This window comes from Thermodesulfobacteriota bacterium (genome assembly GCA_035559815.1).
Lineage (GTDB): Bacteria > Desulfobacterota_D > UBA1144 > Nemesobacterales > CSP1-2 > DATMAT01.
In genome coordinates this window covers 1-49,804 of the sequence record DATMAT010000003.1, presented here as the reverse complement: position 1 = coordinate 49,804, position 49,804 = coordinate 1, and the positions used below count along the sequence as shown (strand labels likewise).

Below are 49,804 nucleotides of genomic sequence, written 5' to 3'. Positions count from 1 at the left end.
TCTTACCTCACACTCCTTAGATAGAATTTCTTGTCTTTATTCATCATATCTCTTGCGGTAATGACTCTTGTATTATGTCATTGCGAACGAAGCGAAGCAATCTCTAGTTTTAGATTGCTTCGTCGGTTTGCTCCTCGCAATGACATGGGAGTCAGTTTGTTTAGGTACTGATTCCTTGCACGAGTTAGAGGGCAAATCATTCTACAAAACTGCTGAATTTAAGACAAATATTTGCATGATTAACAAAAGCATACAAAACAAGAAAAAAGAAATGGATTCCCGCTTTTGCGGGAATGACAGACTGGTCGCTTGCGTCTAGTTCTTTTAATAAGAGTGTAAGAACAAGAGTTGTATTTTTCTTCAGATTAATTTAAATTTCGCTTGTATGAAATTAAACCAAATCTCGATAATCTTTATTCTCCTGAATATCCTTACCGTCCCCGGTTGCACCACCGTTCCGGTGAATGTTGTTGAGTGGGCGCCTAAAGCCGAGCCTTCCATCAGGTTTAAGGGAGATGTTGGCGGAGTTGCGTTTAGTGATGGGGATGTTTGGTTCACCGAGAGTGTCCCTAAGCATAGATTCATTCCTTTTAGTTACGAGAACAGCGTGCAAAGGGTAAATTTACAAACGGGAGAGGTTATCGCAAGCATAATGACTGATTCGCCCCTAGCAAAGATATCGGTAGGAGAGGGCGCGGTATGGGTTTCCGGTAGCAACAAGAACCAGGTTCTCAGGATTGACCCAAAGACAAATCAGATTGCAGCCATAATTTCCGTTGGCCGGAAATGTGGAGCTATAGCCGTCGGCGAAAGTGCGGTGTGGGTTGCTAACCCTTATAAAGGCACTATTACTCGTATAGAACCAACAAGCAATAAGATAGCGGCTACAATTCCGGTGGGAAAAGTTCCGACGGCGATAGCGGTAGGTGAGGGAAGTATTTGGGTAACCAATAAACTGGATGGCACTGTTTCCAAGATTGACCCCGGTACAAACCGAGTTACGGCCACTATCACGGTGGGTAAAGATGCAGCGGGAGTGGCCGTGGGTGAGGGGCTTGTATGGGTAGTCAGGTATGCCGGTGTTAACGGATGGAGAAGCGAGTTGTTGAAAATAGACCCTTCATCCAATAAAGTTCTAGGCGAGCCGACCAGGCTGGGAGGAGCGGCATGGCAGGCAACAGTCGGCGATGGGGCCGTATGGCTTAACCATTCAGATTATGACTCGGCTTTTGTAAAGGATGTGGTATACAAAATCGACCCTCGAACTGGCCGGGTCGTCGAGATTCCTTCTTCCAATATTACCATGCTGGAAGTAAATAATGGTAATGTTTGGGTTGTTGCTTACACTCCGTTTGGCGGACAATTTTATCTTTCACGGCTCTTGGTTAAGTGACTTTGTTTCTATTAAAGAGGGGGTTGCTTTCTCTTCGTCCGTCATTGGATCCCTTTGATTGCTCTCGGGTGAACTCTGCCAATCTATCTCTTACTTGGGACAGATTATGTATAAGGCGTAATATAAAATCTTTATTTTGCCTGCCCGTCAATCTCAGGTAACCTTTTAAATTCACTATGAAAAAGAGAATATTGGTGGCAATGAGCGGTGGGGTAGATAGCGGGACGGCTGCTGCTCTTCTTAAGAAAGAAGGGCACGATGTCATCGGTGTGACCATGCAGCTCTGGGACTATGGGGATGCAGACGGCGGCTGCTGTTCAGCCGATGATGTAAGAGACGCCAGAAGGGTTGCAGAACAGATTGGTATTCCTCACTACGTCGTCAACTATATGGACGTTTTCAAGAAGTACATTGTGGAAGACTTCGTCGGTAAATACTTGTCCGGCAAGACACCCAGCCCCTGCGTGCTATGCAATCAATTCATGAAGTTTAATTTTCTCCTGAGAAGGGCACTTGAGCTTGGCGCCGATTATCTGGCAACCGGCCACTATGCCCGGGTTGAAACCGAAGAGGAATCCGGAAAGTTTTATTTAGGTAAGGCTGTGGATAAGTCTAAGGATCAGTCCTACTTTCTTTTTACATTAACCCAGAATGAACTTAGCCGCATAATGTTTCCCCTGGGTTCCATGACCAAAGATGAGGTTAGAACTATTGCAAAGGATATGAACCTCCGGGTGGCAAACAAGCCCGATAGCCAGGAGGTATGCTTTATCACCGCTGGCGATTACAGAGATTTCCTGAAAGATTATAAAAAAGAAAGGGGAGAGATTGTAGATGTTGATGGGAACGTGCTTGGTCATCATGACGGTGTTTATTCCTTCACGGTGGGACAGAGAAGGGGGTTGGGGATTGCGAAGGGGAAACCTCTTTACGTGGTTAAGGTAGATCCGGAAAGAAATAGAGTTGTAGTGGGAGAGGAGAAGGACATCTTCAAGACCAGGCTTTTAGCAAATAACGTAAGCTGGGTTGATGGGATTTCCTCCGGCGAAATCGAGGTCAAGGCTAAGATTCGATACCGCCATGCTGAGAGTGAAGCAAGGGTCAGCGTGCAGTCGGATAGCGAGGCTTTGGTCGAGTTTAAGGCACCCCAGCGGGCAATGACACCCGGACAAGCCATAGTTTTCTATCAGGAGGATAGAGTACTCGGCGGGGGCTGGATAAACGAGGTAATGTAGAAATGAAGAGAATATCCGTCGTAACGTTGGGATGCAAGGTCAATCAGTACGACACCGCGGCCATACTTAACATGCTGCCCGATAGTAGGTACAAAAAGGTTCCATTCCCGGGAGAGGCGGACGTTTATGTAATCGATACCTGCACCGTTACTCACAAGGCTGATGCGGAGGCAAGACATTATATAAGCCGGGCTAAAAGGATCAACCCGAACGGGGTAGTAATTGTCACCGGCTGCTACGCTCAGGTCTCTTCTGGCGAGCTTATGGAAGTGAGTGGCGTTGATTATGTTATCGGAAACTCGGATAAATTTTCTTCTCTGGTCAAGGTCATACGGGAAGGGGAGATTCAGGCCGAGCCACAGGTTCTGGTGTCTGATATATTCAAGGAGAAGAAAAGGAAATTTGAGACACCGGAGATTAGCACCTTTCCAGAGAGAACAAGGGCTTTTCTCAAGATTCAGGACGGATGCAATTATAGATGCACCTTTTGCATAATTCCCTATGCCCGGGGAAGGTCGAGGAGCCTTTCCGTGGATGAAGTTTTGAGGCGGATGGAGGTCCTATCTCAATCCGGTTATAAGGAAGTGGTCTTGACCGGGGTTCATATAGCCAGTTATGGGAGGGACATCGGGACAAACCTTCTGGAGCTCCTACGGGAAATCGACCAAAGAAAGGTAGTGAAGAGGGTAAGGCTGACCTCACTCGACCCTGCCGACACTGGCGACGAGCTAGTTGATTTCGTCGCCGATTCAGAAACGATATGTCCCCAGTTTCACGTTGCCCTTCAGAGCGGAGATGCAAACGTACTCAAAAGGATGAAGAGAAGATATAACCCGGGACAGTTCCTCCACTGCACCGACCTTATCCGGAAAAGGATGCCGGATGCGGCAATCGGCACGGACGTCATGGTTGGCTTCCCTGGAGAGACGGACGAGGAATTTGAGAACACCTTTAGCTTGTTGAAAGATTCCGCCCTTACCTATTTCCACGTCTTTTCATACTCGAGGAGAAAAAATACCCCAGCGGCCTCGATGTCAAATCAGGTACATCCACGGCTCATGAAGGAGAGAAGCAAGATACTGAGGGACCTGGGATTCAAGAAAAAAACCGAATTCTATAGAAGCCTTATCGGAAGGAGGTTTCCTCTACTTGTTGAAAAGGGAGATAGGGGTACCACTCCCAACTACATGAGCGTGAGAATCTTGAGTAGTTGTTTCTCTATAGGCGACGAGATTGAGGTAGAGATTAGAGACGTAAAAGGGGAGGATGCTCTAGGGGCGCCGGTACATATCGCATCGGTTTAATAATGCCTGCTAAACTACTAACATTCGTCTCATCCGTTCTGCTTGTTTTTACCGCATGTTACATCGGCAATGCGGTTAAATCAGAGACGATAGAGAAAATTCTCAATACCCCCGAGGAGACACTGAGGGTCTGGGTTCTTTCCGATATCCAACCCAGGAACCGGAAAGAAAAAAAGGAATTTGAAGAAGCGATTGAGGACGTTAACCTTAACATCCCGGATGTGGACTTGGTTATCGTTGCTGGAGATATCGAAGAAGACGCCAGCGAAGAGGATTTTGACTGGTACCTGGCCACAAAGCCGTCTTCCCATGTCCGGGAGTGGTATGAGATCGCCGGAAACCACGATTTGAAACTGAATGATGGGAAGGGCTATAAGGAAAAGATCAGGGAGGATTTTTACTATTCTTTCACCAAGGGCAACATCCTTTTCGTCCTGATGTCCGACGAGGTACGAGGCAAGCCTACCGAGATTTCAGACGAGACTTTTGAGTGGTGGAAAAATCTGGTGATAAACAACCAGGATAAGATAATCGTCGTCGTTACCCATGCTCCGCTGGAGGGAAGTGGTATCCCATTTTCTATTCATCCAGACAGGCAGATCAAAGACTCTCGTCGTTTTGGGGACGTATTAAAGAAGTACAAGGTGGATATGTGGTTCTCGGGGCATCTGCACATCCCACATTCTTTGGCCGGCAATATAGAGAGGAAGGATAAGTATAACGGTACCATATTTGTTAATGTCTCTTCAATTCGCTCCGAGCTTCTCGGTCTCAAGAAATCGGAATCGCGGATTGTAACCTTCGTCTGCGGCTCGGATAAGGTGTATATAGAATCCAGAAACCATAGCAGAAGGAAATTTGACCGAGAACTGGGAATGGTATTTGAGCTTTCTAAGAAATATCAGTGTGAAAATAGTGAGAAGCTGAAAGTTGGGAGTTAAGAGTTGAAAGACATTTTTATTATTTTTTTGCAAGAGTCAAGATTTGAAATTTCAGATAGTGTCGATTCTTGAATAGATAGATCTCATCAGATTCCTGCCTCTTTGTCATACCCGAAATCATTAATCAGGTATCCATAATCAAAAACTGGATTCCCACTCCCCGCTTCCGCGAGGACAAGCTTCGTGGGAATGACAAATCAGAAGACCTCGGCTTAAGCTTGTACCCAAAGGTATTAATCGTGTAACATGAGGGAATGACCGGTGGCCCAGGTCAGAAGTTCTTGCTACGATTTATGTAATATTAAGTCTAGGTTATCACACTTAACTCTCAACTATTTACTATTTACAGCATCTTCTTTTTTCTCTTCAAATAGTCGACTAAGAGATACTTCCCCAATTGGCTTGGGGTGGTAAAAAAGGCGCGCCCTCTATTGATACGGGTCATCTCGTCCACAAACCTTCTTAAAGACGAGCTGTCATCGAGCATGAAGGTGTTAATAGTAATCTGCTTCCTGGTTAGTCGCTTCACTTCCTTAAGGGTCTCGAAGGTTGCCCTGGGGCTTAGACCTCCAAAAAACATGGGGAGCTCTACCTGAAGATATCCGTCCAAAAAATAGGCTGTGGGCTGGCCGTCGGTAATCAGTATTACCTGTTTGTTTGGGGTCTTGTGTCGTGAAAGCATCCTCGATGCCAGTATCAACGCCTCCTGTATGTTGGTGAACGGGTCGTTTGAATCCCAGGTGATGGTAGTCAACTGCTCGGTGGTAAGGGTTCTAGCTCTGGTAGAGAATCCGACTATATAAAGATTATCCCTGGGGAACTGCGTCCTGATCAGGTGGTCGAGGGCCAGAGCAACGCGCTTGGCCGCGGGAAATCTTCCCTGAAAACTCATGGACCAGCTTAGGTCAAGCAGTAATGCGGAGGTGGACTGGGTGTGGTATTCCATGTCAAAAACTTCGAAATCCTCTGGATGGACCTTTATCGGGCTTCCGCGGGTTTGACGGACCAGCGAGTTTTTAAGGGTACCGACCACGTTTAAGTTGAACGGGTCCCCGAATTCGTACTCCTTGACGTTTTCGGGCTTTATCGCCCCGAATCCCCGCTGCCTGGTCTCGTGCCCGCCAAACTGATGTTTCTTCAAGGAAGAGAAGATATCCCTCAAAGCGATCTCACCAACCTTCCTTATTCCTTTTGGCGTGAGTTCGGTATAGTGTCCACGTATCTTAACCAGACCCGTTTGCTCGAGCGATGACTTGATGTTCCGGAGAACCAGGATTGATTTGTATCCCTCTTCGCTCAAAATCTCTTGAAAATCGTCGAGGCTCAACTCTTCAAAAGTGCCGGACATGAGGCCATGCTCCAATGTCTCTATCTCCTCAAACTCGTGGATGAGGTCCAGTGTTTCGTCGAAGTTAAGAGGATTTTTCCCTTTAAACCTCTCCCCGAAACGGTTTATGAAGTTTTCAATCTTCTTGATATTCTCCAATTGTTTTTTGAGCTTCTCCAATCTATTTTTGGCCTCGGAATCTACGAAATCGTAACTAGAGAGGGCTTCAATGGCCGAGCTCAACTTATCGGGAAGGTTTTTAAGAAAGTTTTTTCGCTTTTGATAATCGGAAGATATCACCGAGAGGGTGTTTTTCAAGGTGTCTATCTCTTTTTCTACAATCTCGGTTAGCTCTTTTCTTATACCGGATAGGGATTCCTTAAGGTTATGGGACTGAAACTTTTTTTCCTTATATTTTGCCAGCTCGGAGCGAAGGGCATCGATTCCCATAACCTTTATTTTTGCTCCGCGGATCCCCTGCTTCATGATCCATTCAAACGCTTCATCAGGGGTCCATCCCTCCATGAGGAAGTTGGAAAATTCCTTGAAGAAGTCCTCGATATCCAGTTTGAACTCGTTCTGTGCCCCATTCCATTTTAGGTATCTATATGTAGTGGTCATTTGTATATGATTTTCCCCTGTACCTTTTCCTTGTTTAGTTTGTTGCTAAGGTGAAGACCCTCTAGGATGAATTCAATGGCCGAGGCTATTTGGGCCGGAGTTTGCTCGACCTGAAGAGTATCTATGCATTTTTTTAGCCCCTTGATTTCTTTCACTCCTACCAGATACTCCTCGGATGACATCGTATCCGATACCTCGACATAACCATGTTCAAAGCTCTCCAGAAGTTCCGAGAATACGTTCAAGGATGGGAAATAGGAGTCCATTACTATCTTGACCGATCTTTTGATCAGTTTTTCCACTACCGTTACCTCGGATGTATCTTCGCCCAGATACTCCAGCTCTATCTTGCCAATGGTAGAGGGCAGGAGAGCATTAAAATCGGTAATCCGGGGAGCAACTTCACGTTCCCCCATCTGAATACCCCTTTTTTCGGCTGCGGCGATTATACTCTCATAATTAGCGATGGTTGTCCTAACGCTTACCCCGGAGCGTTGATTTATTTCATTCGACCCTCTGGCCTGGAAGGTTATTTCGGCAATTATTTGTTTGATGAAGTTAGGCACCTTTATTGTGTATCCCTCTCTTCTCAAAGTGCGAGCCTCTTGTTCCATTATGCGTATCTCATCGCTCTGGGTCGGGGGGTAGTGAGTTTTAATCTGAGACTGGAACCGGTCTTTGAGGGGCGTTATTATTCTTCCCCTGTTCGTATAGTCTTCCGGGTTTGCGGTGGCCACTATGCACATATCCAGCGGGAGCCTTATTTTATATCCTTTGATTTGAATGTCCTTTTCCTCCATTATGTTGAAAAGCCCCACCTGGACCTTCTCTACCAGGTCGGGCAGTTCGTTTATGGCAAATATGCCTCTATTGCTCCTGGGAATGAGTCCGAAGTGTATGGTAAGCTCGTCAGAAAGGTATCTACCCTCGGCCACCTTTATCGGGTCAACCTCGCCTATCAGGTCGGCGATAGAGACATCTGGGGTGGCTAGTTTTTCCCCGTACCTTTCATCCCTTCTTATCCAGGTGATTTCGGTATCGTCGCCGAATTCCTTGACCAGTTCACGGCATTTTTTGGATACCGGGGCATAGGGGTTATCGTTTATCTCACTGCCCTTGATAACCGGAATCTCTTCGTCGAGCAAGCTGGCTAGCAGCCGGATTAACCTGGTCTTGGCTTGTCCTCTTTCTCCGATGAGGATCATATCGTGTCCGGCAAGGATAGCGGTTTCAATTTGCGGGATCACCGTTTCTTCGTAGCCTATTATGCCCGGGAACCTTGGCTCGCCTCGTCGAAGCTTGTCGATGAGGTTCTTTCTCATTTCCTCTTTTACCGATAGCACCTTGTACTCGCTTGCCTTTAATTCTCCGATCGTCCTCGGTTTTTGGAACATCTACGGTTATCCCTCCTTAAAAGGTTTCTTTGGCTCAAGTAACTCGGTCGATGAACAAAGCTTGATCCCTCTCGGATTAATTTGTATTTGAAGCAAATAAGCCAGATACAATATTAGAGACTAGATACACTTCCGCGTCCCTGAGGATTTCTCCTTATTATACTAGTAATTGTGAATATTAAAAGCCTATTTTTAATTGGCTTTAATTTGTATGGCGATTTGGCACCAGGCTGTGTAGACTATAAGGAAGCACCTAGGTAGGCAATGGAACAGCCGATACTTAGAGAGTTACATTTCTGGAGAATAGCCAGTGGCAGATGCTAGCTTCCTGCACAGGATTATAAGCTCGCTGCGGGGAGAGAAGGGGTATAAGTCCGACGAAGAATTGATAGGTCTCTTCGTTGGCCAACGGGATATAGGTGCTTATGAAGAAATCTTAAAACGATACCAGGACAAAATTTACGGATTGGCCCTCAGGATTACCCGCAACCCAACCGATGCAGAAGACATCCTACAAGAGGTATTTCTGACACTTACAAAAAAAATTGATACGTTCAGGGGAGAGTCTAAATTCTCGAGCTGGCTCTACCGGATTGCGGTTAACGCTAGCTATATGCACCTTAGGGCTGAGAAGAAGCACGAAGCTGATGTCAGTCTTGAAGGTTACGCGCCTTATGACGAGAAAGGAACCCTCATGGGTAGAATTGCATCAAAGGATTGGACTGACCGGCCGGACAAAGTGCTTTTTAGTAAAGAAGCAATAGATATGATAGATAAGGCGGTCAACCAGCTCCCTGAATCCTACAGGGTAGTCTTTCACCTGAGGGATGTGGAAGGGTTGTCTAATGAGGAGGTGGCGGAGATACTGGGGCTTTCCATTCCGGCAATAAAGTCCAGACTTCACCGGGGAAGACTCTTTTTGAGGGATAAGCTTTCAGACTATTTTTACGAATGGAGTGGAGGAAAGTGATGGCGTTATGTAAAGATGTGGTCGAGAACATAATGGAGTATGTAGACGCGGAACTGGATGATAAGACGCTCGAGGAGCTGGAGAAGCATCTCCATGAGTGTCCGGAGTGTCAGGCCTTCGTCAGGACATATAAAAGGATGCTGGAGCTTACCGGAAAGCTAAAGGAAAGAACCTTTGTCAGTGCCGATGTGAGGAAAAGATTGAAAGACTTTCTGAAGTCACAGCTCAAGTCATGATTGTATTTAGTTACTACCCATCCTTCGTTTCCGTAATATTTCCCCCAGTTTGCATAGTTACCCCATAGATAGTTCAAACGGACGAAAAATGTTAACCGGTGACAAGCTCTGCCCGGTTCTTTGCCGTATCATATCACAAAAATTGAAAACACCAGTAGTTCGAACAAGTTAGAACAAAATAATACTGGCACATTTGTTGTCGTAGGTTGTCCGGTGCACTAGTACTGCTGCATGTATTAATAAGAATCGAAGGAGGAAACAATGGAAGCCAGGTATGTGGTCAGGATATTTTTCTCCAAGGACAAAATAAAATCTGTCATAGGAAAAAATGTAGTCGAGGTAATTAATGTAGCCGGAATAAAGGTGCAAGAGTTTTGTAAAATAAGCATCGAGGCAATAGGGGTTAACCGGGATTACGTTCATATACTTTTTCAACCCAATCACTAAATATATCCGGAACATCTAATACGGGTGTTCAAGGTCGCTTCGGCACACGAGACGTTGATGAGAAAACCCTCTTTGAAGAAAATGCTCCTTAAGAGCAAATTCCCGAGGGACAGGTATTAAGCGGCCATAATTGGGGAGAAGAGAGGAGGGCAGTTAAGGGAGCAGGATTGAGAATATAAGCCGGTGGTCAAGGTTCGAGCTTGGTCAGTTCCTGGTCTATCTTCTCTAGATATTTATTCTCGACGTTCATTAATGCCTTCTTTGAGTTCTCTCGGACGTTCCCCGATTCTTTACCTTTCGACCTATATAAGAATATCCCCAGGCCAAATGCCCCTATTACCAGGGCAAAAGCTGGAAAGAGCCATAATATCCAATTGCTACCCTTTGCCGGGGGAGCGCCGAGGATGGTCTCACCGTATTTATCCACAAAATAGGCGATTATCTCTTCTTTTGATTGTCCCTCTTCTAATTTTTTTCTGATAATGGTCCTCATGTCTTTGGCCAGTTGAGAGTTGGATTCCTCAACCGTCTGTCCCTGACAGACCGGACACATCAGAAGATATGAAATCTCCCTCACCTGGTCGTCGATATTGTCTCCTGCGGAGTTGGCCGTCGGCAATATGACTGCTATTAAAAAAGTTATGGCGATGACCCTCATGAATAGTTTTTTTCTTTTAGTCATTTTATTTCAACCGGTATATCATCGCTGATTGTGCGGTCGGCCCGCGGGGATGAAAGCGCCCTTTCCAGAAAATAATCAATGCTTTGCTCTGTGAGGATCCCGGTGTACTTATCTACTATTTTACCCGACGGGTCTATAAAGTAGGTTTCTGGAACTCCGGCTATTCCGTATTCCACGGCTATTTCACCCTTTGGGTCGACCCCATTCACATACCCCCCACCAAATTTTTGGATATACTGAAGTGCCATGTCTTTGTCGTCCCATACGTTCACCCCTATAAAGACGACATTCTTATCTTTATGTTTTATCCAGGATGCCTCCAGCGCCGGTGCTTCATCCCGGCAGGGAGCACACCAGGAAGCCCAGAAATTCAAGAGTACGGCCTTTCCTCTCAGGTCGGAGAGCTTTAGTTGGCCACCGTCAAAGAGATCGAGGGTAAACTCAGGCGCCTCTGAACCTACCAGCGGCGAGGGTTTCAGAAACTCTCTGTTTCCAAAAAGGGCATAGCCAAAAAGGCCCAGAAGCATTACTATCCCGGCGAAGATGGCTAATTTGGTTATAGTGCTCAATATCTTCATTTACTGTCCTTCTTATTGGAAAACCCTGGTGTAATAATTAGTGAATTGGCCATGAGTGGAAAAAATACGTTAGTAAATAAAAGAATATTTTTCAGTTGTATGCTTGTCAAGTTTAAACGGATACGCAGGGCTGTCCTATTTAGATTAATGGCTATGTTTGCTGCCGTCCTCGTGAATGTGAGTTTCCCTTTTTTTCTCATTGTCTTTTTGTTCATGCATTTGTCCATGTTCATGACTGTGGCCGTGCTCATGTTGTTTATCCTTGGTTGCTTCCTCCATAGCTCGATACTCTTCCGGAGACAAATCAGGCAAGCGCTTCAGGAATGCCACGATTGCCCATATTTCCTCATCGCTGTGTGTAGGACCAAAGGCGGGCATGCCGGTCATCTTGATTCCGTATTTTGTAATCCAGAACAACTGCTCGGTGCTCCACCATTCGCCCTCCTCCAGTTCTTCTACCAGTTCAGGCGGTTCCGGGTTGAGTCCCTTAGCTAGCTCGGAAGGGGAAACACCAGGTGCGCCGTGGCAGGTAACGCACATTTCTTTGTAATGGACAAAGCCTGTCTGCACAATCGAATCATCCGTAAGTGGAGGTGCCACGATTCCTTTTGCGTGACGGCTGACCGATTTTGCCAATGTCATATTAAGCACCCACTCGACGGGTTTGATATGAGGTTCCGTGGCAGCGACGTTGTAAACACCGGAGTATATAAAAACCAGGGATGCGGCTATTAATAAAATGACTATCGCTATGAGTATGCCTAAGATTCTCATGTCTTATCCTCCTTATTCCTTGGTTTGGTGTCTTTAACTTTAAAATTCTCTGTGGTTTACCACAAGAGTTGTCCCTTCCCCCTTTCACGGGGGAAGGTCAGGCTGAATACCCTCCCGTCAAGGGAGGGGAAATTTTCGGATACCCTGCGGCTTGCAGTGTGGTTCATCTAAATTATCCTTAGTCTATTTTCACGACAAGCCATTGGGTGATAAAATGATATTCGTTATTCATTGACGTTATTAACTTGATACACAAATTTAGAGATAAAGCGCATATAAAAGGCAATTGTAAAGAACTCATATATACGTTCCCTGCAGCCATCGAGTCACCAGCAAAACCTGCCTTGATTATATCTAGGGAGCTGGTGAGCTACTCTTAATATTATGACCTTAAAAATTATATCGAATTCACTTTGCCATGATTCTAATTATATTTAAACACTTAAGCCTCTATATCTCCATAAACTGGTTGCCGAAATAATTTTCAGTCTCCTTAAGTAAGCTAGAACCCAACAGATATACCGGTTGTGAAGTAAAATAACGAACGCTCGGATTCACCGGCGAACTCCGTTCCCGCTCCGGCATCCCATACGGTTCTTTGGGTCAATTGATAACGGAAACCGAATTCTGTGCCAACAATACTCGAGTCATCACGCTGGACGGATAGGTCGGTAAAGACATCTCCTATGATGGTCAGCCGTGTATACTGGGGTGCACCTACCGGATAACTGGCTCCTAGTATGAATTCGAGACGGTTGTCTCTCTTTCCATCTCTATCCCCGTTAAGATACTGATAACCGGCATTGATGTGGGTGCTAAGGCGGCCGTAAGATTTTGTCATAAGTCCCTTGATTTTTGCCGCGGTTCCGGGCGAATCAACTCCGGAGGGGATAGTGAACTCTAGCTTTACACCCAGGGCCGGAATTCGGAGAGTCTCCTGATTGAAGTTGTAGAGGGCCTCCAGTTCGATATCGCCGAATTTGGCTTGCTCGTTGTCAGGTTCGGTAGAAAGACTTGTACCAATACCTACCTGAAGGTTGGGGTAAGCGCCGTAAAGAAGTTCAACGGAGGAAAGAAAGCTGTCGTCGCTACGGCGGTTTATACTAAATCCCACTCCGGCTTCGAGCGCTAATTCTCGGTATGCAATAGGGTAAGGGTCTTCCACGCGTAACGGCCGTCCTTCGTCCAAGTTGCTGTGGTCTATTGCTTGTACGAGGGAACCATTTAATCCAAGAGCTAAGACGGATAGCAGATATATGATGAACAAGCGGTTCATTTATCACCTCCGGTGTAGTGCTTGTGGCGATGAGGAGCGGATATCTCTTCGGGTTGATGGCTATGGTCCCCTGATGCCTTTCCGAAAAGTACCTCCTCAGCCGATGGCGGACGAGGACCCATGTCCATTTCCATGTCGTGTCCACTCATTTCATGTCCGGCGTGTTCGCCGTTCGATGTGGTTGCATGGTATTCACCATAGCGTTCCCTAGTCTCGTGGTTACGATGAAGGTAAATATCCAGTCTTTTCAAGATTGCTTCCCGCTTTGCCTCCAAAGTCGGGTAAAGATCGGGGCGGCTCAGTATGTCATCTACATTGTCGTGGAGCATGTGCAGGTTATCGAAGATTGCCGCCGCCTCCGGATACTTGCTGGAGAAATCGGGTGCTACTTCATACATCATGGGCATGTACTGCCATTCGAGTGGCGGGTTTTTGAGATAGCCATGGTAGTGCTCAATGATCTTCGGCATTAGCTCTTTTTGTTTCTTTACGTCACCCATAAGCTGAACATCATATACGGCAGCTTGGAGCCAGTGATAAGCCCAGATCTGAGAATTAAATTTAGGGAACTTGTCGCGAAAAGACTTGGATTCGGGGAAGCTCCATAGTCTTCCGTGGTGGTCAAGCGGGTGAGTGGTGATTGCTTCCGGCATCTTTAGGTAATCAGCAAGAATTTTTTGGTAAGCGCTATCTTTGTCCTTTACCTTGTCGCTCGAAAGGAGATCATAAAGACTGCGGTGGAAGGTGTGCGCCCAATTAAATGTGCGCTGAACCTCCCATGCCATCTCGGCGAAAGTAGGTGCTATTTGCACTTCGTCTGGGGCAACGCTAGGCGAACTGAATATAAAGTTAAGCACTTCCAGGCGTGCTTTCTCGATCTGGTGTGGATCTTGCGTTTTGAGTAAGGCTAGGGCCGCACGAGCGTGGCCAAAGTCAATTCCGTTGAATTCCCGAAATAGCTGGGGCAACTCACGGCTTAGAGACCAGTTCCAGGGGCCACGCAGTTGCCATCGGTGGTCTCTTTTTACCCATTGTCCTTTGGCTGAAAAGACGCTCCAGGTAGAGAATAGGAGGATACTTGCAAAAATAATTAATGTTATTCGTAAATACTTCATTTGAGCTCACTCCTTTATTACTTAAGTTTTAGAAAGGATAGATACTCCGGGGACAGTGGTACCTTTACCATTAGCACCACTGACAAAATTAAGGTGATGAATCCTTTTTAGATTAATAACGAAGAGTTGGTTATGAATAACTCCGGCCGGTCGTGTTTTCCGAATATTCTTGGATTCAAGATAAACTTTCGAGAGTTATCGATGCCACTAACTGAATTACTAACCGTCAACAAAAGAAGCACCGTGTCGGAGCCAAAGACGGGCGGAGCGTTGGGCAACGCATAATCACAGCACTTTATGCTTTCGTGCATTTCCGAAGTCGTGTTTTTAGGAGAAATCGGCTTGGTAGGGTCATGATGATCTATGTGTTTAGGGCCATGCTGGTGGGTTAATACCTTATCTCCTTTATCTGGTAAAACTGCGGAATGATGAGCGCTGGAAAGGATTCCGGTATAACAGAACAAAAGACTGATCACCACAAGGAAGCTTATATTATTCATACTGATTGAGTCATATTCTAGCCGTTTGAGGTCTCACAATCAATATTTTTGATTCACATACCCAGTCTTCTATAGTTTAACATTGCGAAGCCTGAGGGCATTGGCGATAACTGAGACAGAGCTGAAAGTCATCGCCGCAGCGGCAATCATAGGGCTTAATAACAATCCAAACACCGGGTAGAGTAGGCCAGCAGCGATGGGGACACCAAGCGTATTGTAGATGAAAGCGAAGAAGAGATTCTGCCGTATGTTGCGCATGGTGGCTCGACTGAGCCGCCTGGCCCGAGCAATGCCACGCAAATCGCCCTTCACTAAGGTTATACCAGCGCTCTCTATGGCCACGTCCGTACCGGTTCCCATGGCTATACCTACCTGGGCTTGAGCAAGGGCGGGAGCATCGTTAATGCCGTCACCAGCCATGGCTACAATTCGACCTTCGGACTGAAGCCGCTTGACCACTTCGCCTTTTTGCTCAGGAAGGACATTCGCTTCTACCTCGTCAATCCCCAGCTTCCTGGCCACTGCCTCCGCAGTAGTTTTATTGTCTCCGGTCAGCATTACTATGCGTATACCCTCCCTGTGTAGAGACTCTATGGCTTCTGGGGTGGTCTCCTTAATCGGGTCAGAAACGGCGAGTAACCCGGCTGCCTTTTTGTCAATAGCGATAAACATCACCGTCTCGCCATCTTTACGCAAAACTTCCGCTTTTTCTTGTAGCTTACTTGCATCAATCTGCAGTTGCTCAAGTAGCTTACTGTTTCCAACGGCAATCACCCGGCCGTTTACTTTTCCAAGGACACCCTTCCCGGTAATTGACTGGAACTCGTGAGCTTCGGACAATATCAGATTTCTTTCCTTAGCCGCCGCTACTATGGCTACAGCCAGAGGGTGCTCACTTCCTCGTTCGACGCTCGCCGCAAGTTGAAGTAGCTCTGACTCATCTAGCTCTGATAGCGATTCTGCCCTGGTAAGCCGCGGCTTGCCTTCGGTTAGGGTACCGGTCTTATCGACGACGATAGTGTCAACCTTCTCCATAATTTCAAGAGCTTCTGCGTTCTTGATGAGAACACCGGCCGTCGCCCCGCGCCCCGTTCCCACCATTATGGACATAGGGGTAGCAAGCCCCAATGCGCAGGGACAGGCGATTATGAGTACGGCCACGGCATTGATTATGGCATGGGCTAGGCGGGGCTCAGGCCCGACGAGACTCCATACGATGAAGGTTAGCATGGCGATTATTATCACCGCCGGGACGAAGTATGAAGATACAACGTCGGCTAGACGTTGGATAGGAGCACGGCTTCGTTGAGCTTCACTAACCATTTGCACTATCCGGGCTAATAGAGTGTCGCTTCCCACCCTCTCCGCTTTCATTACAAAGCCGCCGGTACCATTAATAGTGCCCCCTATGACCTTATCCCCATTTTTCTTCTGAACGGGGGTCGGCTCGCCTGTGACCATGGATTCATCGATGAAGCTTTCTCCTTCTAGGATTGTGCCGTCAATCGGAACCTTCTCTCCGGGGCGTACTCGTAGGCGGTCGCCGGGTTTAATTTTATCTAATGAGATTTCCTCCTCCGTTCCGTCTTCACGAAGTATTATCGCCGACTTGGGTGCAAGCCCTAATAATGCTTTGATGGCGCTACTGGTTTGACTACGGGCACGAAGCTCGAGCACTTGTCCCAATAGCACCAGGGTAGTAATGACTGCGGCGGCCTCAAAATATATAGCTACCTCACCGCTAGGTCCGCGAAAAGAGTCTGGGAAAATTCCGGGTAATAACGTCGCCACTACGCTGTAAAGGTAGGCAGTGCCGGTTCCGATGGCTATAAGAGTGAACATGTTCAGGTAACGATTGATAACGGATGCCCATCCGCGCTCAAAGAAGGGCCATCCCCCCCACAGCACTACCGGTGTGGCCAGCACAAACTGAATCCAGTTTAGGATTCGCATGGAGAAGACCTTTTGCACTGGCTGCCCGGGAATCATCTCGGACATGGTAAGAAACAGGATTGGAATCGACAGAACTAGGCTGACCCAGAACCTCCTGGTCATATCTGTGAGTTCTTTGTTTTCCTCTTCTAATGTGATTATCCTAGGTTCAAGCGCCATACCACAGATGGGGCAGGAGCCAGGCTCATCGCGAACAATCTCCGGGTGCATAGGACAGGTGTATTGTACTTTTGTCGCTGTTTTGCTTATGGGGGTTAGCGGTTCAAGGGACATGCCGCATTTTGGGCAAGAACCCGGTTTCGTCTCCTTAACCTCCGGGTCCATAGGACAGATGTAGATTTCAACGGCATCCGCTGTTTGATTTGCTGATTTCTCCCGAGGTAATGATTTCCTAGAGGGGGCAGATTCGTCGGCAATATACTTACCGGGGTCAGATTCAAATTTTTTCAGGCAATGGTGGCTGCAAAAGAAGTAGGGTTTTCCCTCATACTCATAGGAACCTGCGGCTGACTTCGGGTCTACGTCCATTCCGCACACCGGGTCTTTCCTGATCTGGGTACTTGCGAAAATTACCTTCATCCTTCTTCTCCTTAGCGATTTACCTTTTTGAATAGCTTTGATAATTCCTTGATGGCCTTTTCTCGTTCATTCTTAAACTGATGAACGACGTGTTTCTGCAGATGCCTCTCAAATATCAGTGCGTCCAGGCTCCTCAAGGAGTTTTGAATAGCCAGACTTTGGTCGAGAATGTCGATGCAGTATTCGTCTTCCTCGATCATTCTAAGTAGGCCGTCCAGTTGGCCTTTAATTATATTTATCCTTTTGGTATATTCATGGTTATTGGGTTCATTTGTGTTTTTCATGCTAATACCATACACCCCTGGGGGGTATATGTCAAACGGCATTCTCAATGATAGCTTACTATAGCTTGCTACAGGGTTATCACTATATTGTCATTCTGAGCAAAGCGGTTCTCTGAACTTCCTCTCTCCCAGTTGCTACCTCAGACCCCCGCGAAGAACCTCATAGGATATGTACTGGTCGATATTTTATTTGCCTGCAATTCAATTCTGGATAAGTCTCCGGAATTGTGGCAGTTCGAAGCTATCTACCCACGTCATCCTTACGTATCTGTAAATAGTTCATATCCACGTGTTCTCTAATGTTGCCAGAATATTATAAAGATTTAATGTTCTTATATAAGAGGCGGAAAAGAATGAGAAGAAAAAAATTAAGAGATTCAAAAAAGGACTTGACTCCGTACCTAGGTACGGAATTTATACTAGTATTGAGGTGAAAAATGAAACATTTGACCATTGGTAAACTGGCCAAAAAAGCTGAAGTAAATGTTGAAACAGTACGTTATTACGAAAGACGAGGGCTTATACCCAAGCCACCTCGCCGTGACCCTGGTTACAGGCAGTACCCCCAGGATGTCGTCGCACGTATTCAATTCATCAAGCGCGCTAAGGAACTGGGGTTCTCTCTCAAGGAGATCTCGGAACTTCTGTCTTTACGAGTTGATCCGAGCACTACCTGCGGTGACGTGAAAAGATTGGCAGAAATTAAGATTGCCGACGTAGAAGAAAAAATCCGTACTCTCAAGAGTATAAAGAAAGCACTCACAAAGCTTGTAACGATGTGCAGTGGACAGGGACCAACGGGTGAATGTCCGATAATAGAGGTGCTTGATACCAGGGCGAAAAAAGATGCTAACAATACAAGTAGAGTAAAAGATGGCTGACAAAGCTGGAAAAATTACGCTTCTTTCCTCTATAGGCTCTGTAATATCAGGACTTTTAGCATCACTATGCTGTATAGGTCCCCTGGTATTTGTAGTTCTAGGACTAAGTGGAGCAGCTTTCTTTGCAAAGCTTGAGCAGTATAGATTACTCTTTGGGACAGTGGCTCTTGGATTTTTGGCACTTGGTTTCTTTTTTACTTATAGAGGTGGAGAGGAATGTGCTCCGGGTTCAAATTGTGCTGTGAATCCGGAAAAGAGAAGACTGAATAAAATTATACTCTGGGTAGCAACTGTGCTGGTCATTGGTTTTATTCTCTCTCCTTATATCTTGGCTTTTCTCTTAGCTTAATGACGAAAAGGAGGTATGAAAAATGAAGTCATTAAAAGTGCTAGTAGTTGCTCTAACGCTTATTTTTACAACATTTAATCTTTCAACTCTATCGGCTGAGAACAGTACAAAGCAGGCTACGCTCAAGATAGGAGGGATTTATTGTTCCCTATGTGGTGTTACTGTATCGAAAGCCCTAAAGAGGTTAGGTGGGGTAGAGAAAGTAAATATGGAGGGCGATATAGCTCATATAAATTATATAGAAGGCAAGGTCAAGATCGAGGATATGGTAAAAGCTGTGGGGAAAGCCGGTTTTAAGGCTGTTCCACTTAAGGATAGAAATAAAGGTGAAGTGTTGTATTAGATTTTCTTCAGATAGGAAGAGTTATATTTGAAGTTTTTTTGATATGTATTCATGTACTAAGAAATTAAAGTTGATATCTCGAAGAAAAGTAGGAGGTTAAAAAATGGGTAAACAAAACACTGTAAACACTGTGCTCAAGGTAGATGGTATGACTTGTTCACATTGTGATAAATCTGTTGAGGCTACTTTGAAAAAAATAAAGGGAGTAGTGGGAGCGAAAGCAAACTATAAGGAAGCTAAAGCGGAGGTTAAATACATTGAAGGAGAAACCAGTATTCAAGAGATAATAGATACTTTTAATAAACACAGACATTACAGTGCCAGTCTGCCCGAAGCTGAAAACAAGCCACAAGATGAGAAAGTTATACCTTTCGCTAAAGAAAAGAATAAGGTGGATTTCGATCTAATAGTCTTGGGAGGTGGTTCTGCCGCATTCGCCGCAGCCATAAGAGCATCAGATCTTGGTGCAAAGGTAGCCATAGCAGAGGAAGATGTTATAGGTGGAACCTGTCTTAATAGAGGATGTGTTCCTTCAAAATTTCTAATTAAAGCTGCGGAACTTTATCACATGCCAAAAAGAAACGGTTATGAGGGGGTAGAAACACATCAGGGAAAAGTGGATTTCGCAAAATTAATCTCTCAGAAAGACATTATGCTTGATGAGTTTAGACAGATGAAGTACTGGGATGTTCTGGAAGCGTATCCGGATATTACTTTTTTTCATGAAAAAGCTTATTTCGTATCGAAAAAAGAGGTAAGAATTGGAGATAAAAACTACAGGTCTGAAAGGTTTATAGTAGCTACAGGCTCATCACCCTGGATACCTCCTATAGAGGGAATTGATCAAGTTGACTATTTAACAAGCACAACTACTCTTGAGCTTAAAGAACTTCCTAAATCAATTATCGTTCTTGGCGCCAGCGCTGTTGGATTGGAATTTGCTCAAATGTATGCCCACTTCGGCTCTAAAGTTACGGTTCTTGAAGTTTTGCCAAGACTCCTTCCGGGAGAGGAAGAGGAAATCTCCGATACTCTAAAGAGATATCTTGAAGAGGAGGGTATCGAGATATACACAGAGGCGAATGTTTTAAGTGCAAGTAGCAACGGGAGAACTAAAAAAATAATAGCGGAGATAAAGGGTAGGAAAATAGAGTTTGAGGGTGAAGTGCTTCTTGTGGCCACCGGAAGAAGACCAAACAGCGCCGGGCTTGGGCTTGAGAAAGTGGGAATTAAAGTAGACAAGAAGGGTGGAATAATTGTTGATGACGAGATGAAAACCTCGGTAGCCCACGTATGGGCTGCCGGAGATGTAGTGAGCGGAGTGCCTATGCTAGTCACAATTGCTGCAAGAGCGGGAAGCATTGCAGCGGAAAATGCCCTTACAGGAAATCACAAAAAGATAGATTACCCCTCTGTTCCTTATGCAGTATTCACAACACCAGAGGTTGCGGGGGTTGGACTCGGAGAAAGGGAAGCAAGAGATAAAGGTTACAGAGTTAAAGTGGGATATTTGGATTTTAAACACGTTCCCAAGGCTGCAATAATTCAGGATACTAGAGGACTCATGAAAATGATCGTGGAAGAAGAAACAAATCGGATTCTTGGAGTTCGAATGGTTGCTCCTCATGCGGCGGATATTATTCAAAAGGCCGCACTCTTTGTTAAGTACGGAATGACTATCCAGGACGTGCTGGATACAATAGATGTTTATCCTACCCTTTCAGAATCCATAAAGCTCTGTGCCCAGTCCTTTGATAAAGACGTAACAAAGCTTAGCTGCTGTGCTGACTGAATACTCAGGGAACTATAAATCAAGTGGTATAAAATGATATCAAAAATCATCGGTTCACTCGGATCAATCTTTGCAGGCCTATGTTGTATTGGAACGCCTGCTCTTTTAGCTTTCCTCACAAGCATTGGCGCTGGATTTTTAATTAATGATAAGATTCTTATTCCCCTTCTTGTAATTTTTCTCGGTATTAGCATTTACGGTATTTATAAATCATCAAAGTCCCACAGAAGTAATGGTAGCCTAATCCTTGTCGTAGTAAGCGCCATAGTTGTTTTTGCTTCTATCTGGTTTTCAAAGCCGCTAGTTTATATCGGACTCATAGGCTTGGTTACAGCTTCCGTTTGGGATATTTATCTTAAGAAAACCTGTGAACAAGAGTTTGTGAAACGTAAGACAGGCTTTAATCAAAGACTATAGCAGGACTACTAACTCAAGAAGGAATACAGATAAACACTGAAGAAGGAGGTGATAATAATGAACACCAAACGCAAGATTGAGATTTTTAGCGCGGGATGTCCTACCTGCAAAGAAACAATTGAGTTGGTCAATCAAGTTGCCTGTCCCTACTGTGAAGTCAGCGTTCTGGATATGAATTATTCAGATGCGGCCATTCGAGCCAAAAGCTTGGGTATTCGTTCAATTCCCGCCGTGGTGATAGATGGAAAGCTTGCCGATTGCTGTGTAAGGCGCGGTCCTGATGAGACTACATTGAAAGCTTCTGGATTAGGACAACCGACCTGATACTTGAATCAGGGACTCAACTAGAGGAGTCAGGTTGTTTTTCTACACAAACGATCTGACTCCTCAGGTAAATGGTTCTATACAGACTCACCCTCGATCTTCCTCTTTAGTTTTTAAAGTCCTCCCTTTCCATATTGCATATATCGCCGGGATTATGACGAGTGTGAGAATGGTTGACGTTACAAGTCCTCCAACCATGGGCGCTGCTATTCTTTTCATCACGTCTGCACCGGTGCCGTGACTCCACATAAGAGGAAGAAGCCCCATAATCATCGCCATAACAGTCATCATTTTGGGGCGCACTCTCTGAACGGCTCCGTCGTGTATTGCTTTTGCCAGGTTATCCCAGCCCGTTTTGCCTTCTTTGACCATCTTCTCATAGAACTCATCTAGGTAAATTATCATTACCACTCCGGTTTGAGCGGCCAGTCCGGCGAGGGCAATAATTCCGACCCAGACGGCAACGCTGGTGTTGTAACCGAGAATATAGAGAAGCCAGATACTGCCGACTAGAGCGAATGGCACCGAGAGAAGCACGATCAGGGTTTCAGTTACGGAGTTAAAGTTGATGTAGAGTAGGAGGAAAATGATAAAGATAGTGAGAGGTATAATATATTTTAGTTTCTCTTTGACCCTGAGTAGGTATTGATACTGCCCTGCCCACTCTATATGGTAGCCTGGCTCGAGTTTGACATTTTCCCCTATAATTTCTCTTGCCTTATTTACATAACCCTCATAGTCCTTTCCTTCCACATCAATAAATACATAGCCGACCCTCTGCGCGTCCTCGCTTTTTATCTCAGAGGGTCCGGTACTAAAGTACATGTCGGCTAGGAGTGATATAGGAACCTGTGCGCCGGCAGGGGTTGGTACGAGCACCCTTTCCAGCTCTTTAATGTCCATTCTGAATTCCCTTTGGTATCTGACATTGACCGGATATCTCTCCCGTCCTTCTATTGTTTGAGATATGTTTTTACCGCCTATAGAGGTTTCGATAATTTCTTCTACATCACCTACAGTAAGACCATATCTTGCCGCCTGCTGCCGGTTGATCTTAAAATCCAGGAAATAGCCACCGGTGACCCTCTCTGCAAACACGCTTCTCGTTCCAGGAACTTTAGACAACGCCTGTTCGATATCTACCGCAATCTTTTCTATAGTCTCAAGATCAGAACCAAAAACCTTAATTCCTAGGTTACTTCTGAACCCGGTAGAAAGCATTTCGTTCCTGGTTTGTATAGGCATCCAGAATATGTTTGCCATTCCTGGGACTTTTACCGTTTGATTCATCTCTGATATGAGCTTGTCCCAGGTCATTCCTTCCCGCCATTGGTGTTCTGGCTTTAGTGTAATAACTGTCTCTACCATGCTGAGAGGTGCAGGGTCTGTCGGGCTTTCGGCGCGTCCTATTTTTCCAAATACCCTTTCTACCTCCGGAAACTGCATTAGCATCTTATCTTGGATCTGAAGAATCTTGGCTGCCTCTGTTATGGATATCCCGGGAACAGCGGTAGGCATATAGAGAATAGTTCCCTCATTTAACGGGGGCATAAACTCGGAACCGAGCCTTAGAAATGGAATAACGGTTATGAGCAGTATCACAGCCGATACCGCTATCACCGTCTTTTTAAAACGTAGAGCCAAGTTCACTACGGGGTTATAAATCCGAATGAGGAACCGGTTTATAGGATTCTTTTCTTCGGGCTTAATCTTTCCTCTTATTAGAAGGATAATCAAAGCCGGGGTTATAGTTATGGCGAGTAGGGACGCGAAGAACATGGAGAAGGTCTTGGTATAGGCAAGGGGTTTAAAGAGCCTTCCCTCCTGGTATTCCAGTGTAAACACAGGGAGGAAAGAGATTGTTATGACAAGAAGGGCGAAAAAAATCGGTTTGCCTACCTCTTTCATCGCATCTATCTTTATTTGTAGGGGCGAGGCATGCCTCGCCCCTACAGTCTTTTCGAGCCTCTTATGCACGTTTTCGACCAGAACTATAGAGGCATCCACCATAGCCCCTATCGCAATGGCAATTCCGCCGAGAGACATTATATTTGATGTTAGCTTCATGTAGTACATGGGAATAAAAGCCATCAGGACAGCAAGTGGAATAGTAAGTATAGGAACTATTGCACTTCTAAAATGAAATAGGAAAATGATGATCACCAGGCTTACGATAATGCTCTCTTCAAAAAGCTTTACCTTCAGAGTTTCTATGGCGCGCTCAATGAGGTCGGAACGGTCATAAGTAGTTATGATTTCTACACCCTCTGGCAGGGAGGGTTTTATATTTTCTATTTTCTGCTTTACACCTTCTATAACATCAAGAGCATTTTCACCGTAGCGCATGACGACGATTCCACCAACCGTCTCTCCCTTTCCGTCGAGTTCTGCAAGTCCTCTTCTTATATCTGGCCCTAACTGCACGTTTGCAATATCTCGTATATAGACAGGTGTACCGTTTCCGTCAGTGCTTACGGGAATTTTCTCTATGTCTTCTACTGATTTTATGTACCCTCTGCCCCTTACGAAGAACTCGGTCGCGGCAAACTCTACTACCCTTCCTCCCACGTCGTTGTTACTTGTTCTAATTGCTTCTACAACTTTGTTCATAGGGATGCCGTAAGCGAAGAGTTTATTGGGGTCAATCTCTACCTGATATTGCTTTACAAAACCGCCTATACTGGCTACCTCTGCAACTCCGGGAACAGACTCAAGCCAGTAACGGAGATACCAATCTTGGAAAGAACGAAGCTCCGCTAAATCGTGCTTTCCGGTCTCATCAACAAGGGCATATTCAAAAACCCATCCTACGCCTGTCGCATCAGGACCCAGTTTCGGAGTAACTCCCTCCGGAAGTTGACCGGTAACTTCATTCAGGTATTCAAGAACCCGGCTTCTTGCCCAATAGATATCGGTTCCATCCTCGAAGATAATATAGATAAAGGAGAAGCCGAACATGGACTGTCCACGTACATATCTCACTTTGGGAGCAGCGATCATTGTGGTGGCAATCGGGTATGTAATCTGGTCTTCGACAAGATCAGGGCTTCTTCCCTCCCACTCTGTAAAGACAATTACCTGCACATCCGAGAGATCCGGGATAGCATCGAGCGGAGTGTTCTTCATAGCCCAGTAGCCCCATGTGGCAATGAAGAGCACAAGGACTATTGTTAAGAATCTGTTTTTAGCAGTGTATTCGATTATTTTTTCTATCATTTTCCCTTTCCTGTTTGTTTTTAAATGTAGAGACGCATTGCAATGCGTCTGTACAATACAGATCAGTGAACATGTTTTTGTTTATCCTTTTCTGCATCGCCATTTTCTTTGAGAAATTCCATCTCATATATTGCCTCATCATTGCCATCTGTATCTTTCTCCCAGGTAGCTACGGCGGCCTGGATTTTACTCTCTGCATCAATCAGGAAGTTAGCGCGTGAAACTACCTTTTCTCCCTCCTTCAGTCCTCCTAGAACCTCATACATTCCATCGGTATTTTGACCTAGCTCGATTCTTCTTATCTCCATATTTCCTTCGCCTTTATCCACGAAAACAAGGTCTTGTTTTCCTGTTCGTAGAACTGCACTCTCTGCGACGGTTAATCTTTCTCCTAGGGGTATTTCAAGCTCTACATTGGCATACATTTGGGGAAGTAGCTTTAAATCGGGATTTGGAAACCCGAAGCGAACCTTTATTGTCCTGGTCTCTGGCATAAGGTGGGGTAAGATGTAAATTATCTTTCCTGGAAACTCTTCACCCGGAAGTGAGGCCACCGTCATTTTAGCCTCCTGTCCTAACTTAACTAAAGAGATTTCATTCTCGTATATGTCCGCATCGACCCAGACTACGCTATGGTCTGCAATCGTGTAGGCTTTGGTGTTAGGTTCCACATACATGTTCTCGAATACATTCTTTTCTGTGACGAAACCTGTGGCCGGTGAATGGATAGTTAGGCTCTTACTTACTTTACCCGTTCTCTCTATCTTTCTAATTTGATCTTCCGAAATGTCCCAAAGTAAAAGCCTTGTGCGGGACGCCTCCAGAAGGGAATTAGCACTGCTTGCTATTTCAGCAAACTGACTATCGCCCAGAATTTTTTTAGACCTGAGGGCAAGGAGGTATTCCTCCTGGGTGGATACAAGCTCAGGGCTGTAGATTGAGAAGAGTGGCTCTCCTTTTTTTACGTGCTCCCACTTAAAATCGACGAACACTTTATCAATCCAGCCGCTTATTTTGGTGTTAACATCCTTAATCTTGGTCTCATCTAACTCTACTATCCCTACAGTACGTATTACCTTTTTCATAGGCCTCACCTTAGCCGGTTCTGTTTTTACGCCGATTAGTTGCTGTCTTTGAGGGCTTACAGTGAATGCTGATTTTGACTGAGCATCTTTAGTTTTGCTCGTATCTCCCATACCGGGCATACCCTGCATCCCTTGCATACCACCCATTCCTGGCATTCCCTCCATACCTTCCATCTTCTCTGATTCTGTTTCCCTCTGGGTAATCTCTTTCTTCTTCACCGGTACTAAATCCATACCGCATAGGGGACAGGTACCCGGGTCCTTTAATTTTACCGATGGGTGCATGGTGCAAGTCCAGTATTCGATTTCTCCCTCTTCACTAAAGACAGGTCTATATTGATGTTCGTGTTTCGTAGAAAGAAATGGGATTTGGTTTATAACTGGAATCTTGTAGCCGTAGCTATATAGACCGAGAAATATCAGTACGAAAAGGACCAAGGTTAAGCCAGCTTTAAATATCGTTTTTCTTTTTTCTTTTGTCATTTTGCTACCCTCCTACCATAACTTCTTGTCATTCCGAGTGAAGCGAGGAATCTAATCTTCGGATTGCTTCGTTGCTTCACTACTCGCAATGACATTTTTGCTTTGCCATTACGAACCATCTTTAGTGACGTGGTACCTCATTATTTCCATAAAATCATCACTTGATAATCATTTCATCAACTCCACCCCAATGATTTCCTCTAGTCTTGCAATGGCCTTTTGGTATTCGGCAAGCTGTCTGTGGTACTCGATCTCAAAATTGAATAGGGTTACGAGATTATTCAGGAGAGTTAGGAAGTCGACCTTCCCAACCTGATAAGCCGAAACCGCTGATTCCAGCGACGTCTTAGACTGTGGAATTATTCCCTCCTTATAGAGCCTTAAAAGGTTCTCTGCAGTTTTCGCAGTTAGATATTTGTCCTTTATGCCAAACAGTAAGAGTTGTTTTGTACTAGAGTAGTCATCCTTAGCCGCGTTGAGCTGTGCTGCCGCTTCCTCGACTCCGAACCTCTGCTTCCGCCAAAAGTAGAGTGGGACTCTTAATCCAAGTGTTACTTCCCACACCCCCTGTACTCCGTTGTCCTCCATCCCCATGATTCCAGGCCCGACCTCTATAGCAAAGTCCGGATAATATTCCCTTTTAGCCAGATTTAGGGCTTGCTCTTCTCGAACAATCTGCTTCTCTCTCATCTTAAGGAGCGGAGCATTATCCTGAGCCAGCTGGTAAAGCTCGTCTGTATTCAAAGGTTTTGTCGATTCCTCTAGGGTTCCTGGATTGCCCAAAGGCGAATCGGCAGGACGATTTACAATACTTCTTAACCTGGCCTCTACCACTCCTTTTCTCGCATCGAGGATTTCAAGCTGCTCGATGAATTTTGATAATTCCACCTGTGCTTTCAGCACGTCCTGCTGAATTCCCATACCTACTTCGTATTTAGCTTCGGCTATTTTCACAAAACTCTCTAGAAGCTCTTTGTTCCTTTTGGTCAGTTCTATGGTCTTATCTACTAGATACCAGTCATAGTAGGCCTCTTTGAGGTCCGCAACTATTTTTCTGGTTGTAGCTTCATAGGATTTCTCCTCAGCGTTTGCCTCTTCACCGGCTATTTTTTCCTTGAGTGAAAGTTTCCCTGGGAAGGGGAATTCTTGGGAGAATGAGAACATGAGCATGCTGTCCGGGTCTTCGGTTAGGGTTATACGATCAAACTGTACATTTCTCCATGTAACTCCAATCATCGGGTCAGGAAGAGATCCTTCCTGAGACGGGCGTTTTACAGAGGCTTCCCACCTGGCCTTTGCCGCCTTTATCTCCGGATTGTTTTGTAAGGCTTCCTCGACCAGAGACTCCAGTGATGTAGTCTCTTCTTCGGTGGATGCATTTACTACGCCGAGAATCATGAGAGCTACTGCTAAAAGCATTAATTTCATCTTCAACCTCCGTTAACCAAGGTCATGAGGCTACCCAGGCAGGTTTTTCACCATGCCTGGGAAAGCCCTTGATACTTCTATTGCAGTTCCTGGGCCATTTTCGTATGCTCTGATGCCATTGCTCTATATTCCTCCGCTGAGTCTTTATATTTCTGCGACAGATTTGAGCAGTGTTGAACCATGCCGGGAATAGGCTTAGTCCTTCTCCTGTAGGCATCAGCCATAGCGGCATGGGAGTTTGCTCTCTGCTCTAGTTTTGCCGCCTCCTTCTCGTAGAATCCGGCAATTTTCATATGATCTTCTGGGGTTGAAGCGGTCTCTATTAATTGGCTTATCTCTTCCTCTTCGGAAGCCTTGCCGATAACACCAGAGATGAGGGAGACAATTAGTAAGGTTGCCATCAATACTGTTACTAAACTTGACGTTTTCTTAAGCACGCTAATCACCTCCTTTTTTGTTAAAATAGGAATTAACTACTCTTGACCTCTTTAACCATGACGTAGCTGACTCCTCCGCTTTCGAAGAGAGTCCCGTTAACGGTTATTGGTTTTTCGACATAATCGAGAACTGTTTGATTCGGGTTGGTAACAGCTTCTTTTGATAGGATTGGGTAAATCTTTCCGTTCTCATCAATGATTGCCAGGCTCATCCCGGCCTTAGCGCAACTTACAGCGCATTCCCTATGACCCTCTCCTTTCATATTCATAGTTATCAAACAAAAGGGCTCTATTACTGTGCCTTTAATCGTTACTTCTTTAGCAGGCATTGATTCACCAAAAGCATTGGAAAAAGACAATAAAAACAATCCCATTCCTAAAATCACGATTGATTTGCGAGTATTGACCATTGTTTGTTGTCTCCTTCTTGTAGAAATTTTGATTTTCTTTTCAATCTCTTGCTTCATAAAAGCGAAAGGCTCTTCCCAAAATTTGCTCAGGGGAAGAGCCTTTGTTGCTTATTCATACGTTATTCGTGAAAACAACCGCAGTTCCCTCACAAACCGGTTCTTTGACTTTATATTTCACGGTTCTACGAAGCTTATCTGCCGTGAGTTGCCTGGAAACTAATCTCTCCCTTTGTTCTACATGGGCCTTTATAACCGCATCTGCTCCAGATTCTCTGGCAATCTGGCTTATTTTCGCAAGGCATGCCGCCTCATCGGTATGTTGATTTCCCTCTGCTTTCACAATGCCAATCTCTTTGTAAGGCCTGTAGGCATCACTCCTAGTAACTAGAATCTCTTGCGCCTCTGACTTTGGCGGATAAATGTCAGTGCTAATCTTAACGAACTCTCCTTTCGTCTGGGCACAAGCGGTTATAAATAGGGGAATCAATAGGACAGACAAGATGAGTCCCCAAATCATTTTTTTGCCACTACCATATCTCCTCATGGCTTTATACCTCCTATTCTCGATTTTTCGAATGGATTTATCGGTGGCCTGGCTTCTGCCGAAGGATAAGGTTAAAGGCAAAATAGTGGTATTATTGGGCGTTATACCACTAGGCAGAAGCAGGACTATGATTGGCTATTATAGTAAAAGGCTGGAATTTAAGATGAATAAATCGGGTGGCCGGTATTCCCTGTTTGTTTCTGAGTCCAAAAGAGAATTGAAAGGTTTATTAATCTTTATGCTTGGTAAGTTTACTACAAGAGAGTATAAAAGGGTGTCTTTTAGATTAAGGTCGTAACTATTGTGCGCACTTAGAAGCGCATCCTGACACATACCGATCTGATTCATTTCGGAATCTGGGTTATTGTATGAATAAGTGGTGGCATCAGTTTTGGGAACCTTATCCTGATGGGATGTATGACAACTTGTTTTCATTATATTTGGGGTGAGAGAGGCGTATAAGGCGTAACAAATACCCGTATAGCAGAAGAACACACTGGAAACTAATAAAAGGCTTAGGTATTTCATTGCTTGGTACAATTATAACATATCGCTTTAAACTTTGATGTCAATATCACGTAATAAGATTCTGTAATAAGATTCCCGATCTTTTCATCGAGGAAATTGTGTCTTTTACCCCATAAACGATATATATGGTTTTAGCAAAGGCCGCACAACTGGGGTCCTGGGATGAAGCATTAATCTAGTCAAAACTGGTCTAAAAGATTGGGTGGTATAAGTGTGCTTAGTAACTAACCACTGATGACCGCTTTTTGTGCAGTTGAAGAGGAATTCTTGAACAAATGTAGGCAAAATCCTGATTAAAAATCTGGCATAGCTTTTGCACTCATACAGCCTAAGAGACCTTTTTGGAATGGGTCGGGGTTTTGTAAGGCCAAGGAGGGACAGATATGTGGGTACAGAGAATTGGTAGATTTGGTTTTTTTGGTGGAATTCTCACTTTTCTTTTATTGCTTCATCCCATCTTAGGGAATGGGTATTCTTCTAATAATATGAGCCTTAACAATATGATCAATGACACCGATTTCAAGAAATCAAGTGCATACGAGTACTTTGTGAAGGGAAGAAACGCTTATTTGCTTTCAACACCTATGGGATATGAGAATGCGATAAATTGGTATAAAAAGGCGCTGGAGGTAGATGAAAAATATGCACCTGCTTATGCCGGACTTGGAGAGACTTACTCATTTTGGATAGGTTCTGAAGAGCAAGTTGGGGAGTGCGGGGCCTCTTATGATTCTCTTCAGTACAGCCTAAAGGCTGTCCAGTTAGCACCAAACTCATATCACTCCCATCGCGCCTTGGCCACAAGCTATTATGCCTTGGGTATGAATGATGAGGCCAAGAGTGAAGCAATGAGGGCTCTAGAGATGAATCCAAGTGATGCAGAAGCATATTTTATACTCTGGAAATCTACGAGTAAGGACCCGGAAAGTGAATACATAAGAAAAGCCCTCGATTTGAACCCAGATTTACCTCTGGTTCATAATGACTTAGGGACTGCCTATTTAGCCAGTGGTAACCATGAAAAGGCCATTTATCACTTTAGACGTACGGTTGAGCTTAGTCCTGAGAACGCAATTGCCTATAATAACCTTGGATACGCTCTGGCAGGTAAAGGAAAGATAGAAGAAGCAATAAAGATATACAAAAAATCAGTTGAGATTGACCCGAATAACAACCTTGCTCGTAGCAACCTTGCTAATGCTTTGTTGCAAAATGGAGAAATAGACAAAGCCGTGAGGGAATACAAAAAAGCAGTCGGGACTGACCCAAATAATGCTCTTTTCCATTATAACCTAGGAACTCTTTTGTTACTCGATGGAAAGATTAAAGAGGGGATAGAGGAGCTTAAAAAGACAATCGAACTTAACCCAAACTTTGGAGAGGCGTACACAAACCTGGGCCGCGCTTTGATTGAGATGGGTAAAACTGACGAAGCGTTAGAGGCGTTTAAAAAAGCTATTGACATTAATCCTGATGACGAACTTGCGCACCGGAATCTTGTTCGTGTTCTTGAGGCCAGGGGTCTTGCAGAAGGGGCTCTAATTTATCAAGAGTCAATTGACCCCATGAGGAGAAACAAGGTATTGATGAACCAAAGAGATTAATTAGCTTAGAGGCTTTATTCCCAAAAGAGCCTTAGTGGTTAGCTTATTTGGTCAAATTTAACCAATCTTATCGCTACCATTGTCACTTAAACCAACAGACCAATTTTTATCACGTTCTTTTCTCTTGATATCTTGTGGAATTCTCTAGGGAGAAACCTTGTGTTTGCCTTAAGGTAAGATCCATTGAATAGTCAATCACCAGGATTCCGTCGTGAGTTCGGTAGGACGATTACCCCAACATTAACGCATATTGTGTTAAGCTTTATTTCCACAAAAATGGCAAGTACAAATATCTTAGATTACTCGGGAGGTGATTATGGAGTATATACAAATAACTGGAACTGATATCAAAGCCTCGCGCATCGGGCTGGGAACGTGGGCAATCGGAGGTTGGTTGTGGGGAGGGACGGAAGAGGAGGCATCGATACGCACAATCCATTCCGCATTGGATAAGGGGATAAACCTTATTGACACCGCTCCCGTTTATGGATTTGGTTTGTCCGAAGAAATCGTAGGTAAAGCCGTGGCTCAATATGGGAATCGTGAAAAGGTGGTAATTGCTACCAAGGTGGGACTTGAATGGAAAGACGGGAAGGTATTTCGCAATTCATCCAAGGCTAGAATTGCTGAAGAAATAGAATATTCATTGAGACGGCTTCAGACAGATTATATTGACATCTATCAAATTCACTGGCCCGACCCGATTGTTCCGATTGAAGAAACCGCAGAAGCAATGAATGAACTTTATAAACAGGGAAAGATCAAGGCGATTGGGGTTAGCAACTATTCGGTAGAGCAGATGGAGATTTTTCGAAAGACAGCCCTGCTACGTGTCTCTCAGCCTCCTTATAATTTATTCGAGAGGGGAATAGAAAAAGACGTTTTGCCTTACTGTCATAAAAACGAAATCACGACGCTCCTGTATGGTGCTCTTTGCCGAGGTTTATTGAGCGGCAGAATGAAGTCGGACACTAAGTTTGAGGGGGACGATATTCGGAAGTTCGACCCGAAGTTCAAAGAACCTCGCTATAGCCAGTATTTGAGGGCGGTGGAAAGATTGGACAATTTTGCCAGAGAAAAATACGGCAAAAGAGTAATACACTTAGCCGTTCGCTGGATGCTTGACCAGCCGGGTGCCGGCATTGCTCTATGGGGCGCCCGCAATCCTGCTCAGCTTGATTCTGTGGATGACATTATGGGCTGGTCGCTCGATAAAGAAGCTCTTGAAACTATAGACAAAATCATAAATGAAACGGTAAAAGACCCGGTTGGCCCTGAGTTCATGGCTCCACCTGTACGGCAGCAATCAAATTAACTGACCAATCAATTAGAATCGGTCTATTCTGTAACCTAGGTTCCCGTCCTGACACTCTTCGAGCCACCCCTCCTTCGGCCATGCTCAGTACAGGTCTCGGGAGGGGATTTTTTATCGAGTCAGCTCTTGGCAGGAAATGCACCACTTTAGTCCCCTCTTGAGAGGGGATGCAGGGGTATGTTATGCCGGCAATAGAAATTGACGGTGTTAGCCATATATTTTGAAGAGGTTTATGTAAAGGATATGGCCAGAGACTCGAGAATCTTGGGGTTCATTTCTTGAGGTTTTATTATCGGATAGTTAAAGAAGATATAAACAACGTTCTCAGAAAATCTAATTTGGGAATATGAGAAGAAGTACGGAAGTAGGACAGGCTAGGTAGAGCAACGATTTGCGGTATAACATCCTCTTTTTAGTATACGGTGTTGCATTCCGCAGTCTGACTAGTAGTTAGGCTATTGCTAAACAGGTTGATGTCAGGAAAATTTGGTGGGAACATTTATTCAAATACAGGGGGTAGAGCTTATGACTATCCGATGGCAATTCTGTTTATTCACGCTGTCATTGATTCTATTCGTCTCGGCGCCCACTCAGGGACGGGAGTCGGGTGGTAGATCGGCAGGGCAGAATATAGCGGAGATGAAGTTCGTAATTGTTCCGGGGCTGCCAACATGCGCGCCGGGCTCTGTGCAGAGCGGTGATCCCACGAAAGGGCCTTCTATTGTCCTCGCCAAAGTGGCGACCGGGTGTTCGATCCCGTGGCACTGGCATACACCGAATGAGCACCTGATGCTGGTGAGCGGCGTCGCCCGCCTGGAAATGAAGGATGGGAAACCGTTCACACTGCGAGCGGGCGGTTTTGCGATGATACCTTCTCGTCATGTCCATCAATTCCGATGCGAGCAGGCTTGCCTATTCTACGTTTACTCTGACTCAGCATTCGACATTCATTACGTGGACGGACGGGGGGAGGAGATTACGCTGGCTGAGGCGCTCAAAGCCGTTAAGGGAAAAGCGGCAACTGAGATGAAGTCCGGGCCCGGTTTTTGATGGGGACACGCTATATGCCCGGAGTGAAGTCCTAGAGAAACGCGAGTCGCGCTCGCGCCCGCACATGGGGATCGTGCGGTTCAAAACGACGGGTTTCAACCAGGACGGCAAGGTGGTCATCGAGTTCAGGCGCACTGTTATGGTGTATCGGCGCGATCACGTTCCCCGAGTCCAGCCACTTTCTATCAATCGGAAGGACTGATACACGACCAACCCAAGTGGACAGGGTGGTTGTCACTCCAGCCTGGGGAAGAAAGCGAGCTAGGCGTGTGGCCAGGTTTTGTCCCTCGTTATCTAGAAATTGACGGTGTACAAACCTAAAGTTTTCTCTACTCAATTTTTGGAATCCATCTTTCTAAATGGTATAAAATATATCCAAGTCATGGTTAATAAGACGCCCAAGCCTAACGAGATAGTCGTCTTCAGAAAAAGAAGGGAGCCTTCATTTGGAATACTGAGGGGAGGGGTTGGCGAGAAGGTTTCTCTGTTCTCCGAAGAAGCCAGGGAGATCGAGATCGAGCTAGAGAAGATAACCCTTTCCACCGGGATCAAGGTGGTCGACGAGCTTACCCAGTCGGAGAAGAAGCTCAGGCTCAGGGAACTGAGGAGAGAACTAGAGGAAAAGCGGGAAAGGGTGGACTTAAAAACGCTCTGGGAATGCGTTTTTGACTCGGAGAGGGAATTAACGCTGGATGAGCTGATGGAGCTCTATTTCGGCGATGATAACTTCAAGAGCGAGGATGCCCTTTTATTTTTCTGGGCCATCGACAAGGACGACCTCTATTTTAAGAGGGAGGAAGGGGGATATAAACCACGGACGCCCAAAGAGGTCGAGGATACTATAGCCCGCAAAGAGTCGGAAAGGAAGAGACTCCTTGAGCAAAGAGCCGCCGTGAGGTGGGCTAAGGACATAATAGAGGGAAATGAGGTCACGGTCGAGGGATTTAATTTTACCAATTACGTAGAGCTGCTCAAGGGGTACGTGATTCATCTCGACCGTTTCGAAAGGTCGTCTGAGGCAAGGTCCTTCATGTCTCAGGTGGGGATAAAGGACGTAGAGGGTGCTATCGAGTTTCTGATAAAAACCGGGAACTGGAAAGACGATGAGGACCCGCTTTTCAAGAGGCTGGGTATAGATGAAAAATTTCCCAAGAAGGCCATCGAAGAAGCAGAGGAGATCACGGCGAAAGCGGCCCCCGAGGAGGGTATAGAAGACCTTACCCGTATGGAGACCTATTCTGTAGACGACGAGACCACCGAGGATATCGATGATGCCATCTCCGTCGATGAGCTTCCGGAGGGCCTTTTGGTCGGTGTGCACATTGCCAATGTCGCTAGTTTTATCCCCAAATGGAGTCATCTGGACGAGGAGGCCAGCAGGCGCGGGGAGACCATCTACCTTCCGGAGGGGCACATACACATGTTCCCCGCCGAGCTTATAAGGCGGAAGCTGAGCCTGTTTGAAGGGTCTCCCAAGCTGGCAATCTCGTTACTGGCGTTATTCGACGAGAACTATAATTTGAAAAGTTACCGGTTTGCCCGGTCAAAGATCCTGGTCAGAAAGAACCTTACCTACGGCGAGGCCGCGGATTTCTTCGGGCGGAGCCCTCAGAGGGCAAAGCTGGTGGAGATAGCTTTGGCCCTCAGAAAAAGAAGGCTGGATGCCGGTGCCTTCATCGTGGAGCTTCCGCAACTGAAGATAAGAATCGATGACCGGGGGAAAATCCATATCCGGAAGATTTATATGAATACGATTTCTCACATAGTGGTCTCCGAGTTCATGATCCTGATGAATTGGCTTTCGGCGCGATTCTTCAAGGACAAGAAGCTCCCGGCAATATTCCGTTCGCAGCAGGAACCTATCTCTGAGGAAGCCAGGGCGCTCGATGAAAAAGATCCTTTATTCCCGTTGAAAGCGGTGAAGTTTCTCAAGCCCTCCCGGGTCGGACTCTCTGCCGAACCCCACCTGTCCCTGGGTCTTGATGCCTATGTACAGATAACCTCTCCTATCCGACGGTATTTCGACCTAATTTTGCAGAGGCAAATGCTCGGAGAAATGGAAGGAGAGGGGCCGTCCTATACCGATGATGATATAGAGAGGTTGTATCTGCAGATAGAGGTTGGAGTTCGCGAGAAAAAAATGATTGAAAGGTCCAGGGAGAGATACTGGCTTCTAAAGTATCTGAGCGAGTTCGAGGGACAGCGGATCCAGGGAATAGTGAGCTCGATAAGGGAAAGAGGGGCATCCGTCTATCTGCCGGATTACCTCTTGGAGGTGCCTATATCATTAGGCTCGGAGACGGTTTTAACAGAAGGGGAAGAAATAAGCCTTCAGGTGGAGAGCGTAGACCCGCTTAGGAGAAAAATAGTCCTAATCCCGGCTTTTCCTGAGGCACTTGACCGGTAAAATCTTATCAACAGTAAATTTATATGTTATATATTGTTATTGTTTTATGCTCTAAGACCAGACCTTTGTTAGAGTGCTCTTTCGTCAGATGATGCAAATAGTCGTTGTCGGCCTCAGTCATAAGACGGCTCCGGTGGAAATAAGGGAGTGCTTTTCTTTCCATGAACCGGCCTTTGATGTAGGTTTGGAAGAATTACATAAAAAAAGGAGCATCGAGGAATGTCTGATACTCTCTACCTGTAACCGGGTCGAGGTATATGCCGTATCCGAGGACGCTGAAACTTGCGCAGAGGATATCAAGCGGTTTCTTTCGGAGTTTCACGACGTCAAAGAGGAACATTTTTCTTCCTATTTTTATACACTGACCGGCCGTTCGGCTGTAAGGCATCTGTTTAGGGTAGCATCCAGTCTCGATTCCATGGTAATAGGGGAGCCTCAGATCTTGGGCCAGGTCAAGGAGGCCTTCAGGGTGGCGGCCAACAAGGGAACGGTAAGACTCATTCTTAACCGCCTTTTCCACACCGCCTTTTTCGTGGCAAAGAAGGTCAGGGCGGAGACCGGGATAGGCACCCAGTCTGTTTCCGTAAGCTACGTCGCCGTCGAACTGGCTAAGAGGATCTTCGACGACCTATCAAGAAGAACGGTTATGCTCATCGGAGCCGGGGATATGGCCGAGCTCGCCGCCCGGCATCTGATTAAAGCAGGGATAAGGGAGCTGATAATTGCGAGCAGAAGGCGGGAGAACGCAAAAGCCCTGGCCGATGTGTTGAACGGCAAGGCGGTGAAAATGGAGGAGGTTTATTATCTGCTGAAGGAAGCGGATATAGTCATCACGGCAACGGGCTCGGCTGATTTCGTAATCCGTCCCCAGCACGTCAGGGAAGCTCTCAAGCTGAGGAAAAACGAGCCCATGTTCATGATAGACATAGCCGTCCCCCGCGATATAGACCCCCGGATCGAAGAAATACCGAATGTTTACCTGTACGATATCGATGACCTGAAAGCGGTGCTCGACGACAATATGAAGACCAGGCGTGAAAATGCGGAAAAGGCCGAAGAGGTAGTACTCGAGGGAGAAAGGCATTTCCTCGGGTGGCTCGACGCACTCAAGGTTTTTCCTACCATAATCGAGCTTAAAAGAAGGTTTGATGATATAAAAGCGATGGAGATAGAAAAGGCGCTTCGTAGGCTGGGAAATTTCTCCGATAGGGAAAAGAAGATAATCGAGAGCATGGCTTCGGGTATAATCGGCAAGATCCTTCACAACCCGCTGATGAATCTAAAAAAGGAATCCTCTACTTCCCTCGGGGCTCTTTACGTAGACGCCATAAACAGGCTATTCAGACTGGAGGGGGAATTTGAACTCTATGATGAAGGGGAAGATGAGGCGATCACTAAGGATTGGAAGTAGGGGAAGCCGTCTGGCCCTTTGGCAAGCCGAATTCATAAAAAGCAAAATCCTAGCCGAATTCCCTGATATAAAAATAGAGATATACATAATCCGCACTACCGGGGACAAACTGTCCGATGCTCATCTTTCCAAAATCGGGGGGAAAGGGGTTTTCGTGAAGGAGATAGAAGAGCCCCTTTTACACGGTGAAATCGACCTGGCCGTCCATAGCATGAAGGATCTGCCCACCATTCTCCCCAAGGGACTCAAGATTGGTGCGGTAACCGAGAGGGAAGATCCCAGGGACGCCTTATTATCGAGGGAAGGTATCAAGTTTTATGACCTCTCAAAAGGGGCCCGCCTGGGGACCGGTTCCTTAAGACGCCAAGCCCAGCTCCTTGGCCTTCGTCCGGATATAGAGGTTCTTCCAATCAGGGGAAACGTCGATACTAGGGTGGGGAAATTAAAGAGCAGTGAGCTCGACGGTGTCGTGCTTGCGGTTTCCGGTCTCAAAAGAATGGGGTTAGAGAATGAGATTACTGAAATCTTCTCGCTTGAGTCACTGGTTCCCTCGCCGGGACAGGGCATAATTGCAGTAGAATCCCGGGAGGGCGATGAGGAGGTCGAGGAGATAATCGCTGAGATTAACCACGAAGAGACTGAGGTTGTCGCGTTAGCGGAAAGGGCATTCCTGGAGAGGTTGAGTGGCAGTTGCCGGGTTCCGGTGGGATGCTATGCTGAAGTAATAGCGGATAGAATCAGGATTATTGGATTAATTGCCTCCCCCGATGGTAAAGAAATGATTAGGCTTAAGAGCGAGGGTTCATCCGAGGACCCCGTGTATCTGGGGAAAGATTTGGCTGAAAGGGTCCTGGAAAATGGAGGCAAGAGAATTCTATCTAGCCTGGTAACCTAGCCAATATCAATTTATATTTTATGAGACTCAGCCTTCGGGTTACCGCATGCAGCAAGACGTTGGTTTTGATTGGTTACTTGCAAGAAGGAGTATTAGCCTAATATATGCTCTCTAAGAACCTCCAGGAAATCACGTTTGCATTTTTGGATGTGGAGACTACCGGTCTCGACCCGTACTGGGGGGACCGGATTTGTGAAATTGCTGTCCTAAAGACCAGGGATGGAAAGGTTCTGGATAAGTTTGAGACCCTGATAAACCCGGGGAGAAGAATTCCACAGCAGGCCGTATCTGTCAACGGAATAACCGACGAGATGGTCAAAAAGGCCCCCTTCTTCAGGGATATAGCTTGGGATATTTCAAGCTTGCTGAAAGATACAGTCATGGTAGCTCACAATGCTCCCTTTGATTTAGGATTTTTGCATGCTGAATTTTCTAGCATAAAACTCTCGCCGCCGGAGAATATCGTAGTTGACACCTTGGGCATAGCCAGACGATTCTATAATTTCCCTAGCAACAGCCTGGGAAGAATCGCCAGGCATCTAGGAATTTCCACCTCTGGAGAACACCGGGCTTTCGGGGACGTTAGGATTACCATGGGTATTTTTGAGTATTTTCTGAGGGACTTGGGAAGGAGGGGACTCAGGCTCAAGCGGTTAAAAGATGTGCTAAAGCTCCAGGGTAAGCCGGTTGCGTTGACGGCGAGCGATGAGCTAGTCCTACCTCCGAGCATCGAGGAAGCGCTCAGGGCGAGGGGTAAACTTCAAATAAGGTATCTCTCCGCATACAGTGACACTACAACGACTCGAATCATCGAACCGTTCGAGGTCAATGTGAGCGGTGGTCATACCTATGTGCTAGCGTACTGCCACGTCCGGAAGGAAAGGTGTAGCTTCAGGCTGGACCGTATTCTCGAAGCAAAAAATATTTAATAAATGATGCGCCGACGCCAAATAAAAACTCATGGCAATACGTCCCACGGTTTCAAAAACTGGCTGAATTCATGGTATCGACAAAAAGAGACGTTCGACTAGCTGACGGGACAGTTCGTTCCCAGTTGTCGTAAACTAGAAAATCTCGAAAGAACTTTTATATAATCAGCGAGTTAGAAAAGTTTAATCTGCGGGCTCTTCTTCACCCGGCGTAGCCTCGGGAGCGGTCTCTCCAGGTATCTGAGTCTCTCCTTCCGGCGCTGGTGTTGCCTGAGTTTCCTCTCCCGGAGCGGGCGTTGGCTGTGTTACCGCTGCAAGCTGGTTCTTTAGCTGTTCGTTTTCTGCGGTTAGGGTGTTTATTTGATTGGTGAGCTCCCCTACCTTTTTTTCCAGGTCTGACTTGTCTTTAGTTAATTGCTCTACCTGGGCCTTGACTGCGTCGTACTCCTCTTTCTTTACCCTGCCCTCACAGCCTGCCATTAAAGAAACGGATAAGAATAGTAAAAGGATGGTAAACAATCCGGTAAACCGCTTCATACTGGTTATCCTCCTTATTATTTAAAGCTGTCTGAATAATCTAATCTATATCATGCATGTAGATTGTCAACAAAAATAAATACGTCCGGATAGGACACATATCATCAAAAAAGGCGGCAACAAATTTGACATGATTTCTAAAGTTAAATAAACTAATAAATCTAACCTGACGCGGGGTGGAGCAGACTGGTAGCTCGTCGGGCTCATAACCCGAAGGTCGGAGGTTCAAATCCTCCCCCCGCAACCAATAAAATCGAGAGCTTCCGGCAATTCATCAGTTTCCCATTTCTCCCCTTTGTCTTTATGTTAGGGGAGGGAAAAATAGCGATACTATAATGGGGGGATGAAGGATATGATTTGTTGTTAGGAAATCAAGGAAATGATTTCATTTATGGTGGTATAGGCAATGACGATTTAAGGGGTGGCAAAGGTAAAGATACTTTAGATGGCAAAGAAGGGGCAGATTCATTAAGGGGTGGTAAGGGTGTTGATTTATGTATTAGTGATTTAGAGGATATTTTGGTAGCAAGTTGCAAGGTTAGTCCTTAATATGTGTATTGTAAGGCTTTTATCTAGCTGACAAAATAGCAATTAAATAGAGAATAGTTATATTCAGGGTGTATACCCAGGGAGTCAAACCGAGGGTTGTAGGTATACAAAGATTAAGTATCGTACACACTGATACGATGCCTAACATATCTCAAAATCTCATCTTATTGATTTAAACTTTGGGTCATATATTATGAGATATTAAAAAGACAAATTTTGGAAAAGAGTTCAGCTTTGTCTTTTGATTCAACGGATGGATATCAGTGAAATAACCAAGTGGATTAAGCTTTCGCCGAAGTACCTTCTACCAATTGCATTTCTTTCTTTCGCTCTTCTTTTCCTTCCGATTAGTGTGCTTGCCAGATTAGGTGTTGACGTCTTAGTACAGAATTATAGGATGTGGATTGGATTAATAGGTCTTGGAACGGCTTGTCTACTAATGAGCCATCTGGTTTTCTGGCTCAAGGATTTCCTTGTAGAAGCTGTTAGGAAAAGGCGCTTACTCAAAGCATGTAAAGAATACTTACGACATCTCACCCCGGAGGAGAAAACCGTCCTTGTGGCCTATATTATCTCACAGACTAGGAGCCAGAATCTCGATTCGATGAGTGGCGTGGTGAACGGTCTTGAACAGGCGAAAATCATCTACCGTTCAGCAAGTATCGGTACTCTCATGGGTGGATGGGCTTATAACCTTCAACCTTGGGCGTGGGATGAATTGAATGCATATCCCGAACTACTTGAGCCTGAGTTAAGTAGGAGAAGAACAGAACTACTACAGGAACGAGAGCGACATAGATACTAAAATTTGAACAAATTTACTTTGTTGTAGAAAGGTGATATCCTGATATTACAAAGATAGCTAGGTGAATGTAATGGGATTAGCTGAAATCAAGATTCCAGAAGAGTTATTAAAAGAGCTTGAGAGGATAGCAAAAAAGACCTCTAAGACCAGGGATTACCATATTAAAGAAGCCTTGCGCTTATACCTGGAAGAGTATAGGGACTTAGAGATTGCCTTAGAACGTTCCAAGAATAAAAAAGGCCGAATTATAACAAGTGAGCAACTGAAAAAGTCACTTGGCATATAAAATCACCTACCACGAAAACGTTAAAGAGGATTTAGAAGACCTACCTAAGAAAGAAGCAACTAGGATAGTCAAAAAGTTGGAGGCCGTTCTATCTGAAAGACCTGGATCATTTCCCCAGCTAAAGGGCAAATACGCAGGGCTTAGGAAGTTCCGAGTAGGTAACTATAGAGTTATATTTGAGATCATGGGCAATGAGGTAATTGTCCTCATGATTGGACACAGAAAAGACGTATATCGCTAAATCTAAGCCCAAGAAACTGTCAGTAAACTTGTCAGTAACTCATTCTCCCACTGACACACTTTAACACAACTCAACCCTCAACCAATTTTTTAAATCCGTCAGAAAACTCACTGATTTTATTAGCATCTCTCAACTCTACTCTTTTTGACGCAAAATAGCACAAAAGCTAAATTTGGCTCTCATAACCCGAAGGTCGGAGGTTCAAATCCTCCCCCCGCAACCAATAAAGCCAACCAAGCAGAAACGCCTTGCCCATAATTTTTTATGTCCATGAATATTGTCGTAATTTAATCGTTCTGCCGGAACTGGTGTAAAGATTTAATCCGCCAAATCCCCTGGACCTGACCTCGCTATAGGTTAGCTTTTGGGGTGGAGGTGGGTTCCCTTTTTATCTCTCTTGATTCTAGTTGATGTCCAACCTCACTCTCATGCTTATTCAATTTCGATTGCGCATCATATATTCCGTTTACGTGCAGCATAGTCGAGATACCTAATATTATTAGCGCCATAGCCGCCCCTAATAGGATCGGTGTGTGCTTTTCATTTTTATATCTTCTTTTATCGAAGCGTAGGTAGAGAGGCATAAAGTGGTTTCTCCACAATCTCATACTTAGAAAACCCTCTAAACGTTTACGATAAGTAATATAGATGATTAAAAGACCGCCGCCAAAGCTCAAAAAGCCCAGCACGAAAAGAATCTGAAGAGCCATTTTCTCCGTCCTTAGCCGCAAATCATTGGGTATTACGTATATCACGGCAACATCTATGCCAAAGAACAAATGGTTCATATCCCAAATGTTTTCGAAGGGTTACAATAGGATTAGGGAAGGACTTGTTTAAATTAGGTGATTTTACACTGTGGAAAAGTATAATCCTGCACATGATAGGTCTCTGCGCTCCCGTATTCCATGACTATATTGATTTATGAATATTCTTGGCGCTATTGGTATGACAAGATATAATGGTGTTAAACAGAGACTGGAAGGTTTGACATGAAAAGAAACCCGAAGGTCCTTTTTGTGTGCGTTCATAACGGTGCTCGAAGCCAGATAGCCGAGGCCTTCCTGAAGAAGATTTGCGGCGATCAAAAAACTCTTTAGCACATAGTACATGAGCAGTTTGATTAATGACGAGCATATCTGAATTTGGAAATAGGAGGTCGGTGTGAAGAATTATAGGTTCAATAATTTAGTCCTAATCTATTTGTTATTGATGGTCAGCACCAGTTCCTTTCGAGGCATTGCCGAGGAAAAGGGGACGGTTGAAATAAAATCACTTGATGAAACTTGTCAGCTTTACCTGGATAACCCGATGATTGCAGACGAGTTATATGGCGGGAAAAAGATTACTTCCACCATCATTAAGATCTCCGAGGTCAGGAAAATCCCCTTCTTATGTCCGGACGACGCGTTCACGGCGGAGATCGTTTCTGCCAAGTGGTACGTAGTGGAATGTGTTTGTAATTCCGCTGGCAACAAGAGCATATTAGACGCTCCCATTATAGGAAAAGACGTGACCGTAGTAGGGGAGTTCAAATCCATGTCCTCAAGCTTCTTCGAGGATAATACACAAATGTGTAAAATTAGCCTGAGTTCCTGCAGTTTCTCCTGGTAAGGGTTGGTTCAAGTTCCTCATCTCGATTTATTCATCTTCTATTTGTTAACGCGCCTTAGCTGTGTTTAACTTGATTTTGTTGAAGTGTGCTGTCCAGCATCCGGGCTTAAGCTTAGAACCATAATTTGTATTATTTGTAATAGTCAGGATTTAATCAAACGGACAAAGCCTTAGCAAGTTGTGTCTAGTAGAATGATTTCACTTTTCTAATGTCACTCTGGAGCCCTTCTTATATGACCGAACCCACGAGCGGCTTACATTGTCATGCTGAGCAAAGCGAAGCATCTAATACTATCTAGATTCTTCATCTTCGATTCAGAATGACAGCGTTTAAAGAGATAACTTATGCTTACATTGACCGAAATCTCAAATTCTGACTATTACACATTTTAATTTGACTCAAGAAAGCGGTTCATTCCGCAGTTACTCCCCCATCCAGGTTTAGTATCGACCCGGTAGCCCAGGAAGAATCGTCCGAGGCAAAGTAGAGCACTGCCCGGGCTACGTCCTCAGGTTGTCCATTTCTACCTATTGGATGAAATGCTTCCCACTTCTTCATCCGTTCGGGGATTTCCTCCTTCGGGATTCCCAGGGTCTCAAAGAGCTCTGTTTCCACCACTGCCGGACACACACAGTTTACCCTGATTTTATGCGGAGCAAGCTCGAGAGCGAGCGATTTCGTGAGCATTATGACCCCGGCTTTCGAAGCTGAATAGACAGAGGTCGGGGACTGTCTAATGCCTCTTATGCCGATTGCACTGGCGATGTTTATTATCGAGCCTCCTTCCCTCTTTTGGAGTTCCGGTATTGCATATTTGCACATGAAGAACGTGCCCTTTAAGTTGATATTCATGATGTGGTCGTATTGTTCTTCTGAGGTATCGACTATTTTGATCCCCCTGAACACGCCGGCGTTGTTTACCAGGATGTCCAGGCCGCCGTACTTATCCGTGGTTTGTTCAATCACCCTTTCGATATCGCCTACTTTAGATATATCGCCTACTACATGGTGCGCTTCACCGCCGCGCTGTTGGATTCTTTTTACCGTTTCTATAAGCTTATTTCCCCTTCTGCCGGCAACGGTCACGGTTGCGCCCTCCTCGGCAAAGAGCAGGGCAGTCGCTCTTCCTATACCCGTTCCGCCACCGGTTATAAGGGCAATTTTTCCTCTGAGCTTCATTTCCATACCCAAGGTCAGGTAACAGTATTATTTTAACAAACTAAAGAATACTAATAGAGTGAAAAATTTAAAGCAATAGGAGGAATTGGGATAGTGCCTGGGAGGCTGCTCATCGGTCGACATGAGAGCACTATCCTACTTATCACTCCTCCCAGTCCTTGAGGAAATCTTCGCCAGCTTGGCTTGACGTAGAATCCTGGGCAGGTGTAAAATTAGCTAGATTTTTGGTCTAGCTTCGGTGCTAGATTTATATTGTTCGACAAGCAGGTCATTTTGTTTCTCTCAAAGGCTTCCGAAGAGTTACTGATTTATATGACCATCTTATTAATCTGATGAATTGCCGGGGGAAAAAGAGATGAAAGGTCCAAGACCCGATAGCGTGGCTAGAATAGGAATACTACGCCGATATAGGGTTCTGGATACGGCTCCGGAGGAGTCATTTGATGATATAACCAGGCTGGCTGCGCATATATGTGACACTCCGATAGCGTTAATAAATTTCATAGATAAAAGTAGGCAGTGGTTTAAGTCTAAACTGGGTTTTGACCTGTCTGAATCACCTCTAGAATACTCAATATGCGCACAAGCCTTCTTACAAGATGACTTAATGGTGATTCCAGACCTGACTATGGATGAGAGATTTGCACATTACCCCGTGGTAAATGAAGAGCCCAAAATTAGGTTTTATGCCGGTGTACCATTAGTGACACCTAAAGGTTACTCCGTAGGAACACTTTGTGTAATGGACCGCGTGCCGAGGGATTTGAGTACGGAGCAAAAAGGAGGCGCTTCGGGTCTTGAGCCGCCAGGTGATCACTCAACTCGAATTGCGTCGGGGCTTGGCCGAGTTAGAGGCCATGGTCACTGAGAGGAAAAAGGTGGAAAATACCCTCCGAGAAAAGGAAGAGGAATATAAGCTTTTATATGAGGACAACCCCAATATTTGCCTCACCATAGACAAACGGGGGGCTGTTCTTTCCGTAAATCGCTTTGGAGCGAGGCAACTTGGCTACGCAGTCGAAGAACTGGTGGGGCGGCCTGTGCTCGATATTTGTCATGAAGAGGACAAAGAATCCTTCTCAAAACAGCTTAACAGTTGTTTTCAAAACGCCGGGCAAGTTTTTCGATGGGAATTCCGCAAGGTCAGAAAGGACGGGCGGATTCTGTGGGTGAAGGAGTCAGCACGGTGTGTAGTTAAAGACGGAGAGCACGACCCAATCGCCATTATAGTTTGTGAGGACATTACTGAACGAAAGCAATTAGAGGAGATATTAAGGGAGAGAACGGAACGGGTGCTTCACTATCAGATGGTATTACTAGAGTTGGCGAAGATGGATAATAACAATCTGGACTACACGCTTAAAAGGATTGCTGAGGCTGATTCTAGGACCTTAGGTGTGGAAAGGGTAGGGGTTTGGCTTTACAATGAGGATGGCTCAGAAATTATTTGTGAAGATTTATATGCAAATAACCGGGATAACCATGAGAAGGGTCATAGGCTCAAAGCCAAGGATTATCCCACTTATTTCGAAGCCTTAGAAGGTAGTCGTATATTGGCGGCCGACGATGCTCAGGCCGACCCCCGCACAAGAGAATTCACCGATGGGTATTTAAAACCCTACGGCATCACCTCGATGATGGATATTCCAATCAGGCTTCATGGCAAGGTGGTCGGAGTTCTCTGTCATGAGCATAGCGGTCCCAAAAGGAATTGGACGGTGGAGGAACAGGATTTTGCCGCCTCTGTTGCCGATATGGTTTCTCTAGCTTTTGAAGCCTCGGAACGCAAGGTGTTGGAAGATGCGCTCAGAAAATCTTATGAAGAGCTGGAAATACGGGTGCAGGAGCGGACGGCGGAGTTAGCCAAGGCTAACCAGGCCTTACAAAATGAAGTTGCTGAACGCAAACTGGCGGAAGAGGCACTAAAAGAAAGCCTGGGTCAATTATCTAAAAGGAATCGATATGAGACCATAATAAGCGCCGTCACCAGAAGTGTGCATCAATCGATAAATCTGCAAGAAGTACTGGAGAATGCAGTAGATGCGATTATTAAAAATTTAGATAGTGCAAATTTAGTTGCAATTTATATGGTCGAGGGAGAAGAGGCGGTTATAAAAGCTCATAAGGGCTTCAGTAATGATTATTTGGAAGCTGCGAGCAGAATACCTTTTCCAAGAGGTTTTACCTGGAATACGATAATAGAGGGTAAGCCCAGGTATTGTATCGATGTAGAAGAAGACGGTTATATCGGACCGGCTGGTAGGGAGGAGGGGATCAAGAGCTATCTATCCATGCCGATTCACTTCGAAGAGAGGACTGTGGGGTGCGTAAGTATAAATTCTTTCAAAAAGTATGCTTTTAGCGAGGACGACTTGCGGTTGCTCGAAATAGTGGCCCAGCAGATAGAAGTAGCCATCAACAATGCGAAGCGGGCTGAGGCTTTGAGGAGGTCTGAAGAGCGATATAGGGTACTCTTTGACCAATCCCCTGTCGGTGTTTATATCTTCGACAAGAACTTCAAGATTACGCATTGCAACGAGCGCATGGCTCAGATTCTGCAATCGTCTCGCGATAAGATCACTGGCCTGGACATGAAGGAGTTAAAGGACCAAAGCTTTATGCCCACGATGAAGAGAGCACTCCAAGGTGAGACATACCACTATGAGGGATATTATGAAGCCACTACCAGTTCGGCAAAGTTGTGGTTATCGGCCAGCGTTACACCGCTACGTGATGTGAATGGACATGTTACCAGTGGTATGGCGGTGGTTGAGGACATCACCGAAAGAAAGCGGTCGGAAGAGGCCCTGATAAATATCGCCAAGGGTATTTCTTCGGCGACCGGTGAAGTATTTTTTCAGTCTCTGGCCGAGCAGTTGTCCAAGTCGCTCGAGGCCGATTACGCTTTCATTGGGGAGCTGGTCGAGGATAAGGTTAAACGTATAAGAACGATTGCCGTTTGTGCGGACGGCAAGAACGTTGGTAATTTTGAGTATGACCTGGCAAACACGCCCTGCGAGAAGGTAGTGGAAAAGGGGCTATGCTCCTACGTGAGCGGGGTACGGCAAAAGTTCCCTAACGATTATCTGTTGGCCGAAATGGGGGTAGAAGGATATGTAGGAACTCAGCTTTTCGACACCGCCGATAATGCCCTCGGCTTGGTAGCGGTGCTGTACCGGCAGCCGGTTAAAAACCTTAAAGTCGCTGAATCCATGCTGCGGATTTTTGCGGTCCGTGCCTCGGCCGAGCTGGAACGAAGGCGGGCGGAAAGGGCACTGAGGGAGAGCGATGCGCAGCTCAGGCTGGCGCTTAATGCCGCCCGCATGGGCACATGGAATTGGGACTTGGTAACCGGGAAGGTGAGTTTCTCTGACGGAATAGAAACTTTACTTGGCTTTAGTCCTGGTTCATTTACCTTGAGCACTAATTCCGGTCTTAAGTTTATATATCCCGACGACCGTGATGTGGTGGCCAAGGCGGTAACTAGAGCCATCGAAGAAAGGGATGAATTTTATGTCGAGCACCGGGTTCTTAAGCCGGATGGAAGTATACGATGGTTAGAAGCTAGGGGTAACGTCTTCAGAGATGAGAAAGATAGGGCAGTACGCATGGCCGGTACGGTCATGGATATAACGGAGAGGAAGAGAATGGAGGAAGAATTATTCAAGGCCCAGAAGCTTGAATCCCTGGGCGTGCTTGCCGGCGGTATAGCCCATGATTTCAATAACTTATTAACTGCCATCTTAGGAAATATTTCTTTGATAAAGATGTATGGAAATCCCGATGAGAAGACGAATAGAAGGCTTACCGAAGCAGAAAAAGCTAGTGTAAGGGCAAGAGATTTGACTCAACAACTACTTACCTTTTCAAAAGGAGGAGCGCCAGTTAAAAGGGTCACTACAATAGGTGAGTTGATAAAGGAATCGGCCAGTTTTGCCCAGAGGGGCTCTAATGTAAGGTGCGAGTTCTCCGTACCGGAAGATTTATGGCATGTAGAGGTTGACGAGGGGCAAATAAGCCAAGTCATCAATAATCTGGTCATAAATGCGCAGCAGGCTATGCCCCAGGGCGGGGTTATAAAAATAACTGCCGAGAATGTGGTAGGCAAGGATGAGTCAGCAAGCCTCAAATATAGGGGAGAAGATTCTGTCCTGGGAGGAGATAAAAAGTATGTAAAGATAACAACTGAGGACTACGGGATCGGTATCCCTGAGGAGCACATTCCAAAGATATTCGACCCCTATTTTACCACCAAACAAAAGGGTAGCGGGCTCGGACTGGCTGTAACTTATTCCATAATAAAAAATCATGACGGTCAAATTGCAGTAGAGTCTAAATTAGGGGTCGGGACGAAGTTTTACATATACCTTCCTGCCTTTGAAAAGGCCCGCTCCCAAGGCCAGTATGAAGAGAGGGAAGCACCGGTGCAGGGCCGGGGAAGAATATTAGTAATGGATGACGAAGATACGGTAACCGATTTTTTAGCGGATATGCTCAGCCAAATTGGATATGAGGTCGGATGTGCTAGGGACGGGGTCGAAGCGATAGAGTTATATACCGAAGCCAAGAATAGCAACAAGGCATTCGATGCGGTGATTATGGATTTAACGGTGCCCGGCGGCATGGGAGGAAGAGAGGCGGTTAAGAGGCTTTTAGACATAGACCCGAAGGTGAATGTAATAGTGTCGAGTGGCTACTCAAACGACCCGGTTATGTCGGACTACCGGAGATACGGCTTCAGCGGGGTTGTAACCAAGCCCTACAAACTTCAAGAATTGTCCAGGGTCCTCCACGAGGTGCTTAACGGAAGGAATTGAAGTATTTGGATATATTAAGGAGTTCATAAGTATTTAGACATAGATCATGCGGCATAACGGGTTGTGTCGGATTGAAAGAATCTGCGAACATGCTCTGGATTTTTCTGGAGGTAACGGAGTCTGGACTCCACCCGAGAACGGAGGTCTTTCACATTGGTGATCAGCGATCTTCTGACGCCGTTGCTCTTCACATCATTCCAGACGTATTCATCGGGATTAAGCTCTGGCGAATAGGGAGGCAGATAGAACAACCGCAGCTTCCCCTTGGCCCGTTTCTCAAAGGCTTTCACCAGCTTGGCCTTATGCGTAGGGTGATTA

46 protein-coding genes, 1 tRNA gene and 2 pseudogenes are annotated in these 49,804 nt (G+C 45.5%); 29 read left to right on the top strand and 20 right to left on the bottom strand.

The window, feature by feature from the left end; translation table 11 throughout:
- Positions 1 to 385: 385 nt before the first annotated feature.
- From VNN20_00545 to VNN20_00530, 4 genes are all read left to right on the top strand, one after another.
- Positions 386 to 1,393 (top strand): YncE family protein, encoded by a 1,008-nt coding sequence (locus tag VNN20_00545; GenBank protein HWP90675.1) that lies wholly within the window; start codon positions 386 to 388, stop codon positions 1,391 to 1,393.
- A 176-nt stretch (positions 1,394 to 1,569) separates the two neighbouring features.
- Positions 1,570 to 2,628, top strand: a complete 1,059-nt coding sequence (gene mnmA / locus VNN20_00540) for a tRNA 2-thiouridine(34) synthase MnmA (protein HWP90674.1) — start codon at positions 1,570 to 1,572, stop codon at positions 2,626 to 2,628.
- A 2-nt stretch (positions 2,629 to 2,630) separates the two neighbouring features.
- The gene (gene mtaB / locus VNN20_00535) at positions 2,631 to 3,932 is read left to right on the top strand and encodes a tRNA (N(6)-L-threonylcarbamoyladenosine(37)-C(2))-methylthiotransferase MtaB (protein HWP90673.1); all 1,302 of its coding nucleotides are present in this window, start codon (positions 2,631 to 2,633) and stop codon (positions 3,930 to 3,932) included.
- 2 nt (positions 3,933 to 3,934) lie between these two features.
- Entirely contained in the window at positions 3,935 to 4,873 is a 939-nt protein-coding gene (locus VNN20_00530) for a metallophosphoesterase (protein HWP90672.1), read from the top strand.
- Between the two features lie 343 nt (positions 4,874 to 5,216).
- On the opposite strand, the gene VNN20_00525 is transcribed toward VNN20_00530, so the two are convergent.
- Both VNN20_00525 and VNN20_00520 read right to left on the bottom strand, forming a co-directional pair.
- The gene (locus tag VNN20_00525; GenBank protein ID HWP90671.1) at positions 5,217 to 6,821 is read right to left on the bottom strand and encodes a VWA domain-containing protein; all 1,605 of its coding nucleotides are present in this window, start codon (positions 6,819 to 6,821) and stop codon (positions 5,217 to 5,219) included.
- Positions 6,818 to 8,215, bottom strand: coding sequence for a magnesium chelatase (locus VNN20_00520; GenBank protein HWP90670.1), 1,398 nt, complete (start codon positions 8,213 to 8,215; stop codon positions 6,818 to 6,820). Before VNN20_00520 ends, VNN20_00525 begins: the two co-directional genes overlap by 4 nt.
- Positions 8,216 to 8,525: 310 nt before the next feature.
- Between VNN20_00520 and VNN20_00515 the strand changes: the two genes are divergently transcribed.
- The 3 genes from VNN20_00515 (at position 8,526) to VNN20_00505 (ending at position 9,868) form a co-directional block, all read left to right on the top strand.
- Positions 8,526 to 9,185 (top strand): sigma-70 family RNA polymerase sigma factor, encoded by a 660-nt coding sequence (locus tag VNN20_00515; protein HWP90669.1) that lies wholly within the window; start codon positions 8,526 to 8,528, stop codon positions 9,183 to 9,185.
- The gene (locus VNN20_00510; GenBank protein ID HWP90668.1) at positions 9,185 to 9,421 is read left to right on the top strand and encodes a zf-HC2 domain-containing protein; all 237 of its coding nucleotides are present in this window, start codon (positions 9,185 to 9,187) and stop codon (positions 9,419 to 9,421) included. Before VNN20_00515 ends, VNN20_00510 begins: the two co-directional genes overlap by 1 nt.
- Before the next feature lie 261 nt (positions 9,422 to 9,682).
- Complete coding sequence (locus VNN20_00505; GenBank protein HWP90667.1) at positions 9,683 to 9,868, top strand: hypothetical protein; 186 nt, start codon at positions 9,683 to 9,685, stop codon at positions 9,866 to 9,868.
- 187 nt (positions 9,869 to 10,055) lie between these two features.
- On the opposite strand, the gene VNN20_00500 is transcribed toward VNN20_00505, so the two are convergent.
- The 8 genes from VNN20_00500 to VNN20_00465 form a co-directional block, all read right to left on the bottom strand.
- Positions 10,056 to 10,550: a cytochrome c-type biogenesis protein gene (locus tag VNN20_00500; GenBank protein ID HWP90666.1), complete on the bottom strand. Its 495-nt coding sequence runs from the start codon at positions 10,548 to 10,550 to the stop codon at positions 10,056 to 10,058.
- Complete coding sequence (locus VNN20_00495; GenBank protein HWP90665.1) at positions 10,547 to 11,128, bottom strand: TlpA disulfide reductase family protein; 582 nt, start codon at positions 11,126 to 11,128, stop codon at positions 10,547 to 10,549. Before VNN20_00495 ends, VNN20_00500 begins: the two co-directional genes overlap by 4 nt.
- Positions 11,129 to 11,272: 144 nt before the next feature.
- Positions 11,273 to 11,902 carry a cytochrome c gene (locus VNN20_00490; protein HWP90664.1) on the bottom strand — a complete coding sequence of 210 codons (630 nt, stop codon included), beginning with the start codon at positions 11,900 to 11,902 and terminating at the stop codon, positions 11,273 to 11,275.
- Positions 11,903 to 12,404: 502 nt separating this feature from the next.
- Positions 12,405 to 13,178, bottom strand: a complete 774-nt coding sequence (locus VNN20_00485) for a transporter (GenBank protein HWP90663.1) — start codon at positions 13,176 to 13,178, stop codon at positions 12,405 to 12,407.
- Positions 13,175 to 14,293 (bottom strand): hypothetical protein, encoded by a 1,119-nt coding sequence (locus VNN20_00480; GenBank protein HWP90662.1) that lies wholly within the window; start codon positions 14,291 to 14,293, stop codon positions 13,175 to 13,177. The genes VNN20_00485 and VNN20_00480 overlap by 4 nt, the downstream gene beginning before the upstream one ends.
- A 107-nt stretch (positions 14,294 to 14,400) precedes the next feature.
- Complete coding sequence (locus tag VNN20_00475; protein ID HWP90661.1) at positions 14,401 to 14,793, bottom strand: hypothetical protein; 393 nt, start codon at positions 14,791 to 14,793, stop codon at positions 14,401 to 14,403.
- A 69-nt stretch (positions 14,794 to 14,862) separates the two neighbouring features.
- Positions 14,863 to 17,325: a heavy metal translocating P-type ATPase gene (locus tag VNN20_00470; GenBank protein HWP90660.1), complete on the bottom strand. Its 2,463-nt coding sequence runs from the start codon at positions 17,323 to 17,325 to the stop codon at positions 14,863 to 14,865.
- Positions 17,326 to 17,336: 11 nt separating this feature from the next.
- Complete coding sequence (locus VNN20_00465; GenBank protein HWP90659.1) at positions 17,337 to 17,609, bottom strand: metal-sensitive transcriptional regulator; 273 nt, start codon at positions 17,607 to 17,609, stop codon at positions 17,337 to 17,339.
- A 437-nt stretch (positions 17,610 to 18,046) separates the two neighbouring features.
- Between VNN20_00465 and VNN20_00460 the strand changes: the two genes are divergently transcribed.
- From VNN20_00460 to VNN20_00435, 6 genes are all read left to right on the top strand, one after another.
- Entirely contained in the window at positions 18,047 to 18,490 is a 444-nt protein-coding gene (locus tag VNN20_00460) for a MerR family DNA-binding protein (GenBank protein HWP90658.1), read from the top strand.
- Positions 18,483 to 18,839 carry a mercuric transporter MerT family protein gene (locus tag VNN20_00455; GenBank protein HWP90657.1) on the top strand — a complete coding sequence of 119 codons (357 nt, stop codon included), beginning with the start codon at positions 18,483 to 18,485 and terminating at the stop codon, positions 18,837 to 18,839. The genes VNN20_00460 and VNN20_00455 overlap by 8 nt, the downstream gene beginning before the upstream one ends.
- A gap of 22 nt (positions 18,840 to 18,861) precedes the next feature.
- Entirely contained in the window at positions 18,862 to 19,182 is a 321-nt protein-coding gene (locus tag VNN20_00450; GenBank protein HWP90656.1) for a heavy-metal-associated domain-containing protein, read from the top strand.
- Positions 19,183 to 19,285: 103 nt separating this feature from the next.
- Positions 19,286 to 20,974 (top strand): mercury(II) reductase, encoded by a 1,689-nt coding sequence (merA, locus tag VNN20_00445; protein ID HWP90655.1) that lies wholly within the window; start codon positions 19,286 to 19,288, stop codon positions 20,972 to 20,974.
- Positions 20,975 to 21,007: 33 nt separating this feature from the next.
- On the top strand, positions 21,008 to 21,391 hold the full coding sequence (locus VNN20_00440; GenBank protein HWP90654.1) for a MerC domain-containing protein: 384 nt from the start codon (positions 21,008 to 21,010) through the stop codon (positions 21,389 to 21,391).
- A 57-nt stretch (positions 21,392 to 21,448) separates the two neighbouring features.
- Positions 21,449 to 21,715 (top strand): thioredoxin family protein, encoded by a 267-nt coding sequence (locus VNN20_00435; GenBank protein HWP90653.1) that lies wholly within the window; start codon positions 21,449 to 21,451, stop codon positions 21,713 to 21,715.
- 87 nt (positions 21,716 to 21,802) lie between these two features.
- Here VNN20_00435 and VNN20_00430 read toward each other — a convergent pair whose 3' ends face one another.
- The 6 genes from VNN20_00430 to VNN20_00405 form a co-directional block, all read right to left on the bottom strand.
- A complete protein-coding gene (locus VNN20_00430; GenBank protein HWP90652.1) occupies positions 21,803 to 24,931 on the bottom strand; it encodes a CusA/CzcA family heavy metal efflux RND transporter in 3,129 nt (1,042 codons plus the stop codon).
- Positions 24,932 to 24,993: 62 nt separating this feature from the next.
- The gene (locus VNN20_00425) at positions 24,994 to 26,499 is read right to left on the bottom strand and encodes an efflux RND transporter periplasmic adaptor subunit (GenBank protein ID HWP90651.1); all 1,506 of its coding nucleotides are present in this window, start codon (positions 26,497 to 26,499) and stop codon (positions 24,994 to 24,996) included.
- Between the two features lie 168 nt (positions 26,500 to 26,667).
- Positions 26,668 to 27,927, bottom strand: coding sequence for a TolC family protein (locus VNN20_00420; protein ID HWP90650.1), 1,260 nt, complete (start codon positions 27,925 to 27,927; stop codon positions 26,668 to 26,670).
- Positions 27,928 to 28,004: 77 nt separating this feature from the next.
- Entirely contained in the window at positions 28,005 to 28,364 is a 360-nt protein-coding gene (locus tag VNN20_00415) for a hypothetical protein (protein ID HWP90649.1), read from the bottom strand.
- Between the two features lie 32 nt (positions 28,365 to 28,396).
- A complete protein-coding gene (locus VNN20_00410; protein HWP90648.1) occupies positions 28,397 to 28,831 on the bottom strand; it encodes a hypothetical protein in 435 nt (144 codons plus the stop codon).
- 55 nt (positions 28,832 to 28,886) lie between these two features.
- Entirely contained in the window at positions 28,887 to 29,318 is a 432-nt protein-coding gene (locus VNN20_00405) for a hypothetical protein (GenBank protein ID HWP90647.1), read from the bottom strand.
- Between the two features lie 911 nt (positions 29,319 to 30,229).
- Here VNN20_00405 and VNN20_00400 point away from each other — a divergent pair.
- The 8 genes and pseudogenes from VNN20_00400 to VNN20_00365 all read left to right on the top strand — a co-directional run bounded on the left by VNN20_00400 (position 30,230) and on the right by VNN20_00365 (position 39,457).
- On the top strand, positions 30,230 to 31,450 hold the full coding sequence (locus tag VNN20_00400; GenBank protein ID HWP90646.1) for a tetratricopeptide repeat protein: 1,221 nt from the start codon (positions 30,230 to 30,232) through the stop codon (positions 31,448 to 31,450).
- A 316-nt stretch (positions 31,451 to 31,766) separates the two neighbouring features.
- Positions 31,767 to 32,765, top strand: a complete 999-nt coding sequence (locus VNN20_00395; GenBank protein HWP90645.1) for an aldo/keto reductase — start codon at positions 31,767 to 31,769, stop codon at positions 32,763 to 32,765.
- Positions 32,766 to 33,254: 489 nt separating this feature from the next.
- Complete coding sequence (locus VNN20_00390) at positions 33,255 to 33,815, top strand: cupin domain-containing protein (protein ID HWP90644.1); 561 nt, start codon at positions 33,255 to 33,257, stop codon at positions 33,813 to 33,815.
- 49 nt (positions 33,816 to 33,864) lie between these two features.
- A pseudogene (locus VNN20_00385) lies at positions 33,865 to 34,017 on the top strand (MaoC family dehydratase).
- Positions 34,018 to 34,197: 180 nt separating this feature from the next.
- On the top strand, positions 34,198 to 36,222 hold the full coding sequence (locus tag VNN20_00380; protein HWP90643.1) for an RNB domain-containing ribonuclease: 2,025 nt from the start codon (positions 34,198 to 34,200) through the stop codon (positions 36,220 to 36,222).
- 88 nt (positions 36,223 to 36,310) lie between these two features.
- The gene (gene hemA / locus VNN20_00375) at positions 36,311 to 37,633 is read left to right on the top strand and encodes a glutamyl-tRNA reductase (GenBank protein HWP90642.1); all 1,323 of its coding nucleotides are present in this window, start codon (positions 36,311 to 36,313) and stop codon (positions 37,631 to 37,633) included.
- Positions 37,605 to 38,528, top strand: a complete 924-nt coding sequence (gene hemC / locus VNN20_00370; GenBank protein ID HWP90641.1) for a hydroxymethylbilane synthase — start codon at positions 37,605 to 37,607, stop codon at positions 38,526 to 38,528. The genes hemA and hemC overlap by 29 nt, the downstream gene beginning before the upstream one ends.
- A gap of 104 nt (positions 38,529 to 38,632) precedes the next feature.
- Positions 38,633 to 39,457 (top strand): exonuclease domain-containing protein, encoded by an 825-nt coding sequence (locus tag VNN20_00365; GenBank protein ID HWP90640.1) that lies wholly within the window; start codon positions 38,633 to 38,635, stop codon positions 39,455 to 39,457.
- Positions 39,458 to 39,640: 183 nt separating this feature from the next.
- Here the strand turns inward: VNN20_00365 and VNN20_00360 are convergent, their stop codons facing one another.
- Positions 39,641 to 39,994 (bottom strand): hypothetical protein, encoded by a 354-nt coding sequence (locus tag VNN20_00360; protein HWP90639.1) that lies wholly within the window; start codon positions 39,992 to 39,994, stop codon positions 39,641 to 39,643.
- 170 nt (positions 39,995 to 40,164) lie between these two features.
- Between VNN20_00360 and VNN20_00355 the strand changes: the two genes are divergently transcribed.
- The 5 genes and pseudogenes from VNN20_00355 (at position 40,165) to VNN20_00335 (ending at position 41,875) form a co-directional block, all read left to right on the top strand.
- Positions 40,165 to 40,241 (top strand) — tRNA-Met (locus tag VNN20_00355).
- 101 nt (positions 40,242 to 40,342) lie between these two features.
- A pseudogene (locus VNN20_00350) lies at positions 40,343 to 40,543 on the top strand (hypothetical protein).
- A 241-nt stretch (positions 40,544 to 40,784) separates the two neighbouring features.
- Complete coding sequence (locus VNN20_00345; protein HWP90638.1) at positions 40,785 to 41,348, top strand: superinfection exclusion B family protein; 564 nt, start codon at positions 40,785 to 40,787, stop codon at positions 41,346 to 41,348.
- 70 nt (positions 41,349 to 41,418) lie between these two features.
- Positions 41,419 to 41,634, top strand: coding sequence for a ribbon-helix-helix protein, CopG family (locus tag VNN20_00340; protein ID HWP90637.1), 216 nt, complete (start codon positions 41,419 to 41,421; stop codon positions 41,632 to 41,634).
- A complete protein-coding gene (locus tag VNN20_00335; protein ID HWP90636.1) occupies positions 41,624 to 41,875 on the top strand; it encodes a type II toxin-antitoxin system RelE/ParE family toxin in 252 nt (83 codons plus the stop codon). Before VNN20_00340 ends, VNN20_00335 begins: the two co-directional genes overlap by 11 nt.
- 350 nt (positions 41,876 to 42,225) lie before the next feature.
- On the opposite strand, the gene VNN20_00330 is transcribed toward VNN20_00335, so the two are convergent.
- Positions 42,226 to 42,654, bottom strand: a complete 429-nt coding sequence (locus tag VNN20_00330; GenBank protein HWP90635.1) for a hypothetical protein — start codon at positions 42,652 to 42,654, stop codon at positions 42,226 to 42,228.
- Between the two features lie 385 nt (positions 42,655 to 43,039).
- On the opposite strand from VNN20_00330, the gene VNN20_00325 reads away from it, so the two are divergent.
- The gene (locus tag VNN20_00325; protein HWP90634.1) at positions 43,040 to 43,489 is read left to right on the top strand and encodes a hypothetical protein; all 450 of its coding nucleotides are present in this window, start codon (positions 43,040 to 43,042) and stop codon (positions 43,487 to 43,489) included.
- Positions 43,490 to 43,901: 412 nt separating this feature from the next.
- Here the strand turns inward: VNN20_00325 and VNN20_00320 are convergent, their stop codons facing one another.
- Complete coding sequence (locus tag VNN20_00320) at positions 43,902 to 44,669, bottom strand: SDR family oxidoreductase (GenBank protein ID HWP90633.1); 768 nt, start codon at positions 44,667 to 44,669, stop codon at positions 43,902 to 43,904.
- Between the two features lie 355 nt (positions 44,670 to 45,024).
- Here VNN20_00320 and VNN20_00315 point away from each other — a divergent pair, with 355 nt between their 5' ends.
- Together VNN20_00315 and VNN20_00310 are read left to right on the top strand one after the other, a co-directional pair.
- Positions 45,025 to 45,537 carry a GAF domain-containing protein gene (locus VNN20_00315; GenBank protein HWP90632.1) on the top strand — a complete coding sequence of 171 codons (513 nt, stop codon included), beginning with the start codon at positions 45,025 to 45,027 and terminating at the stop codon, positions 45,535 to 45,537.
- Positions 45,467 to 49,486 carry a PAS domain S-box protein gene (locus tag VNN20_00310; GenBank protein ID HWP90631.1) on the top strand — a complete coding sequence of 1,340 codons (4,020 nt, stop codon included), beginning with the start codon at positions 45,467 to 45,469 and terminating at the stop codon, positions 49,484 to 49,486. Before VNN20_00315 ends, VNN20_00310 begins: the two co-directional genes overlap by 71 nt.
- A 44-nt stretch (positions 49,487 to 49,530) precedes the next feature.
- On the opposite strand, the gene VNN20_00305 is transcribed toward VNN20_00310, so the two are convergent.
- Positions 49,531 to 49,804, bottom strand: a 274-nt coding sequence (locus VNN20_00305; GenBank protein HWP90630.1) for a transposase, incomplete at its 5' end; no start/stop codon positions are given.

Excerpts from the sequence above, each read along its gene's own strand:
- VNN20_00545 (HWP90675.1), top strand. The coding sequence starts at position 386 with ATGAAATTAAACCAAATCTCGATAATCTTTATTCTCCTGAATATCCTT.
- mnmA (HWP90674.1), top strand. The coding sequence starts at position 1,570 with ATGAAAAAGAGAATATTGGTGGCAATGAGCGGTGGGGTAGATAGCGGG.
- mtaB (HWP90673.1), top strand. The coding sequence starts at position 2,631 with ATGAAGAGAATATCCGTCGTAACGTTGGGATGCAAGGTCAATCAGTAC.
- VNN20_00530 (HWP90672.1), top strand. The coding sequence starts at position 3,935 with ATGCCTGCTAAACTACTAACATTCGTCTCATCCGTTCTGCTTGTTTTT.
- VNN20_00525 (HWP90671.1), bottom strand. The coding sequence starts at position 6,821 with ATGACCACTACATATAGATACCTAAAATGGAATGGGGCACAGAACGAG.
- VNN20_00520 (HWP90670.1), bottom strand. The coding sequence starts at position 8,215 with ATGTTCCAAAAACCGAGGACGATCGGAGAATTAAAGGCAAGCGAGTAC.
- VNN20_00510 (HWP90668.1), top strand. The coding sequence starts at position 9,185 with ATGGCGTTATGTAAAGATGTGGTCGAGAACATAATGGAGTATGTAGAC.
- VNN20_00505 (HWP90667.1), top strand. The coding sequence starts at position 9,683 with ATGGAAGCCAGGTATGTGGTCAGGATATTTTTCTCCAAGGACAAAATA.
- VNN20_00500 (HWP90666.1), bottom strand. The coding sequence starts at position 10,550 with ATGACTAAAAGAAAAAAACTATTCATGAGGGTCATCGCCATAACTTTT.
- VNN20_00495 (HWP90665.1), bottom strand. The coding sequence starts at position 11,128 with ATGAAGATATTGAGCACTATAACCAAATTAGCCATCTTCGCCGGGATA.
- VNN20_00490 (HWP90664.1), bottom strand. The coding sequence starts at position 11,902 with ATGAGAATCTTAGGCATACTCATAGCGATAGTCATTTTATTAATAGCC.
- VNN20_00485 (HWP90663.1), bottom strand. The coding sequence starts at position 13,178 with ATGAACCGCTTGTTCATCATATATCTGCTATCCGTCTTAGCTCTTGGA.
- VNN20_00480 (HWP90662.1), bottom strand. The coding sequence starts at position 14,293 with ATGAAGTATTTACGAATAACATTAATTATTTTTGCAAGTATCCTCCTA.
- VNN20_00475 (HWP90661.1), bottom strand. The coding sequence starts at position 14,793 with ATGAATAATATAAGCTTCCTTGTGGTGATCAGTCTTTTGTTCTGTTAT.
- VNN20_00470 (HWP90660.1), bottom strand. The coding sequence starts at position 17,325 with ATGAAGGTAATTTTCGCAAGTACCCAGATCAGGAAAGACCCGGTGTGC.
- VNN20_00465 (HWP90659.1), bottom strand. The coding sequence starts at position 17,609 with ATGAAAAACACAAATGAACCCAATAACCATGAATATACCAAAAGGATA.
- VNN20_00460 (HWP90658.1), top strand. The coding sequence starts at position 18,047 with ATGAAACATTTGACCATTGGTAAACTGGCCAAAAAAGCTGAAGTAAAT.
- VNN20_00455 (HWP90657.1), top strand. The coding sequence starts at position 18,483 with ATGGCTGACAAAGCTGGAAAAATTACGCTTCTTTCCTCTATAGGCTCT.
- VNN20_00450 (HWP90656.1), top strand. The coding sequence starts at position 18,862 with ATGAAGTCATTAAAAGTGCTAGTAGTTGCTCTAACGCTTATTTTTACA.
- merA (HWP90655.1), top strand. The coding sequence starts at position 19,286 with ATGGGTAAACAAAACACTGTAAACACTGTGCTCAAGGTAGATGGTATG.
- VNN20_00440 (HWP90654.1), top strand. The coding sequence starts at position 21,008 with ATGATATCAAAAATCATCGGTTCACTCGGATCAATCTTTGCAGGCCTA.
- VNN20_00435 (HWP90653.1), top strand. The coding sequence starts at position 21,449 with ATGAACACCAAACGCAAGATTGAGATTTTTAGCGCGGGATGTCCTACC.
- VNN20_00430 (HWP90652.1), bottom strand. The coding sequence starts at position 24,931 with ATGATAGAAAAAATAATCGAATACACTGCTAAAAACAGATTCTTAACA.
- VNN20_00425 (HWP90651.1), bottom strand. The coding sequence starts at position 26,499 with ATGACAAAAGAAAAAAGAAAAACGATATTTAAAGCTGGCTTAACCTTG.
- VNN20_00420 (HWP90650.1), bottom strand. The coding sequence starts at position 27,927 with ATGAAATTAATGCTTTTAGCAGTAGCTCTCATGATTCTCGGCGTAGTA.
- VNN20_00410 (HWP90648.1), bottom strand. The coding sequence starts at position 28,831 with ATGAAGCAAGAGATTGAAAAGAAAATCAAAATTTCTACAAGAAGGAGA.
- VNN20_00405 (HWP90647.1), bottom strand. The coding sequence starts at position 29,318 with ATGAGGAGATATGGTAGTGGCAAAAAAATGATTTGGGGACTCATCTTG.
- VNN20_00400 (HWP90646.1), top strand. The coding sequence starts at position 30,230 with ATGTGGGTACAGAGAATTGGTAGATTTGGTTTTTTTGGTGGAATTCTC.
- VNN20_00395 (HWP90645.1), top strand. The coding sequence starts at position 31,767 with ATGGAGTATATACAAATAACTGGAACTGATATCAAAGCCTCGCGCATC.
- VNN20_00380 (HWP90643.1), top strand. The coding sequence starts at position 34,198 with ATGGTTAATAAGACGCCCAAGCCTAACGAGATAGTCGTCTTCAGAAAA.
- hemA (HWP90642.1), top strand. The coding sequence starts at position 36,311 with ATGATGCAAATAGTCGTTGTCGGCCTCAGTCATAAGACGGCTCCGGTG.
- hemC (HWP90641.1), top strand. The coding sequence starts at position 37,605 with ATGAGGCGATCACTAAGGATTGGAAGTAGGGGAAGCCGTCTGGCCCTT.
- VNN20_00365 (HWP90640.1), top strand. The coding sequence starts at position 38,633 with ATGCTCTCTAAGAACCTCCAGGAAATCACGTTTGCATTTTTGGATGTG.
- VNN20_00360 (HWP90639.1), bottom strand. The coding sequence starts at position 39,994 with ATGAAGCGGTTTACCGGATTGTTTACCATCCTTTTACTATTCTTATCC.
- VNN20_00340 (HWP90637.1), top strand. The coding sequence starts at position 41,419 with ATGGGATTAGCTGAAATCAAGATTCCAGAAGAGTTATTAAAAGAGCTT.
- VNN20_00320 (HWP90633.1), bottom strand. The coding sequence starts at position 44,669 with ATGAAGCTCAGAGGAAAAATTGCCCTTATAACCGGTGGCGGAACGGGT.
- VNN20_00315 (HWP90632.1), top strand. The coding sequence starts at position 45,025 with ATGAAAGGTCCAAGACCCGATAGCGTGGCTAGAATAGGAATACTACGC.